This window comes from Cupriavidus sp. FW305-F7, assembly GCF_058782875.1.
The window spans coordinates 1-40,375 of sequence record NZ_JBYSYC010000063.1 but is presented as its reverse complement, the minus strand read 5'-3'; the positions used below and the strand labels follow the sequence as shown (position 1 = coordinate 40,375).

Here is a 40,375-nt window from a genome sequence, read left to right as displayed (position 1 = left end):
CCAGCATGCCAGCCTTGGCAAGGGGGTACGACATTTCTATTTGGCTCAAGTACGACATTACTATTTGGGCCTAACAAACTTTATTCGCATAATTTGCATTATGTTAAATTGTTATGACACATAACAAATGCGATGCAGGCCCGCCTACCGATCGCCCCGCCCGCGCAATTTCCATTTGTCAGGCTCTGCGCGGCACCTGCGCTCGTTCTTGGCTAAGGGTGACCGGCGCAAGCGCTCGGTCAGGCTACCAACCGCGCCGAGACTAGTCGGTTCAGGCTGACGCCTTGCTCGGCTGCTTCGGTCGCCAACGCCCGGTGCAACTCGGGCGGGATGCGGACCACGAATTTGCCGCTAAAGTTCTGGTCGGCCAAGGCAGTGGGAATCTTTTCCCCGTTTGCGCGCATATCTTCAACGGTCTCCGTCACCACTTGCCGGATACCCCCCAGGGCTTCGTCGCGCGAGCCGGCGAGCCATGAAAGGGACGGAAATTCTGCGCACAGACCCACAAATTCCTCGTCCTCGGCGGACCAGGTAACTCGGTAGGTGTAGTGATCAAACACGATGCTGCTCCTGTTCGAACTTCTCGATGGCCTTTAAGATCTGACGGACCTGGTAGGCCTTGGCCATGCCTTTGTCGTTCTGAATATTGACCCGGGGATCCCCGGCCCACGGGGTCTTGAGGACGGCATGGCTGCTACCCGACTGACGGGGTGCTCCGAAATACGCTTCACATACTTTTGAGGTCGGCGAAGCGTACGTTTTGCGGCTCACGCCGCATCTTGTCGAGAATCTTCCCCTTGTCCGTCATGCGATGCTCAGGAGCTGGCTGGGAGATACCTGCCGCTATTTCCGCACCCGGTTTTCGGACTTTCCAATACTGTATGGATATACAGTTACTTGTCAGCAGGAACCCATATGCTGACAGTCGCCCCCGAAACCATCCATCCGTCCCTTTGGCTGGCCTCACAGCTGAACCAGGTGGAGAATTGGTTCTCCCGTATCCAGCGTGACGTCATTAGTCGCGGCATCTTTACTTCCGTGAAGGACCTGGACCGGAAGCTGATGCGCTATATCCGTCAGCACAACGAGAATCCGGCACCCATCAAGTGGAAGTACAACGATCCATCTCGGCGAATTCGCCCGGTGCCATTTAATTGACGCAGTGTACTAGCGGGCAGCTTAGCCGCTTGAGCCAGCCGTGTAGCTCTGCCGCACGAAAGGCTTGGAACTTGCCGCAAATGGCCAGGAGCAGATCCGCTTGCGATGCTTCAATGAGGGTTGCGGCCTGGCAAACCGTCAGTCCACTGCCCCGAATCCGTTCGGTGATGTCCCGCACAATGCCCGCCTTGAGCGGGATTTCGTCTGCGTCAGCGAAGCCAAGCTGCGCATAGACATTGGTCGTTCCATACTCGAAGCGAAACACGTGGACTCCCTTTACTGGTAGACAACAACCCCTTCAGCCGCTGCACGGCGGTGGCTGAGGGCGCGATTATTCCGGGAAGGCAATGTAAAGACAACTTCGGGGAAATACCAAGAGTGCCAGGGCATCCAAGGAACTGAGCGGTACTCGCACGGACGCGTCGCGATAGCTGATCACATCAAGATGTGATATAAAACCCGCCTCGTAAACGGCGAGTGCTCGGGCCGTGGGCATCCCCTACATTGGGGGATGGAAGGGAAGACTTCGGGTGAACTTTGGGAAAGTCGTACAGGCCTCGTGCCAAACGACGGAGCTTTCCACCTTTCGTCAACCGTGAAAGGGCCTGGTCAATGGCTGCCCTACCCCCTACGTCCAGGAAATCACTGGGTGTGAAAACTCCCCCGCGCCCGGCAGCGCGGGCGCGCCTCATACAGGTGACAACTGTATAAATAGTCGCCCCCGAAACCATGCATCCGTCACTTTGGCTTGCCTCGCAGCTTGCTCGGGGCAATGCACGCACCGTTCCGACCGGGTATCCGTCGCTCGACAAGGAGCTTCCGGGCGGCGGCTGGCCGATCAGTTGCCTGACGGAGTTGCTGCAGCCAACGGAAGGCGAGGAGATCGTCAGCGACTATCGCTCGCTCGGCCTCACGCTGAACCGCCACCCGCTTGCCCTGCTCTGCCACAAGCTTCGTGATGGAGAAGTACCGACGCGAGGTATTGACTGCCTCCCTGCTCGGTGTCTATGGCCAGTGGCAATGCGAAGGCGAGGTGCGACACCTGATCGCGCAACGCTTTGTCGATTTGTCGCCTATGCTTGGATCCCTGGACACCGCGAGCAGGAATTTCTGCTAACGGTATTCTCGTTGCCCTCATCAGGAAGGCTCTCGCCCACGTGAGGCCTGGAACTCGGCGATGAATTGGATTGCCTGTTCGCACTGATCAGGCGAAAGGGCATGGATGCTGGGGCTGTCGACTGGAATGTGGAGCGATGCAATCAGCCACTTCATTGCCTTGCCCCGCGCCTCAAAGGCGTTGACACCGTCGCGCCGCATCTTCGCAGTGACCAAAGGCTCGATGGCATCGTGCAGTCGGCTCTTCTTTTCGCGTAATGCCGCGTCGGCCAACCTTCCAAGCGGGGTGTGTTGCTTGCTTCGCGCACGCACGCCGATCCACGCCTGGCACGGGGAGCAGATCCACACAGGCCCGTGGTCCTCCAAATAGGGGTATGCCTCTTCTCCCACGCGGGCAAGAACCGCCTTCCCGCCGCAGTAATCGCAGAGGGGCTGAGGAGGAGCAGGTATCGGTCGGCCAACACGCATCAATGACCCTGAGTTGCGCAGTGCAGGAAGTGCGAGATTCTACGACATGGAATCGGGATCCTTCGTTCCCTACGCTGCCAGTTGGTGCTCGTAGTAGGGCTGGTTTCGGTCGTCCAGGATTGCATCGAGCGCGTCCAAGTTCTTCGCGTCGGGATTTAACCAGGCTTCCACATGCTCGGGCTTGACTGGCACGATACAACGATCATGCCCTGCGGCCGACACCTCAGCGGGCGGCTCGTCGGTACTGGCAGCGAAGGAATAGAGATCGGCCTCGCCCTCTCCTCCTTTGCTGAACGACCATAGACACGCCACCAGCATGTCCTGCCGCGGCTCGGGCCTGAACTCCAAAACTACGTTCTCTTCCGGCTCGCCAGGCGCCAGCTCTCGCTGCTCCATCCGATGTCGTGCGACATTTTCGTAGAAAGCATTGACGATCATGATGCCGTGTTTATAGCCGTATAGCTGTCGCCATGCCTTCTTCAAATTGTCGCGTCTTGCATTGTATGAACCAAGTTTCTGGCGCTCCATCGCCGGCGTCCACCCGGCAGCCTGCACTGATAGCGCATCGGAATCACAACCCGCTGGCCGTCCTGCACCACCATCACAGGCGCGTAATGCCCCGGGAAAATACGCGAGTCCCGATCCATCAAATCGGCTCGCTGCAGGTCGGCAAGATTGCGCCGTGCCCTCGCGATCTTGTCAGTCGCGATGCGCTGATCGTTCTCCAGCTCCTTCGTCGGCTTGGCTGCCAATGCGCGTTCCGCGGCCGTCAGCCAGGTCTTCTGCTGGAACAGCTCCGTTTCCAACGCTCTCGCCTGACCTTTGTCACCCGCCGCCACAAGATCGGCGACAGCGCGCTCCTTGTCGCTGGCGGCGGAAAGGAATGCGGCACGCATTGTCTTAGGGAGTTTGGACCAGCCGCCGTCTCTGCGCTTCTCCCAGAGAAGCTCGACAAAATGCTCAAAACTGACGGAGGCTCCGAATTCCCGAACGTACTTTCGATAGCTGGTGTGAATCTGCGCGGAATAGCACATCGCTGTCACTGTGGCGTTGTGGCTAAAGAAGCCATTCTAGTGGCGCCGGCCTGGCCCTGCAGGGGCGCCCCCTTCTGGAAAATGGGTGAGCACGCCGGTTGCACGGCAGGCCTTACGAGCATACCTGTCAGACGCCGCCTTCTATATCGCATTGAGATAGCGGCCTAGACTGCAGCAATATGGCAACCCGAGGAGCCGACATGTCAAATGTTCATGTGGTGCCAAGCGGCGACCAACGGAAGGTTGAAGTGGAGGTGGCGCAGAAGACACTCCCACATTCGACAGGGACGCAGCGATTAGCACCGGGACGACGCTGGCAAGAAGACTGCAGCCCGAGCTGATCGTCCATGGAAGGAAAGTAGCGATCCGGATGCGAAACGCCTATGGCAACGACCCCAGGAACGTCAAAGGCTAGAGCTCGCACTGCAGAGCGATCGCCCAACCTCGACTGCTATCAGAAGAAGCGCAACTTCAGCGTCACTTCAGAGCCGGCAGGAACACGACAGCGGCGCCAAAAGGCCAATCCGTTACGTTTCGTGGTCCAGAAGCATTGGGCACGGCGGCTGCACTACGACTTCCGGCTTGAACTCGATGGTGTTCTGCTTAGTTGGGCAGTGCCCAAGGGCCCTAGCTACGATCCCAGCGAAAAGCGCATCGCGGTCCATGTGGAGGACCACCCGCTCGACTATGCCAATTTTGAGGGAGAGATCCCGGCCAAACAGTATGGCGCCGGCTCGGTGATCGTCTGGGATCGTGGCACGTGGGAGGCAATCGGCGATCCGCATGAAGGTATGGCCTCAGGCAAGTTGCTCTTCGACCTGTATGGAGAAAAGCTGGCAGGCCGTTGGGAACTGGTACGCATCGCCAAGCCCGGTGACCATTCAGAACAGTGGATCCTGTTCAAGAAGCGAGATGCCTGGGCGCGACCACTGGCGGAGTTCGACGTGTTGGCAGCTTTGCCGGATAGCGTCATCGCAAAGCCACTGGGTACGCTGACTCAGACGTCACAGGGCTCAACCGAAATGGCTTCCGATTCCGCCATCACGGACGCCCCGCTCGCCCCCTTGCCGGCTAAGCTCGGGCCACAGCTTGCGAACCCGGCACCCGCACTTCCGACTGGTACCGGGTGGGTCATCGAAACCAAGTTCGATGGCTATCGCATCCTGGCCAGGATCTCCGACGCCCGGGTGACGCTCTTTACCCGCAATGGGCATGACTGGACCCGGATGCTGCGTTCGCTGGCCGCGGAGATCGAGAAGCTCGACATCTCGGAAGGCTGGCTGGACGGCGAGATCGTCGTGCTGCGCGATGGCATGCCAGATTTCAATGCCTTGCAGAACGCCATCGACGGGCATCGCAGCGACGCAATCGTCTTCTTCGCCTTCGATCTACCCTTCTGGGAAGGCCGGGATTTGCGCAACGTGCCCCTGGCCCAGCGTCGGGCTAAGCTGGGGGAGCTTGTCGGAGATCGCTCCGAACGCGTGCGCTTTAGCGAGGCCTTCGATGCCCCCCCGGCGCAGATCTTCCAGGCGGCGTGCCAGCTCGGTCTCGAAGGCTTGATGTTCAAGCGGGCGGACGCCTCCTATGTTTCCGCGCGCACGCAGACGTGGCTGAAGGCCAAATGCAAACTGCGTCAGGAGTTTGTGATTGGCGGGTTCTCGGACCGCAGTGGTGCGGCAGCCGAGGTAGGCAAGCTATTGCTTGGTGTGTATGCGCACAGGGAACTCCGTTACGTCGGCGGCGTTGGAACCGGCTGGGACAGCGCGACGGCGACAGAGCTCAGGAGGCGCTTGGCCGCCTTGGAGGTTGACCGAAGTCCCTTTTCGACGGAGGCGCATTCCAGCCGGCGATGGGGTGGAGGTCGAGAAGCCGCTGTTCGTTGGGTAAAACCCACCCTCGTTGCAGAAGTTGAGTTTTCCGATTGGACCCCTGAAGGCCAGGTGCGTCAAGCCTCGTTCAAAGGCCTGCGCGCCGATCATCCAGCTAAGTCGATCCGGCGAGAGGCGATCCAGACTACCGTGACGCCGCACGGTGTGAGCGCCATCAAGGTCACCAATCCGGACCGTGTCATCGACAAATCCACAGGTATCACGAAGGTCGAGTTGGTTCGCTACTACGAGAGCGTGGCGGAGCGGATGCTGCCCCACCTCAAAGATCGGCCGCTATCCTTGGTGCGCGCGCCGGATGGCATTGATGCGCCGACGTTCTTTCAGAAGCACGCGGAAACGGCGATGCCCGGCCTCACCGAGCAACCCCAATCCCTTTGGCCCGGCCATGCCGCATTACTCACTGCTGATTCGGCAGAAGCAATCGTCGCCGCTGCCCAGATGAATGCGGTTGAGTTTCATACGTGGAATTCGACGGCCCGCCACATAGCGTGTCCCGACCGAGTCATTTTCGACCTCGATCCTGGCGAAGGGATTGCATGGGAGACGATGGTCGAAGCCGCCATGCTGGTGCGCACGCTGCTGGATGAACTGGGGCTGCAGTCCTGGTTGAAAACGAGCGGCGGCAAGGGGCTGCACGTCGCCGTGCCACTGGCGCCGCAGCGTTCCTACGATGAAGTGAAGGCGTTTTCGCGGGCCGCCGTCAAGCACTTGGCGGTCACCCTGCCCCAGCGCTTCACCGCCCGCTCTGGGGCGGCCAACCGCAAGGGGCGGATTTTCGTGGATTATCTGCGCAACGGCTTCTCGCAAACCACCGCAGCCGCGTTCTCGGCTCGAGCGCGGCCAGGGCTCGGTGTCTCCATCCCGGTGTCCTGGGAGCAGCTTACCAAGCTGAAAAGTGGCGCTCAGTGGACTATCCGCGACGCCCGGGAATACCTCAGTTTCCAAGTGGCGGATCCCTGGCAGTCTTACTGGGAGGCACGCCAAAGTTTGACCGCCGCCATCGAACGATTAAGCTGAATGCTGGCGCATCTGTACTGTGGAGTATCCAATGCCTGCACGATCCCTCGCCTCTTTGTCTCTGTCGTTCGGCCTGGTGTCCATCCCCGTCAAGCTCTACACGGCCACCGAGACAAGTTCTGCCGTGCGCTTCAACTTACTGAGCAAAGACGGCGCGCGGCTGAAACAACAGTACGTTTCCGAGCAGACCCAAAAGGTTGTCGAGCGTGCAGACATGGTGAAGGGCTACGAGTTTGAGAAAGATCGCTTCGTGACGTTCTCCCCCGATGAACTCAAAGCCTTGGAAGAGAGCGCCAGCCACATGGTCGATATCGTTGCGTTCATTCCCGAGCACAGTGTGGATCCTCTGTATTACGACAAGGCGTACTTCATCGCTCCAGATAAGCGCGGCGGTAAGCCGTACAGCCTTCTACGCGAGGCCATGTCGAAGACCGGTCGCTGTGCCATTGCGAAGTGGGCCTCGAAAGGCAAATCGCATATCGTGCAGATCCGACCGGTCGAGGGCGGCCTGGTGTTCCAGCAACTGTTGTTCGCGGATGAAGTCCGCAACATCGCCGAACTGCATATCGAGGAAGTGGCAGTCTCAGATGCGGAGCTAAAGTTGGCGATGCAGCTTATCGAGCAAGCCTCGGAAGGCCAATACGATCCGGCCCAGTACAAGGACGAGGAGAAAGTCAGGATTCTCGCCGCCATCGACGCGAAGATCGCCGGCAAGCAAATCGTATCGCCCGAACCGGTTGAAGTCACCGCTGGCGGTCAGGTCATCGATCTGATGGATGCACTTCGCGCGAGTCTGTCCAAGAAGGGAGCGCCCGCGGGCAGAGCGAAGGCCGCCGAGCCGTCAACTTCCCGCAGAGCCGGTAAGCGGGGCACAGCGCCTTCTGAGCCGACCCCGATCCGACGCAACACCAAAAAGTCGGCATGAACCACGGCGAAGGGTTGACCACGCGCGATTTGGAGACGCGCCTGGGCGCTTCGCGCCGGCTGATCTCCAGTCTGGTAGCGGCCGGGCTGGTCACTCCTGCACGAGGCCCACGCGGTCAGTACGTCTTCTCTTTCCAGGACGTGGTTCTGATTCGCACCGCCGAATCTCTGCACAGATCGAGCGTTGCGCCCGCACGGATTCTGCGGGCGCTGCGTCGTCTCGAACGGCTCACACCGAACCGGCACCTATCGGCGCTGCGAATCTCCGCAAGCAGCGGAAAAATATCGGCATGGGACCGGCACGGCGCGTGGCTTGTCGAGAGCGGCCAACGTCTGATCGAGTTCGGACCGGATGAAGCCGATGTGCGAGTCGTTGATCTAACGCGAACGCGTGCCAACCAAGCGACCGCCGAGGAAGCCTTTGCGCGAGGCTATGCACTTGAACCTGTCGACGCGGATGCGGCTGAAGCGGCGTACCGACGCGCCTTAGAGATCTCGCCAGGAATGCTGAACGCCTACCTGAACCTTGGGTGCATGTTGGCAGACCAAGAACGCTTCGACGAAGCCATCAGGCTCTATGAAGGGGCATTGTCAGTGCTTCCGAACGCGCCGCAGTTGCATTTCAACCTGGGGGTTGCACGCGAGGATGTCGGCGCCCTGCAGTCAGCTCTGGCGGCATATGAACGATGCATTGAACTTGCGCCTGATGATGCCGATGCCCACTACAACGCAGCGCGTTTGCATCAGGAGTTGGGCCACTTCCAGAATGCGCTGCGGCATTTCAACGCATTCCGGAAGCTCGACCGTCCATAAAGCCAACAAGTGGGTGGCCGCTCGATCAAGCGGTCACCAGCCCTCCTAGAGCGGACAATCGAGCGCGGCCAGCCGCGGCATTGGTGCCGCGCCGTCATGAGCGACGGCGATGCCGTTCGGGCGGCATTTCTGGCTGGCCACCCCGTCCAATGGGACGCCTTCCAAAATAACGTTTAGATCACTTAGAGCAAGAGATGCGTAGATCATTTTCACGCTTGAAAGTGATGGCTCCACTTTGCCATTGTGCCGTGGAAGCCTTCTCTCGGGGAAAATGGATGTTAATTTTGGCTTAATTCAGACTTAAGAATTTTTTGCGGCGTCGTATCATGCCTGGGCAGTCCTGCTACCGTCCGCGTCGCCGCCCCCGGTGACGCGGGCTTTTTTTGGGTGAGCGCCCCTTTGTGGACAGGCCGATTGCCTGGCATAGACGACTGGACGATACTGGGCACGGGCAACTCACCAGTTGCCCGATGATTTCTTCATGGACGTTCTGCGGCTCTCAACTACCGGTCGAGACACATTGATGCGCACAGTCTCGTGGAGAGTCGACTGAGTCGTCGTCATTCAAGGGACGACGCGCGTGCAATCGATCATTCCTGCTGGATAAGGAAACGCTCAGGCCGTTTGCCCAGCCACGCCGGCGTCCGGCCACGTCCCGACCAGGTTTTGCCGGTTTTGGGATCCATGTACTTCGGCGGAAGCGGTGCTTTCTCGGTGGCCGCGGACGCTGTACTTGTGGGCCGGCCCCGACGACGACGCGGCGCTATGTCTTCCGGCGACAGGCTATACCGAACCATCAGCTCGCGAATCTGTTCGATGACGCCCGCGACCTCAGTCGAACGCGCTTCTTCGATTTTGGCTTCCAACGCTTGCTTCTGCGCCAACAAATCCTGATACGTTGCCATTTTTGCCTCCGATTGTTCAGTCACAATTGACTTATACGCATTCCAAAGACCATCTGCAAGGTATTCGTCCTCTAAGACTTACGAATGAAGCTGATGGCTGATTGAAATCGCGTGGACTGTTTGTATTAATGTATGGCTTCGCTGTTAGCGTCAAAGCGGACTTCATATAGATGTCGGCTTGAAGTGAGGCTGGGCGACATCCGCACCCGATGACGTCGGCTGCGGATCGCAGAAACGGGTACGCGTTTGCATCAGTTCCCATCACAGCGACGCTTCATATACGTTGAGCGACGGCGGTTGGGCTTCCCACATAGCCCGGGCGAATTGCACCAGTCAGAGGAAGCGCAGTGTCGCTACCAAGACACATCAAGACCTCCGGTCGCGGTCTAGTCCAGGCTAAAGAAGCAAACCTGACGGATGGAAGCCAATGGTTGCGTGGTGGGCCTCCCGTGAGTCGAACACGGCACCAACGGATTATGAGTCCGCTGCTTTAACGAAGCATGAAAAAGGCCCAATTGGAAGGGGAAAGCCGACGCCAAGTTCTTACGCCTCAGCTTTCCACAGCATCTTGTCATCAATCAGCTGGTTGGCGACATCGCGTTACCAGCCGAAGCAACGATCACGCCGACGCTTCAGGCGATGCTACAGCCGGAACCACCTTCTTCGCCGAAGCCCGCTTCTTCGGCGCAGATTTCACTGCGGCCGCCTTCGGAACTGCTTTCGCGGCGACCTTGCCCTTGGTACCGGGGGCGGCCTTTTTCGCCGCCGCTTTCGTTGCGGAAGCTTTGTTGCCCGTCGCCTTCTTGGCGCCTGCAGCCTTCGCCTTCTTCGCCGCGAGCTTGTCCTTTGCGGCTTGCTTTTCAAAGCGGGCCGCGGCCTTTGCGGCTTCCACGGCCTGGGCAATCTCGCGCTTAGCCGCTTCAATTGCCTTCTTCGTGTCAGCGCGCAGCTTCAGCAAGCGCTTCTTCGCTGCCTGTGCCTCACGGGCAAGCACGCTGGCCTTTTTCGTTGGCACGGCCACCTTCTTTGCGGCAGGTTTTCCCTTGGCAGTTGCACTTACCCGCGTCGTTTTAGTTGCTGCGACCATGTTGGTTAATCATAGTTGTGAGTGAAGCGCGGAGTATAACCGCACGAGTGGCGTTACATAATAGAGCTCAGTTTCTTCTTTGAGTTGCATCCAACCGGTGCGATCAGCCGACGGCCGAGATGCCACCCTCTTCCGCACCGCTTTCTCATTGGTATTTGGTACATTCGCCAAAACAACAAAACGCAAGCCGATCTTGGCCTGGTCCTAGCGGGCTACTACCTCGACCATTCTGCTCACTTTAGGTGGTGGCTGTGGCTTCCTGGCCAAAGGCGCCTTTGGCTGGATCCTTGGCTTCGCTGGATCCTTGGTGCATTGTTCGGTGTCACATTGGCGTGGCAGCGGCTGGTGCGCTGCGTGTTGCGCCTATGATCTTTCCCTACTTCCCACGTTTCGCGGCTCCCGCCCCCAGACGCGGATCTTGCTTGTGATCCGAAGGTGCACGGTGCCGGTCCGGACGATCTCCGGACGTGCCCTTCGCAGAAACAGGTGATGGTATTGCCCGTGAGCACCGGTACGGGACATGCGCCTCGTCGAGCGCGGTGGCAACGAGCTCGAGCATGCTGGTGAACCGCGAGAACAGGAGAATCTTTCGGCCTTCCTCGACGAGTTCGGGCAACATCTCTACCCACCGAATATTGCGTCGCACAACGTCGTCGGGTATGATCTAACGATCCCCATTCTGCGCACACCGAATTCCGCGAGAGGCGTCCCGGCCTCGACTGTCCGTGCGTCATTCTACGATTTCGTTCGCACCCCGACAGGCTAATTGACCTGCCGTCATGTCCGCGACGATCGTCGGCCAACCTGTCGAGGAGAATGTATTGGCAAAGCCAGTTCGCGACAATTCAGTGTCCCGCGTGATCGCAGTTACTTCAAAAGCCGGCCGCCGCGCGCCAAAGGAAAAGACCCAGGCCGTCACAATACCGCTGGACATCGCGTCAATGGCGCGCCAGGAGGAGGAGCGTCAACGCCAGATGCGCGCGCTGATCGCGCTTGGCCGTGAGCGCGGCTATCTCACCCACGCGGACATCAACGATCACCTGCCCGACAACTTTACGCAAACTGCTGCGATGGAGACGATCGTCGGCACGTTCAGCGACATGGGGGTGGCCGTGTACGAGCAGGCGCCGGACGCAGAGACGCTCCTGCTAAACGATGCCGCGGCCGCCGCGGCATCCGACGATCAGGCGGACGAGGAAGCGGAAGCTGCACTGTCGACCGTCGATTCCGAATTCGGCCGCACTACTGATCCGGTTCGGATGTACATGCGTGAAATGGGTGCCCGCGAACTGCTGACCCGCGCTGGCGAAATCGAGATCGCAAAACGCATCGAAGACGGCCTGCAGGACATGATTCAGGCGATCGCCACGTGTCCGTCGGTCGTGTCCACGATTCTTGTCGATGCGGACCGCATCGTTGCCGGCGAACTGCGTATCGACGAACTGGTCGCTGGCATCAGCGACGACGTGAACGAAAGCGAAATGACGCTGGAGTCCGAAGAGGTTGAAGTGAAAGCAGAGGCCTCCGACGATGACCCAGACCGTGACGACGTTGAAATGGACGCCGGCGATCCGGAGACAACGAACGCGGCCCGCCTCGAACAACTCACGAGCGACAGTCTTGCGGTTTTCGCGCGCGTGCGTGCACTGTTCGAGCAGTTGCCGGATGTACCCGTTACTGGCAAAACCCGTTCCGCGGCCGTTGCGCAATTGCGCTCGGCGATCCAGCGCGAACTGGCGCCGATCCGCTTTACGGCCAGAACCATCGACCGCCTGTGCGCCAGTGTGCGCGCACAGACTACTGAGGTTCGTGCGATCGAACGCGGCATCCTGGAGATCACCGTCGACCGTTGCGGCATGCCACGCGATGTGTTTGTCGAGTCGTTCCCGGGCTACGAGACCGACCTTACATGGACCTGCCGCATGGCGGCGACTTCGCGGCACTTTGGCACGGCGCTTGAGCGACATCTGCCGGCCATTCAGGCCGGGCAGCAGAAACTCATCGAGATCGAGGCACGGGTCTCGCTGCCACTCCAGCAGCTCAAGCAGATCAACCGCCAGATGGTTGCCGCGGAGTTGAAAATGCGGCAGGCCAAGCGGGAGATGATCGAAGCGAATCTTCGTCTTGTCATTTCAATTGCCAAGAAATACGTCAACCGCGGCATGCAGTTCCTGGATCTGATCCAGGAAGGCAATATCGGCCTGATGAGGGCGGTGGACAAGTTCGAATACCGGCGCGGCTGGAAGTTTTCGACGTACGCCACTTGGTGGGTCCGTCAGGCCGTCACGCGCGCGCTTGCTGATCAGGCGCGCACCATTCGTGTGCCGGTGCATATGATCGAGATGGTCAACAAGCTGAACCGGATTTCGCGCGAATTCCTGCAACAGACGGGACAGGAAGCGCATCCCGCTATCCTCGCGGAGCGCATGGAGATGTCCGAGGAAAAAGTGCGCAGTATCCTCAGGATCGCGAGGCAACCTGTCTCGCTCGAGACCCCTGTGGGCGACGATGCCGACGCGACGCTCGGTGACATGATTGAGGATGTCTCTGCGAGTTCACCAACTGAGGCCGCGATTCACGGGAACATGCGCGCCGCGATCGATGAGGCACTCGACGAGTTGTCGCCGCGTGAGGCCAAGGTCCTGCGGATGCGATTCGGGCTCGATACGACCTCTGACCACACGCTTGAAGAGGTCGGCAAGCAGTTCGACGTGACCCGCGAGCGGATCCGTCAGATTGAAAGCAAGGCGATGCGCAAGCTAATGCATCCCAGTCGCGCTGACAAGTTGAGGCCCTTTCTTGAGCGCTGAGCAAAGGCGAGGAGTACACGCCCCCTTTCGACGCCCTACTTCAGCCCCGCAGCGATCACGCATCGCCCGATCGCTGCCCTGACAGGACGCGTTTGCGGCGCGGAAATCTTACAGCGGTTTGATATTCGCTGCCTGTTTCCCCTTGGGACCTTGCTTGACTTCAAAACTGACCTTCTGGCCTTCCTGAAGTGATTTGAAGCCGTTTCCCTGAACCTCGGAGAAGTGCGCGAACAGGTCATCGCTGCCGTCATCCGGCGTGATGAACCCAAAACCCTTTGCATCGTTAAACCACTTGACGGTACCTGTTGCCATGTTCTGAATGTTCCAAGGAAGACTAGTTGTAGATGACGCCACCGGCTTGCGCCAAATGTGCGGCTATCTTGTATCACGGTGGGCCGTCGCCGACAATCCCTTGGTCGAGGCTTCACCAGCCTTTAAATGCCCCGGTGCATTGATTGACCCTGCTGCGACGCAACACACGCGTCGCTTGATTCCGTCGACAAAAGAGTTTACGGTAAATACCCGGTGTGCGCTTCCTGCGCGTCCCTCGCACCGATGCATTCACTGCCGTTCTCATCGTCCTCGTGGAATTCGATCCACGGACCAGCTGTCGTAGGTTCCATTTTCCGACCCCGGCAAACGCCGGCAAAGGAGGCCGCCATGCTAAGTCCGCACGAAATCGCCGCGCTACTACTGCTTGGCGATGCGCAAGATATCGATGATCTCGAACCAGATCAATTGGACGGCTTGCTGGCCCACAAACTGGTCACGATGGAGCACGGGCATGATAGCGGCAATGTTTATCCCCGCCTGACGAGTCAAGGACACTCCATGCTCGAAGCCGTGCGAAGCATTCGGTAAGACTTCGTTTCGTGCCCTATCGCCGTGTCCCGCCAACGCCGGCCCCATGCACTTCTTGGTCCGTATGCTGCGGCTAACCGTTGTCGACCGGGGATGGCGGAAGCGCAACGGCGGTAGCCGGCCCATGTCAGCCATCATCGTCCGTCGTCGAATCCCTGATTCGGCACCGTAAATTACCTACGCTACATTCTTCTGATCGCGCAGTACCACCTTCCTTCCCTGATCACGTTCACCGAAACCGCTGAGTTCACCGAAATCCGCAAGCAAACGAAGCTGCCCCCTTACAATGTTGCCATGCAATATAGGACCAGGGCCGAAGAAGCGTACGAATAGCCACACGCCCTGTTTGCGGCTGGCAAATACGCGTACGCCCGCGCGCGCGGAGGACAGAATGGCGACAGCTCGAGCTGGAACCAGAGGGGAGGCACTGAAGCTCCTGGAGACAGAGGGAGTAACGGTGGTCGAGTTGGACTACGAGTCAGGTTGGCAGGATGCTGTTGAACTCGGCAGGCTCGGCCAGAAGGTTGGGATACGCGTCGAGTATCGCGGGCACGAAAACATCGCAGTCCGCTCGCCGGCTGCGCTCGTTGCCGGCCTATTGCGACCAAAGACAACGTTCCGGCAGCGGAATCTGTACTGCCAATTTGAGCTTAACAACTTGCCAGCAGATGAGCTAGAGAGCCTGGAGGCAAAGGCGGCGAAGTTGGGGGACTATATTCTCGCGGGGCACTTGATGAGGGAGGTGGATGCACAGTGGGCAGAGTAAGCTGGTGCGGTCTGCCCTCTCGACAATGAACGGTTCGCTGTAGGGAAGCACGGGTACTCGACAGTGTCGTTGTATCCCGCTCCCTCGCATGCCGAGAACCATTATTATTGGTGGGCCGGGTGGGACTCGAACCCACTATCAGTCGATTATGAGTCGACGGCTTATACCACTTAAGCTTCCGGCCCTTGCGTGGAGCGCGAGATGTTACCCGAAGGCGACCTCTTGCGAACAGTTTTCCACCGCCTCTGTTCTATAGCTACACCGGCATAGCCGTGCGTGCCGTCGCGCGTGACCAGGTAGAGCTCGTGCGGGATCTGCGACAGGTAGTAGAGGTAGTTGCCGTGGACATGCCAGGTCAGGATGCGCAGGCGCCTAGTGTCCCGAGTCAGAAATTCGTAGACAAAATCGCTTGATGCTGGCGAGGATGTCATCGGCGGACTTTGTCCACACGAAAGGCGTGGGGTTGGCGTTGTGTCAAGGTATTGGCGGATAGCTTGCTCAAGTTGTCGGGTTGAGCGATGCGTGCCGCTGCGGTCTTCCCCTCATCGCTACCTCGCCCTGTGCGTGCCTTCAATGCAGAGTACAACGCGAGCCAAATAATGCAATGAATTTCAGACTCAGGACACTAGTACACTGCGTCAATTAAATGGCACCGGGCGAATTCGCCGAGATGGATCCTTGTACTTCCACTTGATGGGTGCCGGATTCTCCTTGTGCTGACGGATATAGCGCATCAGCTTCCGGTCCAGGTCCTTCACGGAAGTAAAGATGCCGCGACTAATGACGTCACGCTGGATATGGGAGAACCAATTCTCCACCTGATTCAGCCACGACGAATATGTGGGCGTGAAATGCATGTGCACGTGCCGATGGGCCCGCAGGAATTCCTGGACGCGCGACGTTTTGTGGCTGCTCACGTTGTCACAGATCACGTGGATTTCCTGACCATCGGGCTGATCGACCACGATATCGGTCAGAAACGCCACGAACTGCTCGCTGGTGTGGCGCGCCGCGGTCTTGCCTAGCACTTCTCCGGTGGCCGTGTTCAATGCGGCAAACAGGCTCAAGGTGCCGTTGCGCTTGTATTCGAATCCATGGCTTTCGGCACGCCCGGGCGACAACGGCAACATGCGGTCTTTGCGGTCCAATGCCTGGATCGCGGTCTTCTCATCCACGCAGAACACCACCGCATGCGCCGGCGGGTTCAGGTACAAGCCAATGACGTCGGCAGCCTTGGTCTCGAAGTCCGGATCGTTGGAGATCATGTGCTGCGCTAGTCGATGGGGGCGCAGACCATGTTTGCGCCAGATACGTTGCACGGTCGAGACCGACACGTTGCCCAACTCTGCGGCCAGCTTGTAACTACTCCAGTGCGTCGACCCGTCGGCTGGCTTGCGCTTGAGCGTGGTGTTCAACACACGCGCCTCAAGCTTCTCCGGCGTGCGAGCGGGGGCTCTGCCGGGATGGCGTGCGTACAGGCCCCATGCTTCGCAACTTCCATTCCCGAAGGCCACTCGAATGTCATCTGGGTGGCAACGCACAATGGTGATGACCAGGTTTTGCCCATGCGATTGCATGGGCTGCCCGCAGCCCGTACCAGATATGCCAGATGGCAAGTCCCCAGGCGCCGCCACGCCGCATCGTTCCTGCCATGGCTTCGCGCAAGGGGGCGACAAGCGAGCCTCCGCCTGTGCCCGCGTATTTCGTCTACCTGAAGCGCTCAGCCCGCTCCGACTGAGCGGTTCCACACAGTCGCTGCTGGTGTTTCCGACGCACCAGCGCTAGAAGTAAAATCATTGAGGGGTATAGTCAGCTGGGGAAATCACCATGCACGCACACAATATTCACGTTATTCCAACCGGCAAGCACGGCTGGGTCGTCGAAGTTGAAGGGGAAGACGAAGCCAGCGCGGAATATCTGACGCAGGATCAGGCGGTCGCCGCTGGTACAGAAAAAGCGAAAGCGGACGGCGTTGCCCTGTTCATCCACGGTCGGAACGGCAAAATCCACGAACGCTACACCTATTGCAAAGACACTCACTAGCGCGAGCCTGCTACTGTCTCGACCTCCCCGGCCGAAGTGCTCTTACTTTTTTGCCGTCTCCTATCCTGAAGCAGGGCGCGCTCCCCAACGGGCTGTGCCACCTCGCCGGCGTGGATGCCGACCCCATGCGGTGGTATGCGTTGTTCGAGGCGAATCCGGTCGCTGTGGCGATGCGCTTCGTGCGGTCGTACGCTCGATTCGCAAGATGACTTGCTTACGGACTAGGATCCGATGGGGAACACCATGCACATCGCCATCCGGGATGGAGAGCTTGCGGCGCTGTGGACGCATCGCGACGCCCGCCTCCACTCCGGTCAGCGCGCCGACCTGCAGGCTGACAAAGGGCTATCAACTTCAAGAGCGACCCAGGCAAAGGGCAACCCGGAGCCGCTTGCCAAATATGAAGTGCCGCGCCTCGGGGTATTGCGTACACGCCTGCAAGTGGCGCAGCGGCGCAGACTGGCACGGTTTGTCGGGCGGCCGGCGGAGCTTGAACAGTTGCACCAAGCGCTGGATGAGGCCAAGGCGGGGGTGGGCCAAGTCGTTGCCATAGGCTAATCCCGACGAACTATTCCCAAGCAGCGATTGATATAAATACAGCGCGCAGGTGCCCACGCATGAGCCGCAAGAGCGGGTCGGGGGGGCGTAGCCGGCAGTTTCTACCATCCGCGCATGCCTGTATCCTAAGCCGACAAGCAGTCGAATCAGGAGCGGCCACTTGCAGCAGTTCTGCCAGCAGCTGGCGCGCCAGCGCCGCTTCGACCTCGGCCCGTTCGGCCCGGCGTTGCGCCGCGCCCAACTCCGCCTGCACCGCGTCCAGCTCGCTGGCGGCACGTGGCTGCGTCTCTCCGGCGGCCGCGAGCCGCTCGGTGAGTCGCCCCGTGAGCGCCGCGGCCTAGGCTTCGAGCCGGGCGCGGACTTCGGCCTGCGCCACGGCCGCGTCGCGGGCCTCGCTGCGTGCCGCCACCAATTCGCCGCGCAACTCTTCGGCCGTGCGATCGCTCTTCTGGCGCGCGGTACGCTCCGCGTCCAGTTCGCGCAGGCTCCGCCGCTCGCTAGCTTCGGCCCGTTCCTGGGCGAGGGTCACCTGCTCGCGGGCGCGCTCGAGCTCGGTCGAGAATTGGGTGCACAGTTCCGCCAGTTGCCGCCCGGAGGCGTCCAGTTCCGCCCGCCCCGCTTCCAGCCGGGCCTGGGTCGCCGCGTGCGCCAGCCGCTCCGCGGCCAGATCCGCCTGCACGGCGCCGTGCGCCTCACGCGCCTCGTCCAGCTGCGCCGAGATGGCGGCCACCTCTTCCCGGGCGGCCGCGGTCTCGGCGCGCGCCGCATCGCGCTCCACTTCCGCGGCGCTGGCCGCCGCGCGCGCCTCGGCGCGCAGCGTGGCGAGTTCGGCGGTGGCGGCCTCGTTGGCCGCCTGCCAGATGGTCTTGACCGCCTCGGCCGCGATGTCCTTCAAGGCATCCGGCAGATCGGGATGGTCGATGGCGACGCGGGTGCGCCTGCGCAGCTCCTGTCAGAACGCCTGCAGCACTTCAGATGGCGTGCCCATGCTGCCCTTGCGCACCAGGCTGTAGAGCTTGTGGCGGTGGGCGTGACGCCGTAGCGGAAAAACAGCAGGCCGCAGACCTCACGGTACAGCGCGCGGGTTTCGGGAAAGCGCGCGCGCAGCTCGGCAATGTCGTTGGCCATGGCGGCCTGCAGCGCGGTGTCGAGGGTCGACCGGGATTCGTGAATATCTGAAGCTTCAGATATTCACGAATCCCGGCCGACCCTCAATACCGACACCCACGTGCCGACGAACGAACGCGCGCCAGGCCTTTGCCTGGCAGAGAATCCTAAGCATTACTTGTCTCCGTACAGGAACAGTCAGCGGTTCACTCGGGCTTCACGCCCGCTTCGGCAATGACCTTCTCCCAGCGGAGCTTTTCCGATTCGATAAATTTCGCACCGTCCGTGCGAGACATCGGCATCGGATACGTACCCACATCCTTCAGTCGGTCCACGAACGGTTGCTGGCCCAAGCTCTGGTTGACAGCCACATTGACCTGGTCGAGCACTGGCGTCGGCGTTCCTTTCGGCACGAACACAGCGAACCAGCCCTTGGCAACGAGCCCCGGCGCCACGTCCTTGGCCAGCGGTATGCCGTTTAAGCCGGGCAAGGTCGCGTCCGATGTCACGGCCAGCGCCTTGAGCCGCCCAGCCCGCACCAGCGGCACCAGCGGCGCAATGCCATCCACATACACCGGTACGTCGCCCTTCACTACGGCCTGGATGGCCTGCGTGGTACCGCTGAAGCTGATCTGCCGGAACTTCGTCTTTTGCAACTGCCCCATCATCTCGGCCGTCAGGTGCGGCACGGAGCCGCGCGTGGGGCTGCCGATGGCGACATCGTCCGGTCGTACCTTGCCGTCCTTGAGTACATCGGACAGGGTCTTGTAAGGCGTCGATGGTCCGGCCACGAACATCATCGGCGTATAGGCAAGCGTGGCCGCCACTTCAGTGTCGCGTTGGATATCGAACTTCGCTTCCTTGTACATCACCGGTGTGGTAACTGCCGCAGCCGCGTGGAAGATCGCAAGCGTGTAGCCGTCGGCAGGCGCCTGCTTAAGCGCGCTCATGGCAACGATGCCATTGCCGCCGGGCTTGTTCTCGACGATTACCTGCTGCTTCCAGGCGCTGGTCAGGCGCTCGGCCACCTGTCGCGCGATGATGTCCGGCGCACTACCGGCAATCGACGGCACCAGGATGCGCACCATCTTGTCGGGGTACGGGCCGGCCTGGGCTGACGTGCCGACGAGCGATGCGGCAATAGCGATGAGGGTGAACAAGGGGCGCTTCATGTCGTCTCCGTTCTGCGGCGCCGGCGTATCGCCGGACATTATTTGAGATGCAATCAATTAGCGATTGTAGTTTTATTGACTGCATCTTAAATAAGTACATACCACTAGCGCCGCGTAACTTGGCATCGACAAGCCGAAAGCGCGCGGTCTATGTAGCGCGCGCGCTTTTCTTCTTCGCGGGCCTGGCGTCCCGCTGCCATGCCTCGATGCCGTCGAGCGTAATGCGCAGCCCTACCTCGAAGGCCGTGTCGGAAGAGAGATGGGAGAACGACTTGCTCACGAAGCGTGCGCCGGGGTACTGCTCGGCCGACACGGATTCGAGCTTGTTCTGAATGAATGACTGGTGGTAGGCCGGCAACTGGCGGGACGCTTCCGCCATGCTGGCCGCGACGAGATATTGCGCCAGCAAGTGATAGCCGAGCGCCACCTGTTCCGCGCTGAAACCGCCCTGCATGATGGCGGACGTCATGCGATTGAAAAACTCCAGGCCGTAGTCAATCTCGCCAGGCTGCACGTCCTGGAACAGGCGATACCGGTTGTGCGACGCCACATAGTTGCTGACGCCCGGATTCTCCACCGCAACCTGGAAGCTGAGCCGAGCGATCCTCTCCACATCTCCTCGCCAGTCGCCGGTCAATGCCGGCACCCGCAGCAGGCGTTGCCGGTAATAGTCGTTCAGGACCCCCGAGACCAGTTGGTCCCGCCCGCCCAGGTAGTAATGGATCAGGCCTGGCGCCACCCCGAAGTCCCTGGCGAGTTGAACCATCGATATCTGGTCCAGGGGCATCTTCTTGGTCAACTCAATCGCGTGCTGAAGAATGGCCACACGGCTCAGCATCGGCTCGGCGCCGATCGGCGATTCCGTCTTGGGCGGTCGGCCCCGGCGACGCGGCGCTGGATTGGTCGTTGGCTGAGCGGCGGACTTAGCGGCTGGCGTTTTGCGGGCGGCAGGCATGGTCGAGGCAAACGGGCCGGCTCGGCGGACCCGCTCGAAATTGGTAGTGTGCCAATTCTATCCGGGATTTTCCCCCTTGCCACGCCTCATGCCGACGCTGTGGCGGGCATCGTTTCCGCATGGCTCGCGACGCGATAGCGACCCAACGACAGCACCAGTGCGGCGGCCGCCAGCAGCATCGCCGGCAACACGAGAGCGGCACGTCGTAGCTGCCATGGTGGTCGAACCACGCCCCCAAGCCAATCGGGCCGATCACGGCCCCGAGCGCATACCCGGAAACGCGATGCCAAACAGCGCTCCGAACGAAGTCAGTCCGAAGTACGAGCGGACCAGAAACGAGATCAGGTCCCCTTCGGCACCGATCGTGAGGCCGATCAGCGCAGTGGCAATCAGCAACGTGCCGTAGTCGTGCGTGCCGCGCAGCAGGAAAACGCCGATGGCGGCGCCGACAAAAAACACACTTGCCACGAAAGGCGCGTGGATGCGGTCGATCAACAGGCCGGTAGCCAGGCGTCCGACCAGCAAGCCGATGCCGACCATCGAGCCGCTGCGTGCGGCCATGGCGGCATCGAAGCCCCGGTCCGCAAAAAGTGATGGCAGATGTGGCCCCAGAGTGAGCGTCGCGGCCGAGCTGAGCACGAATACAAACCGGATGGCCCAGAGCCTGTAACTGCGCAGCGCGCTACGGAACGCCACGCCCGGGGGCGCGCCCGATACGCGCAAGGCGTCGCCGCTTGCCTTGATGCGTTCCCGCATCAGGATGCAGGCGACCAGCGAGAGCACAATCGAGCCGAGCCCCAAACCAATGTATGCCATGCGCCAGCCGAACGCTGTCACCAGATACTGGGCGGTCATGGGGAGGATGACCGTGCCCGCGCCGAGGCCGCACATGGCAATGCCCAGCGCCAAGCCAAGCCGGCCGGCCGGCAAGATCGCGAGATAGCCAGCACCGACGTGGCTGCACCCGATATGCCAACCAGCACCGACAATGCCACCCAGAGAATCAGGCTACCGTTCTGGAGTGACATCGCCGCCGTCGCCATACCGAGTACGGTGGCCGAGCAGACGATCACGCGCCGGATACCGAAGCGGTCCATCATTGCCCCGACGATGGGACTGACGACGGCCAGCCCAAACATCGATGCCGCGTAGGAATACGAGGCCTGCGAGCGCCCCCAGCCAAACTCGCTGGCGAGCGCCCGGGCAAACACGCCCACCGTGGCATTGAACAACGGCGCATAGCCGGCCAGCATGCCGAGCGCAGCGCCAAGAATCACACCGGCATAGATCCAGGCGGATACGCGCGACGGCGCGTTCGGGGCGGCTTGCATGAAGCTGTCTCCTACTTTCTCTCGGACTCGCCTTCCGTGGGCGGCCCTTGTTCTCGGAAATGGCTAGCGTTCAATTCAGGCCCGTCTGGCTGCCCAGATACGCCCCGGCACGCGGAGCCTGCGGCGCGAGACCAAGCTTGCGCAGCATCTGGCGTGCCGTGCAAATCGCCGTGGAGGTCACGGGAATGCCAAGTGCCCGCTGCGCCTGCTCAATAGCAGGCAGCGACGGCATCTGCACGCACGCGGACAACACAACGGTGTCCACGCCCTTCACGTCGAGCCGCTTGACGTCTTCCAGCAACTGGAGCGGATCGCGCTCACCGACTTCGAGGTTGTCGAGAATCGAGAAGTTCATCACGTCCTTGACTTCGATGCCTTCGTGCTCGATGTAGTCCACCACGGTCTTGGTCAGGGCGTCGCTGTATGGCGCCATCAGCGAGATCCGGCGCGCGCCGAAGTCCTTCAGTTCGTCAACCAGAGCACCGGCCGAAGTCATGATTTGCGGTCGATACGGTGCATCAGCGACCGCGCTGCCCAGGTCGTCGATCACTTTCCGGTGATAACCCATGCCCATGCACATCGTGGCCACCAGGCACGCGGTACTCATCACATCCACGCGCGCGTCGGCCAGCTCCACGGCACAGCGCCCCATATCGCGATTCATCCTTTCAAGCTCCTCCGCCACCACGCGGTGCATGCGAACGCGGCTCGAATGAAAGCTGAACCGCTCCGGCAGCACCTCCATGCGGCCGGCGAAGATGGCGGGCACCTCGCGCTCCATGGTGATGTTGGAGCTGGGCACGATTTGTCCGATTCGATACTTCATGATTGGCTATTCCAGAACGTTAAGGGGGCGGGCGACAGGAAGCGTCTCAACACCGCGCGCATCGAGTCAGGGATTGGCGTGCCTTCGCGCCGGTCAAGCCGTACGCAGATCGGCGAGAACATGGCATCGAAGACCGGTGCGCCATCAGGGCGGCGCGCCACGCAGCGGATATCGAACGAGCGCGTGCGGATGGCCTCCACGGCGCAGGTGATGTCGATCACGTCATCGGGCCACAGCGTGCCGATAAACTCGAAGCGCATCGCCTTGCACGGCGTGCCGATGCCGTGCGCCTCGCCGAGCCGGCCTTCTCCACCCGCCATGTGTGCGGTATAGAGGCTGACCGCGCCAAGGAGGTAGTCCGTGAAGCGGCCCGTATAGACCACGCCAGCCGGATCGCAATCGCCCCAGCGCACGGCGCGTCGAACGATGAACGGGCTTTCGCTCAGCACATGCTCCGTGGCCTGGATCATGGGTGGCCCGCCGTGGAGACGCCGGTCACGCCGCCCGCGGCAAGCTCCGCCATCAGCGCGGGGAACTGGGCGCGCAGCCGTTCCGCATCCACGCGACCGGTTCGGGTCATGAAGCGAAACACGAACTCATACGGCGTAGGCAGTTCCATCCACTCCCGGATGCACTCGTACCAGTTGTATGAGGCCTCCGACGCGCTAATGAGCTTCGCCTTCTCCGGCTTGCGCACATCCTCGTACTGCTGCAACGCGGCGGCCACGTCGTCGGGCTGGGCGACGATGGCATCGGCCAGCGCCATCGCGTCCTCCATGGCAATGCGCGTGCCGGAGCCAATCGAAAAATGCGCGCTGGTCAGTGCATCGCCGATTAAAACCTGCTTGCCGACATGCCAGTTGGCATTGAGGATGACGGGGAACTGCCGCCAGATCGAGTTATTCGAGACCAGCCCGTACCCCGCCAATTCCGGTGCGAAGACCGTCTCGAACAGCGCCTGACGCGATTCGGCGCTCATGTCTTCCATGCCGAAATCGACCCACGTCTGGTGGTCGCACTCGGCCACGAAGGTGCTCATCGAGTCGGAGTATGGGTAGTAATGCGCCACGAAGTATCCTCCCTGATACTTGCGGAATACCAGCGCCGGGCTTGGGAATGGCTTCTCCACGCCAAACCATGCAAAATGGTTGGTCAGCGTGCGGCGCGTTGTGCCGAATCCAGTCTCATTGGCCGCGCGCAATTGCGAATTGATGCCGTCGGCGCCAACAACAAGGTCGGCGTCGATCGCGTCGAAGTCGGCAATGCGCTTGTTGTAGGTCACCCTCACGCCAAGCTCATGCGCACGCTCCTGAAGCACGGACAACAGGCTGATGCGTGGGATCGCACCGCCGCCCGCCCCAGGCTTCTTCATTACGATCGGATGCTCGTGGCATACGATCGAATGCTGGTCGTTGAAACGCATGACCTTTGCGAGGCGATCCACAACTATTGGGGAAGCCGAGCGCAGGTTGGTCAGCCCGGTATCGGCCAGTACCACGCCAAAGCCGAACGTCGCATCCTCCGGGTTCTGCTCGTAGACGTCGATATCGACGTCCAGCATTCTTTCCTTCAGCAGGATCGCCAGAAACAAGCCCGACGGTCCGCCGCCAATGATGGCTACCTTCATTGCGCGCCTCCCGGACCAATGATCAGCGCATCCATATCGAACTGGCGAATCTGGCCTGCCAGCCCCCCGGTCAACGCGCCGTACCAGACTGCGGGCTTGAAGCCGAGCGCCTTGCGGCGAAACTCAAGCGTCGGATTGCCGTCGATTCGTACATAGCCGTTGCCGAGCGCCGTGGCCTGGTATCCCTCGGTCTTGCGGGCCACGTCAATCAGCGCGGCGAACTCGGGGACATCGAGTACATAGACCGAAGCCTTGTCCATGGCCGGCGCCGCCTGTTCGATTCGCTCGGCCTTGCGCTGCCAGACCGGCTCGATCGAGGTGAATGCGGCGCCTTCATCGCGCGCGCGATCCAGTTCGATCGCCGAATCGATCGTGAACGCGGCGTCCAGCTTGTCGGCATCGCTGAACGGACGGACTTGCCACGTGATCTCGATCGGGTAGCCGTTGGGATCGTTGAAGTAGATCGACTCGATCACTTCATGGCGAATCTGGTAGCGCAGCGGAATGCCTACTGCTTCCACGCGCCGGCGCCATTGCAGCAGTTCGGCTTCGTCCCGCACGCGCCATGCAGTATGCGTGGCCCGGTCCTGGTAGTGCTCGCGAACGGTCAGCCATTCGGGGCGCTCCGTGCCGATGTAGTAGAAGAATGCAATGGTGCTGCCGTTGCCGCTATCGAAAAAGAAGTGCAGAAAGTCGGCGTGATTGTCCGGCCCCCAGCCCTTGGCGGAGATTGCGTGGACCAGCGGCAGGCCCAGCAAATCGCGATAGAAGTGCACGGTCTCCTCCAGCTTCCAGGTAGGACGTGCGGTGTGATGGACGCCGTGCAGGGCGACAGCGGGAATGTTGGCTTGGGTCGATGAGGTCATGTCTCTTTCCTATGTCACTGGCGTGGCTAAACGGTGTCCTTGCCAATCTCGGTCTGGAGGAGTTGTACGATGCGATCGCGCAGCAGGACCTTGCTGAGCTTGCCGGAGGCGGTCAGAGGGAACTCCGGAATGATCTCCAGGCGCTCCGGCCACTTGAACTTGGCCAGTCCGGCTTCCTGCAGGTACTGCGTCAGCGCCGGCAGCGTCAGCCCATCGGCTACAGCCAACGGCTTGAGCAGCACAAACGCGCAGACGCGCTCGCCGTAGACCTTGTCCGGCATGCCGACCACGGCGGAAGCCAGGATCGCCGGGTGCTGGTTGATGACGTTCTCGAGTTCCTCGGCATTGATCTTTTCGCCGCCACGATCAACAACATCCTTGATGCGGCCACGGAAGAAGTAGTAACGCTTTCCCCCAACCACGCTGCACGACATGAGGTCGCCCGAGCGGTAAAAGCCGTCGGCGGTGAAGCGCGTGACGTCGTCCTTCTCGGACTTGTAATAGCCACGAATCGTATAGGGGCCGCGGAACAGCGCCTCGCCGACTTCTCCGTCTGGCACGTCATCCTCCGTGCCGGGAAAGACAATCCGGACCTCGTCGACTGCCGAAACGGGGTGGCCTATCGACTGTTCGCGAATATTGGGAGGATCCTCCGGCCGAGTAAACATGATCACGCCCTCGGTCATGCCGAAGATGTGGTGCGTGGGCGAGCCAGTCAGACGCGACAGATTCGCCGCGTTCTTGGGAGCTATGAAGTTGCGGCGCGCCTTGTCCGCCGGCGTGCCGCGCAGCAATTCCGGCGCGATGCGGTTCAAGATTGGGCCCGCCACGCCAAACCACGTGGGCTCGTAGTCGCGCACCAGCGCCTGGAGCGTGTCTACCGAAATATCGGGCGCCACGGTGACCTTGGCACCACTTAACAGGAAGGGGCCGAAGAAGCAGCCCATGTTGAGGTTGTGCATGTACGGCGTGGGGAAGAAAAGCACGTCTTCCGCGGTGTAGCGGTTGCAGGCCGCCACGGCACGCATGTTGTACAGGTACTCGTTCTGAAAGCGCGGGATGATTTTGGGCACGCCTGTCGTTCCCCCGGACAACTGGAACACCGCCGCCTGGAACGGCTCGTGCCTGACCTCGGCCAGCAATGCCTGCGCTTTGGGCAGCGGCATATCCCGGAGCAAGTCTGCCAACAGCACGGCGCGGCCGCGGCGTTCGCCGCGCGCCTGCAGGATGAACTTGAGGCTTGGCACCTCGCCTTGCATCTCTTCAGCAAACGCCACGTCGTCGAACTTGAGATCGTCGCCTTGTACGAAGTGCAAACGCGCTTCGCAAAGGTTGCCCAGGTATCCGATCTCGAGCTTGCGAAACGCCTGTAGCGAGCATAGCGGGATGATGCCTGCCTTAAGGCAGCCGAAGAACGCCTGCAGCAGTTCATTGCTGTTGCCGCACTGGAATATTGCACGATCAAGAGGCTTCAGTCCCAGTGCAAGCAACGCGGCGCCGAGCCGATCGGTCTGTTCATCGAGCTCTTGGTACGTGATCTCGCCTTCCGGACCGACCAGCGCCAGGCGATCCTTGTTGTCGCCGAACGACTGGCGGAACGCGCCGACCAGCGTCTCGTCGGTCAGGTGGCCATCCGTCAGGTAGCGAAGCAGGCGATCTTCGTCGGGATAGCGCACACCGTCGAGCAATACCGACGGGCGCACGGGTGTGGGTTGGAGCATGTCTGTCTACCTATGTCTCTATCGTTGTTATCGCACTCACACCATCGTTTCGCGAAGCCACTCGACGATGTGTCGGCCTGCAATGCGCTGGCCCGGCTCTTCGTCACGGCTGAGGGCCATGCCGTGGTGGTTGCCGCGCACACGGATGTGGCGCTTGTGCTGCGCGGGGATCTGGTCGTAAATCTTGCGAATGTCGGCCGGGAATGTGCACTGGTCGCCCGTGTATTCGAGCAGCAGCGTCGGCTGGTGCAAGGCGCTCAGGGTCTTGTCGAGCGCCGCATTCGACGACAGCCCCGACCACGTGGACAGCCACGATTCCGGCGTGACGACGCGGCCGAATCCGACGCTGCCCCAATTCGACACGAACGGGTCCTTACCCCAAAGCGACCCCGTCTTGCGGTCCGAAGGATCCAGCGTGATATCCCACGACCGCAGGTCGGCGTCCGTGCGCCAGACCTGGAAGATGGGGGCATGCGCTGCGATGCGTCGATCGGCATCCGTGCCGGAGCCGGCCTTTAACTGATTCCGGGCTTCGTGCTTGGCTCGCAGCATCGCTTTCGCGCGATCGTCGATCCGAGCCACGCGGGCGATTTGCGCGGCCTGGTATCGCTCGACGAATTCAGGTTCGTAGCGGCTCTTGCCCGCCTCCGCATCGAATCCATTGGCTTTCGAGAACGGATCAAGCGTCGGATCGGTCTGCATCGGATCGTTCTCGTCGATCACTGACGGATCGATGCCACTCATCAGTAGCTTGCCCTGTCCCGGGTGCGGGGACACCAGGATGAAAGCGTCGACCTCTGGCATGTGCAACTCGCCCAGGTTCGTTGGGCGGCCGCCGGGGGTACGCGAGATGCGGATCTCACGCGGCGTCAGCGCCTGCTGGTTGTAGAACGTGTAGAGACCCGCGCCACCCGAGTTACCGAGCATCACGATTTTTTCATAGCCCAGGTCGCGCAGATGCGCCATACCGGCTGCCACGTCGAGCAGTGCAATCTCATGCTCCAGTCGCAGGTCGTTGCCGATCGAACGTGGACCCTGCACCCAGCATGCACAACCGGCATCCAGTACAAATGGCACCAGGTAGTGCGTAATCGCCATCTCTCGCGGATGCATCAGCGAGACAACTGTCGGCTCTCTCCCAGTCGCGCTGAATAGGAAGCCAAGCGTGCGCTGCCCGTCTGCCGTGCCCAACGCATAGGGCACCATCTGATACGGGCGTTCCATCAAACGGGCATCCCACGATGCCCCTCGCATCCCTGCCGTCACCTGCGACTTGTCTTGTTCAGTCACGCTGTCTCCTTCTTAAATGCGACCATATCAATAATCTAAGCCTGATTTGATGCACTGTCAATTAAATCCGTAGTGAACGGTGGAGTGCGACGGCAGCCGCACGACAGAAGCGTCTTGGAGGGCATCTCAGGCGGTGCGACCATCACAACAATCGGCAATGGTCGCGCATCGGCCAATCACACACTAAACTGCGAGGACCGTCCGCTCCCATCTACGAGCGCTATCAAACAACGGCCATCGCAAAGCCCTACGTCCGCGGTCGAGCTTTGGAAAAGAACGCGTGCAGAACTGAGCAATTGAGCGAGCTGTCCGCCCCGCCCCGCCACCTTCAGAAGCCACGCTTCTGCAACCACTCGCTGACGGCCTGGAAGAAGATAGGCGCACCTGGGTCCTTGTTGATAAGGTGGCCCGCTTGCGGAACAATAAATGAGGTGAAGTCGACTTCCGGAGAATAGTACTTCGACTCATTCAAAAACACCGGATCCAAACTACACTCGCTAGCACTAACGCACCATCGCTTGTCATGCTGGCCCAGAGCAAATAGCACCGGAACTCGAATGTTCTCCGTAATCGAATAGTCCTTGGAATCACGCTCCATGGTATTCAACTCGGCAATCATTACCGTGTCTTGCAGCAACAAGGTGAACAGATCTACTGCTGACTCGGGTGCATTGGACGACATAATTCTGGCAAAATACCCTGGCTCCCAGCCCATGCCCCGCCCGTATCCGGGATGATTTTCAATGGGTTGGACCGAAGTCCGAACAATTCCCATCGCCTCTTCGGATAGATTGTGGCCAACGCCGCTAACAATTACTGCATCGGCACCGCGATGTTTGGATGCACAATGCCATGCGACCATACCGCCCATGGAGTGACCATTAAGAACAACCTTGGAGAATTTGTGACCTAGGGCTCCCTCTTTTAATTGGTCAATAACTTGGCCAACCATATACCCCTGCGTTGCAAAGTCCATCAATTCAGGATTTGGGCGATCACTCTTTCCGTAGCCGGGGCGGTCGAGATTCAGCGTTACGAATCCCATCTTTGTTGCATACCTTACATAGGAGTGCACCTCTGAATTCATCGGCCAGTCCCAGTAGATGCCATTGTTCGATCCGCCGGCAAGCAAAACCTGAACTGTCGTATTAGCAGTGATATCCTGGGCGGTCGCAAGCTCCCCGTGCAGCTCAATTTTTTCTTCGCTATTAGGATCTAACTTAACAGAAAATTTGTATGTTCTATAAAATACGCCCGAGATTTTATCAAAGACGGTCTTGCTAGTTGCCCTCACGGGCAAACCACAGCTCCCCTCTGGTAGCTCAAGCTTCGATAAATTCTCAAATTCATCATTCGAAATATTTGACTGCTTATGCTCTACGGCCTTAGCACCGGAATAGGTTGCAATTTTCAAATTTATCATCATTATCCTAACGATATTTAATATCTTCGAAAATAGAATCAAGAATAGCTCGTAACGCTTACCACGACAGCGTCTGGTCTGATCAGCTATGGTCGGCCAGATAGACCGGCGTAGCACCTACCACAGGGTTGGACCTGAGTCGTCACTGGCGCACGACAATATTTGACATGATAGCAATTTGTAGCAGATTTTTGCCGGCCAATCAATTAAATCCGTGGCTGACTTCGTCTCGCGCCGGTCGGAGCGATCACCAGCGCATCCATGTCGAACCGGCGAATCTGACCAGCCAGACCGCCAGTCAGCGCGCCGTACCAGACTGCTGGCGTGAAGCCCAACTCCTTACGGCGGAACTCCAACGTCGGATTACCATCGATACGTACATAGCAAGCGCGTGACATCATCCTCGGTACCTGGATGGACAATGCGCACTTCGTCAGCGTCGGCTACCCGGTAGCCGATCGATTGCTCGCGGATCTCCGCCGGATCTTCCGGCCGCGTGTCTTTGTCTACCTCTGTCCTTCCATTCGCAGGCGCTAGTAAAAAAGAAAGGCATGCCGCACTGCGGCACGCCATAAAACGCGCGCCTTCCAGCGTGCCAGTGGAGACAAACACAGATTGGCCACTTCCTAAGCATAGCCCGCGAGCAGGTTGGCGCCGGAGCCCCGCGGATCGCCATTGCAATCTGCCCTCTGGCGCAAACCTGCCTTTACTCTACGAACACTAGGCTATTGCTTGATCGATGCGCTATAGCCGAGCTCAGTCATGACTTGCTTCGCCCGCACTTGACAAGTTGTGTACTTGCGAAGCGCTCGCGACAGATCTCGAAGTACGTTGTCCGTCTCCCTGTGAGATTGGCCCTCGTACAGATCGTTTGCCTCTTTGAGTGAAGATTTGGCGCGATCCAGCAAGTCCGCGATTAGGCCGCCCTCTCCCTCACCAGGTTTTGCAGTCGGCACAGACTCAACTTGCTTCTCCGCCTCAGCAAGCAGTTCCACTGCCCGCAGCTTCGCTGTGCGGAGTAGCTCGTCCGGCGTTTCCCGCAGTCGGATCTCCCAGAACTCATTGGCTTCGTCATAGTAGTAGTAGCCGTGTCCGGGAATATGCATAATTGCCCGGCGGTTAGCCGGGCCAACGCATCCCATATAGAGCCCCTGATCCCCATGATCAGGACGCATAACAGCCGTGAATGCGTTTACCCGATGACAGATCGAGCTCGGCCAGGAATCGCCATTGAGCCAAGCTACTTCCCGTTCACGATGCGACATCCGTTGCCCATCTTCGCGATACCGCTCCGGTGCACTAGTGCCATAGATCTTCGCCATGACATCGACATTGATGCCGCCATATGCCGCCTTCATAGATTCGAAGAGATAGCGATTTCGGCCCTGAGAGCTCTTCGTAGACAACGCGGGCGAAATCTGCTTCTCGCCAAGCTTAATAAGGTCTACCGGTTTGTCTTGAATCCAGCCCTCAACAACATTGAAGTCGTACCCCTGCTCTGGTGCGGAGAACCCTGCAGACGACCTCGGATGCATCGAATTATTGTTGGCATAGAGAAAATCGTAGGATTTTCCCTTCTCATCAAAGGATAGTTCCCTTAGGACAGGCGTTGACCCAATAGCATTTGAAGGTCGTGCCTCGCATACATACGCCGATCGACTATCTGCATAAAAACCACCAACCGAGCCGAGAATGGTGCCCACATCTCCAATCGGCCAAGAAAGTTCATTTTCCAAGGCCGTGCTTGTCGAATCCGCAAATCGAAGATTATGAAAAACAGAAGCACCACGACGGAGTCCATATCCCCGATCGCTAGTCTCTTCAATACCGTGCAGTCCGCCACCGTGATGGACGTACGCAAGCCCTTTATCATTCATTCCGGGATGTCCGGCGAAAAAATATTGCCCCAACCCAGGAATAAATCCATTAATCGAAAACGGAGTGTAAATAAACGCGTTTCCGGTATCTGGATATGCAACGATAGTTACTTGGAAAGTGCAGTCGTGATCCGTCGACGAACCCACGACCAGCCCGCCGTCGGGAGTCGCATCGCCCCAGGCACACGCGCCACTGCATAGATCTTCAGTTCGTTCCCCAAGATGTGCCGTGCTCTGGCCTCCGAGATATGAAGAGCTTGCTTGCGACTCACCATCTTCCAGTTGAGTCATTGTGAATTCACGCACACCATGGCCTCGAATTCCGCTCCAGATTGGTTCGAAATGTCCCGTCCACAGTTGAACGGCAGACCAATAGCTAAGCTCAATGCCATGTTCCTTTGCGGCGTCGACCCATCCTTCGATCATGTCGCAGACCTCCGGCGTGTGGCCTTTCATATGGTGATGCCAGTTCCTGATCACCTCGAGCTCATGAGGCCTAAACCTCCTGGCCGCCATTCGCTCAACAACCCATTTCCCGAAGATGTCAATAATCTGCTGAATATACTGCCGCCCCATTTCTTGGGACGAACCTTTGAGCACTACAATAGGACAGATCGATGGCACGATAGGAACATCGTCAGCAAACGATATTTCACCGTCTCTGCGAGAAACCGTTACAGCCGGCAGGCTAGCTTCGATTTCGTCAATCTCGCCGTCACTTACCTCACCATTGAGGATCTCTTCAATTCTGCGGCATAGCTGCACAGTGTCAAAAAACAGGCTCACTGCATTTTCGGCGCTCGACTCTTCACGAGTATGTTCCGAAAAATACAAATTCCCTCCAGTGAACGTGCCGGCGTACCACTTCCCCTTAGCGAGCAGAAGAGCCGCTTTATCCAGAAGTTGGCGTACCTTGAATCCCTTCTGTGACAGAGGATCACATGAATTGAACGCTCGATTTGCGTCATAGAGCGAATAATGTGCTTCGGCGATTTGTGCAATCAGCGCTTCGGCGGTATGTCGACCATCCAAGGCTTCGCCACCCTTCACTTCGGCATGTTCCTTCATTTTTAACCTCCAAAAAATACGTTTGATCTAATTCATTTCTAGTGCACGGCACCAGAATTTTCTTTTCCAAGCCAAAAAACAAAAATCGAAGCCGTGCAAAGCATTCCCGATGCGCAAACCAACGCGTATTTGTAGGAGCCCAACATATCAAAGAACAGCCCGAACAAAATCGGCCCGATAACACCACCGATCGCGTGTACAAAAAATAGAATTCCATAAAGGACTCCAAAGGAGCCATTTCCGAAGTATTTTTTTACGAGGAATGGTAGAAAATCCCCTTCTGCACCAAGTGCAAATCCAAGGAAGACGCCGGCCACCGCGAAATAAAACAGCGGAAGATCAAGAACACCAGACATTTGAATGGCCCCGATGGCGGCAATCATAAATGTGGTGGCTGCTACTCTTCTGGCCTCTACGATATCGATCAAATAGCCACTCAGTAGACGCCCGCATATGACACCTACGCCACTTAACGCCACGCCTCGTGCGGCATATTCCTTCGATACACCGGCATCAGTCATGAGTGACACGAAGTGCACTGACATTCCGAGCGTCGCTACAGAAACAAGAAGTGCAACTCCAATTAGGAGCCAATAGCGAAAATCTTTAATTACCGAGAACAACTCAAACGTATTCAGACACCTGGCCGTGGCAATGCTGACGGATTCCTCACCTACATCCTTACTTCGAGAAGCATTCACCAAAAGGCACGCCAATATCCCCGTCACTGTAGCCACAATCGCTAGATACAAATAGGCATTCCGCCAGCCGTATTTCGAAATAAATGCCTCGGCAAGGAGGGGCATTGTCACCGTCCCTAGGCCCATGCCCACCCCTACCAAACCAAGGGCGAGGCCAAGACGATTTTTCAGAGATTTGGCTAGAACACTCACATATCCTGGCGGCGTGGTTCCTGCGCCGGCAAATCCGATGCACAGGCTCAATATCGCAAATGTGAGAGGTGAGTTCTCGGATTGTGATTGGGTAGCAATCAGAAAAGCCATTACCACTACAGACAAACCGATTACCTTGATCGCGCCGAAGATGTCAATGCATCTACCCACAACAAGCGATCCGAATGCTAAACCCAGCATCGAAAGAACGCCGACTCCTGATGTTTGTGCCCGTCCCCAACCAAACTCCTCCGATATTGGGCCTAAAAATATAGAAATCGTCCCAAAATATAGTGGCGCAAAGCCTGCAAACAGCCCTATCGATGCGCCGACTACCATCAGAGCCTGCCGAATTCTCACCGAACCGAACGCTTCCTGCGAACTAGCGCAAGTGGCTCCGGAAGGCGCGCCTTCACTGCTAAGATCAGTTGACATCTGTCATACCCAAGTGTTGACGCCAGTCACGCTAGAGCACCGTCGCGCGATCCTTGAAGGATTGCATCACCGTTTCTAGCGCACCCTTTGTGCCTCCCCTAGTACGCGCATCTGCACGCATCAATTGACACCTAGTCAATTGTTTCACAGTTTAATTGATGGCACCACAATTTCTTGAGAGGTTAGCTTTTTCAAGCCATCAGATCTTGGTGACGCTGCTGCTCGTCCACGTTCACCCCTTCTACTATGGAGGTCCTCGGGGTTGTCGCCGCCTGTGAGTCGGAACCGCTCAATAAGCGGATTATTCCCAGTCAGAATCGCGTCCAGGCAGCACAAACCCATCACACCTGGACCCCGTGCTCGATGCCTTACTGGATTGGTGCGAGTTTCTTCCCCAAAAGGACCAAGCAAGGCGGGGATGCCAACCACTACGGCATCCCCTTGTCCCTAACTGCTCCTTTAGAAGGTGTGCTTAATGCCAACCGCCATTCCGAACTGATTTTCGCCCGCGACAACCGGGGTACCGTAGCTCACTCCCAGCGCCGATCCATTGGAATTTCTAGCGAAGGCCGACGTGGCGTATAAACTGGTCCGCTTTGAGAAGCTATACTCGCCAGACAACACGAAACTGATCGGATCTTTGCTCGACAACCGATCATTTGTCCGATACGCGGCGGCGCGGAGCGTCCAGGCAGGATTTATTGTCCAAGCGGCACCCACCCAATAGAGATCCGTGCGAACTGGGCCCGTGCCGATATCGCTGTTTAATCGGCGGTACGCTGCTGACAAGGTCAGATTTCCAAAATAATACGCCGCGCCAATCCCGAAACGTGCTTGTGTCTTATCTGCAGCAGCAACAGACGTACCATTTTGCTGTTCGAAAATTCCTGAGAGCCGAAGGCTTCCGACCTCATAAGTGAGTCCGACGCCGAGATCACGCCCGACTTTCGGGTCCCCCGGCACTTCCGATCCGCTCGAGATCGTAGAATCGGCACCGAAACTATAGAGCGCTGTGGCTGTGAAGCCACCCGCACGACCGACATACTTTACCGAATTGTCAAGCCTTGAAGCCAACGCCACATCATGCGCAAATGCCGAATGAAACGGCGAAAAATACATCGGATCGTAGGGAATCAGGACATCGAAAACCAGACTCTGCTGACGACCAAACGTAAGCTCACCATATTTCTTACTGCTAAGTCCAACGTAGGCCTTTCTTCCAAATAGACGATTATTCTGCCCCATTTGGCCATTGTCTAGAGTAATACCTCCCTCTAGAACAAACAGGGCATTGAGATCCCCCCCGAGTGATTCGGTTCCTCGAATACCCCAGCGGGATGCGGCCAGGTCTCCGGACGTCATTCGGACCTGACTTGATGATTTATTGTTCGCATCTGGCACATGGGTCAAATACTCAACCCCGACATCCGCCACACCGGAAAGTATTACGCTGGAGGTCTGCGCAGAGGCAAGCCCGCTAATAAATAAAATGCTGGTTGCGGCAGTATTTCTAATCAGTTTCATGGCGGCAAATCTCTTATAATTGACACCTACTCAATTTTGCTCAAAAAAAAACGAACAGCTCCCCATCTCCTCCTACCGATCGATAGCTCCGGCAAAGCAAAGACGACCTTAGGCACTGCAGCGCTCATCGGATCATTGCAGCTTAATCCCTGATTTCTCGATAACATCCCCCCATTTCTTCCGTTCATATTCAATAAAAGCTGAGAACTCATCGGCCGTCGAAGGACGGGAAATTGCACCAATTCGCCCATAGATCTCTTCAATATTCTTCCGCTTTAGCGCCTTGCGAATTTCGTCGCTAAGACGCGAGACAATTACCGAATCGGTACCCGATCGAGCAACAATCCCGACCCAAATGTCAGCTTCTGCACGCGGATAGCCTTTTTCTGCAAACGACGGAACATTGGGCAAGGTTGCAAGCCGACCAGCCGTCGCAACGCCAAGGGGACGAAGGCGTCCAGATTTGATATAAGGCTCCAAGAGTGGCATGCCATCCAGCATCACTTGGATATCTCCCGACATTAGCCCCTGTACGGCATCGGGTCCGCTTTTGTATGCGATTGGAACTGCATCTGCGCCGGTTGCCGCGCGAAAGAGCTCAAATGCTACATGGGCCGGTGACCCCGTACTTCCAAAACCATAATTGATCTTTCCGGGGTGAGACCTTGAGTAAGCAATAAATTCGTCCAGAGTCTGGACGGGAAGCGCTGGATTTACAGCGAGGACCATCGGAATGCTACTTACCATTGAAACAGCAGTAAAATCCGATTTCGGTTTATATGTCAACTTAGTAAAAAAATATTGATTCCAAATAAGTTGGGTCGCACCAACTAGCATGACTGTGTATCCATCAGCAGGACGCGACATCAATTCGTTGACAGCGACAATCCCCCCTGCCCCAGGTTTATTGTCGACAATTACCGGCACGCCGAGCGATTTTCCCATTTCATCGGCCACGGGCCTAATGAGCATATCCGCCACACTTCCAGGCGCCCCGCTGACCACGATTTTCAGCGGCTTAGCTGGAAATTTCGATTGCGCAATTGCATCGACCGAAAATGGCAATGTCGCAGCAATTGCCTGAACAATACTGACAACTAAATATTTCAACTTCATTCTCTAACTCCAAGTACAGGAAGTATCACCACACCGGCCTATTAGCAGCTCAGCATCGAGGGAGATGTTGGAGGTGGCATCAACGCTTCCGCCACCTGTCGGGCACGTACTTGCGCGCGAGTGACACTGCGAAGTGAGCGCGAAATTCGAGCAAGCTTTTCGCTATGGCTTTCTTGAAGACTCGCACTCCTGGAGTCGACAGCGGACCGATACTGCTGCTTTGCATCGGAAAGCCAATCGGAAAGCTGCGGAAAATATGCAGCGTCCTTGTTCGACCCGTTGTAGACCTTACTCGCAATATCAATGTCCGTTTGCGCTTGCTCAATAGCCGCCTGCAAAACTCCTTCGGGAGAGTTGCGAAGCGTCAACTCCCAAAATGCGTTGGTCTCATCATGATAGTAATATCCGTGCTCAGGCCCGCGTGCATGCACGGCTCTGTTAGCTGGGCCAATGCATCCCAAGTAACGGCCCTTATCACCGCGCTGGGGATTCATAACAGCGGTAAAGGCATTACCTCTATGAGCCGTCGACGAGTTCCAAGGGACGCCCGCCTCCCATAGGGCTTGAAGATGCTCCAAATTGCCTTCCGGCATTTCACCACTCTGCCTGTAGACCATTTTCATATATTCAACGTCGATGTGGCCGTACCCTTGCATCATCATGCGATACGCGTATCGATTTCGACCTTCGCTAGATCTCGTATTGTGACGCCGGAAGACTTTCGGACCCGGGTCGGCGTTAATTTGCGCCCAATCAAGCGTAAACCATCCGCCTGCAATCGAATATTGATAGCCACCGGGGGGAGGCACATTCAAATGCCCTGACTCTGGCGCCATTGCATTGTTATTCGCGTATAGAAAATCGAAACTCTTTCCATAAGCATCCATGCTATGTGTACGAATAATTTCGCGCGTAGAATTGGGAGCTCCCGGCCTCGCCTCCAGGGAGTATCCACTACTTGCATCGCCAAACATGCCGCCGACTGTCCCGAGAGAGATCCCTGCATCTCCGACAGGATAGGGTTTCATCAACTCCTTCGAAGTCTGCGAGCTGTCGCTGAACTGAAGCAAATGAAGCGTTGCGGCTCCCCTTCGAATTCCGTAGCCCCACTCTTCCTTCGGCTCCCCCGTGTTCGCACCACCGTGATGAACGTATGCAACTCCTGCAGCATTCATTCCCGGGTGACCCGCCATATGAAAGTCCCCAATAATTGGGATTGAGCCATTTGCTGAGAAAGGCGTATAGATAAAGGGATATCCCTCCTCAGGGAAGGCGACGATGGTTGCCTGGAATGTGCAATCGTGATCGGTCGTAGACCCTGCCACTAGCGATCCATCGCCTGTCCCGTTTCCCCACGCAAAAATGCCGCTGCACATATCCGAGTCTTCAGCCGCTTGTGCCCCCGCAGCAACGCCCAAATATGCGGCAGTAATTCTTTCATCATCTCCATCGGTTTGAGCAAATGCCATCGGGCGAGGCTCCTTCGCAGGAGGACGGAAGCCGGTCCAAACTGCCAACGCATGCAAACGACTCAAATTTATACCGTTTTGCGAGGCACCATCAGCCCAACCTTCGGAGAACTGAACTACCTCCGGCATGTGCTTGGCGAGTTGCTCTCCCCACGCCTTAATCTCTGCCTCTTCTTTCTCTGAGATCTCTCGAGCAGCCAATTGCTGAAATATCCAAGTTCCGTAGATCTCAATCACTTGCTGGGCATATTGCCGTCCCATCTCATAATTGCTGCCTTGCAGCACAACAATTGGACCGATTGTCGGGACAAGCGGTGTTTCACCAATAAACTCAATCTCTCCTTTTTTTTGCGTGGATGATTTTGAGTTTGCAAATACAATGCTACCCGACTCGCAAGCAGCTTTAATTAGCTCACAATCGTTAATTACGCTTTTGAATGCGAATTCAGCGGATTCGAGTTTTTCTCTGTCGCCAGAGCTAGATTGTACGAATTTTTGGTATGTTCCGTCGACACTACCAAAGGTCCATTTCGCATGTGCAAGCGTAAGCAGCGTCTCGTTCAACGCATTCCGTGCGGCAACATAAACCGGATCGCTCCAGCCACGTTCGACAAACGACCTGTTCGCAAAATGCACCGCAAACAATGCTTGTGTTCGGAGTTTTTGTGCGCGGGCACATGCTTCCAGAAACCGTGTCTTATCCAAATCCACCATCAGTATCATCCCTGTAATATCGCTGCGACCTGAGATCGGTGCATTTTAAAAAATGGCTCGCGTTCAATTTTCAAGGTCCGAGCCACCTCACCTCAGTAACTCAAAGCGAACTATTTAACACCCACTCAATAATAGACCTAACGATTGCCTGCCGAGAGAACGATAATTAACCGGGATTATTCGTATCCGCTCTCAATGACGTGATCCCATTCACTCTTAGGCGAGTCCACTCACCCGAAAACGGTAGCAAATATTTGATACCTTATCAAATAAGGACTTTCCACTACGAACAAGGGTACCCCACCGCACGGGAGTCACCGCAGGACTCGGTCCAGCAAAGAGTGTGCCATGGGGCGGTTGCCGACTAGCTAGGGGGAGTGTGGAAACTGAAACGTGCAGCATAGAGCTCATATTTGAGCTCAATTGGGGCGAAACACGCACATATCGTAGACAGCATTCACACAAGCATGGCGCTATGCAGCTCGATCGAGGACGCCCAAGACTGTCGCTTTCAGAAGGCCCGGCGCACCAACATTGGGCGCCCGTCTGGGAATCCCAAAATGATCACTTTCGTCGCTTTGATGAAGTGTTAGCTTCTCGCCACTCATCAATGCCAGCAAGTAAGATCTGAAGCCCTTTCTCGAACGCTACCTCTGACGAAAGCCGCGAAAATGCTTTACTTACGAATCGGGCGCCAGGGTATTGGTTTTTTGAGACTGTGCTGAGCCTATCCTCGATGAAAGCTTGATGATAGGCCGGCAATTGGCGTGATGCTTCAGCCATGCTGGTCGACAGCAGATATTGGGCAATCAAATGATAGGCAAGCGCCACTTCTTCAGCGGTGAAGCCTCCTTGCATGATGGCCGAAGTCATGCGATTAAAGAACTCCATTCCGTAGTCAGTTTCACCAGGCTCTACGTCTTGGAATAGGCGGTTTCGGTTGTGAGATGCAATGTACGTGCTAATCCCTGGGTTTTCGACAGCGATAGCGAAACATGTTCTCGCAATGTATTCGACGTCGTGACGCCATTGTCCGGTAAGTTCGGCCAGTCTACTTACTCTGAGTCGGTAGTAGTCATTAACAACACCACTCACCAGTTTGTCGCGCCCTCCCAAGTAATAATGGATGAGACCTGGCGCAACGCCGAAATCTTTTGCTATGCGGACCATCGAGATTTCCTCGAGCGGCATCGCCTTCGTCAGTTCTAGCGCGTGTTGTACGATCGCAGTCCGACTAATTTCCGGCTCCGCACCAATCGGCGAGTCGATCCGCGGCGGGCGACCACGGCGCCTTGGCTGCAGCTTGGACGGATTATTTTTGGAACTAGGTTTGGTCGTGGCTGTCATTATCCGAGTTTGACGGTCATCCTTGCTCACCGCCGAAAATTGTGCTGGCCTCCGATTTTACATGCATCGGCTTCGCTGGCGCGGAAACGGGGACCTGTCAGAAATTTTGTGTTTAGGGCATAACATGTCGATAAGGAGCATGTATGCCACGCAAGACGAAAACCA

The 40,375-nt window shown here is 58.0% G+C and carries 37 protein-coding genes, 2 tRNA genes and 3 pseudogenes; 9 read left to right on the top strand and 33 right to left on the bottom strand.

What is annotated here, in order from left to right:
• Positions 1–239: 239 nt before the first annotated feature.
• Complete coding sequence (locus AC3WL8_RS35990; protein WP_492379884.1) at positions 240–563, bottom strand: type II toxin-antitoxin system HicB family antitoxin; 324 nt, start codon at positions 561–563, stop codon at positions 240–242.
• Positions 553–771, bottom strand: a complete 219-nt coding sequence (locus tag AC3WL8_RS35985) for a toxin HicA (protein ID WP_492379880.1) — start codon at positions 769–771, stop codon at positions 553–555. Before AC3WL8_RS35985 ends, AC3WL8_RS35990 begins: the two co-directional genes overlap by 11 nt.
• 189 nt (positions 772–960) lie before the next feature.
• Here AC3WL8_RS35985 and AC3WL8_RS35980 point away from each other — a divergent pair.
• Positions 961–1,158, top strand: a pseudogene (locus tag AC3WL8_RS35980) (IS630 family transposase); the annotation flags it as partial.
• Here AC3WL8_RS35980 and AC3WL8_RS35975 read toward each other — a convergent pair.
• The 5 genes from AC3WL8_RS35975 to AC3WL8_RS35955 all read right to left on the bottom strand — a co-directional run bounded on the left by AC3WL8_RS35975 (position 1,151) and on the right by AC3WL8_RS35955 (position 3,776).
• The gene (locus AC3WL8_RS35975) at positions 1,151–1,423 is read right to left on the bottom strand and encodes an XRE family transcriptional regulator (protein ID WP_492379879.1); all 273 of its coding nucleotides are present in this window, start codon (positions 1,421–1,423) and stop codon (positions 1,151–1,153) included. The pseudogene AC3WL8_RS35980 and the gene AC3WL8_RS35975 sit on opposite strands and share 8 nt — an antisense overlap.
• Positions 1,424–1,598: 175 nt before the next feature.
• The gene (locus AC3WL8_RS35970; protein WP_492379883.1) at positions 1,599–1,850 is read right to left on the bottom strand and encodes a DUF6088 family protein; all 252 of its coding nucleotides are present in this window, start codon (positions 1,848–1,850) and stop codon (positions 1,599–1,601) included.
• Positions 1,851–2,295: 445 nt separating this feature from the next.
• The gene (locus tag AC3WL8_RS35965) at positions 2,296–2,742 is read right to left on the bottom strand and encodes a zinc-finger-containing protein (RefSeq protein WP_492379878.1); all 447 of its coding nucleotides are present in this window, start codon (positions 2,740–2,742) and stop codon (positions 2,296–2,298) included.
• Positions 2,743–2,811: 69 nt separating this feature from the next.
• Positions 2,812–3,225, bottom strand: coding sequence for an SOS response-associated peptidase family protein (locus AC3WL8_RS35960; RefSeq protein ID WP_492379877.1), 414 nt, complete (start codon positions 3,223–3,225; stop codon positions 2,812–2,814).
• Positions 3,222–3,776: a hypothetical protein gene (locus AC3WL8_RS35955; protein ID WP_492379876.1), complete on the bottom strand. Its 555-nt coding sequence runs from the start codon at positions 3,774–3,776 to the stop codon at positions 3,222–3,224. The genes AC3WL8_RS35960 and AC3WL8_RS35955 overlap by 4 nt, the downstream gene beginning before the upstream one ends.
• A 383-nt stretch (positions 3,777–4,159) precedes the next feature.
• Here AC3WL8_RS35955 and ligD point away from each other — a divergent pair, with 383 nt between their 5' ends.
• From ligD to AC3WL8_RS35940, 3 genes are read left to right on the top strand one after another with little or no spacing between them, the layout of a single operon-like run.
• Complete coding sequence (ligD, locus tag AC3WL8_RS35950) at positions 4,160–6,682, top strand: DNA ligase D (protein ID WP_492379875.1); 2,523 nt, start codon at positions 4,160–4,162, stop codon at positions 6,680–6,682.
• Positions 6,683–6,713: 31 nt separating this feature from the next.
• Positions 6,714–7,607, top strand: a complete 894-nt coding sequence (ku, locus tag AC3WL8_RS35945; protein WP_013959259.1) for a non-homologous end joining protein Ku — start codon at positions 6,714–6,716, stop codon at positions 7,605–7,607.
• A complete protein-coding gene (locus AC3WL8_RS35940) occupies positions 7,604–8,419 on the top strand; it encodes a tetratricopeptide repeat protein (protein ID WP_013954363.1) in 816 nt (271 codons plus the stop codon). Before ku ends, AC3WL8_RS35940 begins: the two co-directional genes overlap by 4 nt.
• A 45-nt stretch (positions 8,420–8,464) precedes the next feature.
• Here AC3WL8_RS35940 and AC3WL8_RS35935 read toward each other — a convergent pair whose 3' ends face one another.
• The 4 genes from AC3WL8_RS35935 to AC3WL8_RS35920 form a co-directional block, all read right to left on the bottom strand.
• On the bottom strand, positions 8,465–8,632 hold the full coding sequence (locus AC3WL8_RS35935) for a hypothetical protein (RefSeq protein ID WP_158310043.1): 168 nt from the start codon (positions 8,630–8,632) through the stop codon (positions 8,465–8,467).
• A 377-nt stretch (positions 8,633–9,009) separates the two neighbouring features.
• On the bottom strand, positions 9,010–9,324 hold the full coding sequence (locus AC3WL8_RS35930; protein ID WP_013959258.1) for an H-NS histone family protein: 315 nt from the start codon (positions 9,322–9,324) through the stop codon (positions 9,010–9,012).
• A 436-nt stretch (positions 9,325–9,760) separates the two neighbouring features.
• A tRNA-Ile gene (locus tag AC3WL8_RS35925) sits at positions 9,761–9,837 on the bottom strand.
• 106 nt (positions 9,838–9,943) lie between these two features.
• On the bottom strand, positions 9,944–10,411 hold the full coding sequence (locus AC3WL8_RS35920) for a hypothetical protein (RefSeq protein ID WP_013959257.1): 468 nt from the start codon (positions 10,409–10,411) through the stop codon (positions 9,944–9,946).
• A gap of 779 nt (positions 10,412–11,190) precedes the next feature.
• Between AC3WL8_RS35920 and rpoD the strand changes: the two genes are divergently transcribed.
• Positions 11,191–13,221, top strand: coding sequence for an RNA polymerase sigma factor RpoD (gene rpoD, locus AC3WL8_RS35915; protein ID WP_085959711.1), 2,031 nt, complete (start codon positions 11,191–11,193; stop codon positions 13,219–13,221).
• Between the two features lie 108 nt (positions 13,222–13,329).
• On the opposite strand, the gene AC3WL8_RS35910 is transcribed toward rpoD, so the two are convergent.
• A complete protein-coding gene (locus AC3WL8_RS35910; RefSeq protein ID WP_013959255.1) occupies positions 13,330–13,533 on the bottom strand; it encodes a cold-shock protein in 204 nt (67 codons plus the stop codon).
• Between the two features lie 348 nt (positions 13,534–13,881).
• On the opposite strand from AC3WL8_RS35910, the gene AC3WL8_RS35905 reads away from it, so the two are divergent.
• Together AC3WL8_RS35905 and AC3WL8_RS35900 are read left to right on the top strand one after the other, a co-directional pair.
• Positions 13,882–14,082 carry a hypothetical protein gene (locus AC3WL8_RS35905; protein ID WP_080569644.1) on the top strand — a complete coding sequence of 67 codons (201 nt, stop codon included), beginning with the start codon at positions 13,882–13,884 and terminating at the stop codon, positions 14,080–14,082.
• A gap of 391 nt (positions 14,083–14,473) precedes the next feature.
• Complete coding sequence (locus AC3WL8_RS35900; RefSeq protein WP_013959253.1) at positions 14,474–14,848, top strand: hypothetical protein; 375 nt, start codon at positions 14,474–14,476, stop codon at positions 14,846–14,848.
• A 108-nt stretch (positions 14,849–14,956) separates the two neighbouring features.
• On the opposite strand, the gene AC3WL8_RS35895 is transcribed toward AC3WL8_RS35900, so the two are convergent.
• The 3 genes and pseudogenes from AC3WL8_RS35895 to AC3WL8_RS35885 all read right to left on the bottom strand — a co-directional run bounded on the left by AC3WL8_RS35895 (position 14,957) and on the right by AC3WL8_RS35885 (position 16,482).
• A tRNA-Ile gene (locus AC3WL8_RS35895) sits at positions 14,957–15,033 on the bottom strand.
• Between the two features lie 75 nt (positions 15,034–15,108).
• Positions 15,109–15,237, bottom strand: a pseudogene (locus tag AC3WL8_RS35890) (glycosyltransferase family 1 protein); the annotation flags it as partial.
• 249 nt (positions 15,238–15,486) lie between these two features.
• Positions 15,487–16,482 carry an IS630 family transposase gene (locus AC3WL8_RS35885; RefSeq protein WP_492379874.1) on the bottom strand — a complete coding sequence of 332 codons (996 nt, stop codon included), beginning with the start codon at positions 16,480–16,482 and terminating at the stop codon, positions 15,487–15,489.
• 193 nt (positions 16,483–16,675) lie between these two features.
• Here AC3WL8_RS35885 and AC3WL8_RS35880 point away from each other — a divergent pair, with 193 nt between their 5' ends.
• Both AC3WL8_RS35880 and AC3WL8_RS35875 read left to right on the top strand, forming a co-directional pair.
• Positions 16,676–16,891 carry a DUF2188 domain-containing protein gene (locus AC3WL8_RS35880; RefSeq protein ID WP_492379873.1) on the top strand — a complete coding sequence of 72 codons (216 nt, stop codon included), beginning with the start codon at positions 16,676–16,678 and terminating at the stop codon, positions 16,889–16,891.
• A gap of 243 nt (positions 16,892–17,134) precedes the next feature.
• Positions 17,135–17,449: a hypothetical protein gene (locus AC3WL8_RS35875; RefSeq protein ID WP_492379872.1), complete on the top strand. Its 315-nt coding sequence runs from the start codon at positions 17,135–17,137 to the stop codon at positions 17,447–17,449.
• A gap of 10 nt (positions 17,450–17,459) precedes the next feature.
• Here the strand turns inward: AC3WL8_RS35875 and AC3WL8_RS35870 are convergent.
• The 18 genes and pseudogenes from AC3WL8_RS35870 to AC3WL8_RS35785 form a co-directional block, all read right to left on the bottom strand.
• A pseudogene (locus tag AC3WL8_RS35870) lies at positions 17,460–18,577 on the bottom strand (DNA-binding protein).
• Between the two features lie 185 nt (positions 18,578–18,762).
• Positions 18,763–19,728 (bottom strand): Bug family tripartite tricarboxylate transporter substrate binding protein, encoded by a 966-nt coding sequence (locus tag AC3WL8_RS35865; protein WP_492379871.1) that lies wholly within the window; start codon positions 19,726–19,728, stop codon positions 18,763–18,765.
• Between the two features lie 148 nt (positions 19,729–19,876).
• A complete protein-coding gene (locus tag AC3WL8_RS35860) occupies positions 19,877–20,683 on the bottom strand; it encodes a TetR/AcrR family transcriptional regulator (RefSeq protein ID WP_492379870.1) in 807 nt (268 codons plus the stop codon).
• A 252-nt stretch (positions 20,684–20,935) separates the two neighbouring features.
• Positions 20,936–21,574 carry an MFS transporter gene (locus AC3WL8_RS35855; RefSeq protein ID WP_492379882.1) on the bottom strand — a complete coding sequence of 213 codons (639 nt, stop codon included), beginning with the start codon at positions 21,572–21,574 and terminating at the stop codon, positions 20,936–20,938.
• The gene (locus AC3WL8_RS35850) at positions 21,535–22,014 is read right to left on the bottom strand and encodes an MFS transporter (RefSeq protein ID WP_492379869.1); all 480 of its coding nucleotides are present in this window, start codon (positions 22,012–22,014) and stop codon (positions 21,535–21,537) included. Before AC3WL8_RS35850 ends, AC3WL8_RS35855 begins: the two co-directional genes overlap by 40 nt.
• A gap of 70 nt (positions 22,015–22,084) precedes the next feature.
• Positions 22,085–22,840, bottom strand: coding sequence for a maleate cis-trans isomerase family protein (locus AC3WL8_RS35845; protein WP_492379868.1), 756 nt, complete (start codon positions 22,838–22,840; stop codon positions 22,085–22,087).
• Positions 22,837–23,310, bottom strand: coding sequence for an acyl-CoA thioesterase (locus AC3WL8_RS35840; RefSeq protein ID WP_492379867.1), 474 nt, complete (start codon positions 23,308–23,310; stop codon positions 22,837–22,839). Before AC3WL8_RS35840 ends, AC3WL8_RS35845 begins: the two co-directional genes overlap by 4 nt.
• Complete coding sequence (locus AC3WL8_RS35835) at positions 23,307–24,467, bottom strand: FAD-dependent monooxygenase (RefSeq protein ID WP_492379866.1); 1,161 nt, start codon at positions 24,465–24,467, stop codon at positions 23,307–23,309. Before AC3WL8_RS35835 ends, AC3WL8_RS35840 begins: the two co-directional genes overlap by 4 nt.
• Positions 24,464–25,333 (bottom strand): VOC family protein, encoded by an 870-nt coding sequence (locus AC3WL8_RS35830; RefSeq protein WP_492379865.1) that lies wholly within the window; start codon positions 25,331–25,333, stop codon positions 24,464–24,466. Before AC3WL8_RS35830 ends, AC3WL8_RS35835 begins: the two co-directional genes overlap by 4 nt.
• 26 nt (positions 25,334–25,359) lie before the next feature.
• Positions 25,360–27,036: an AMP-binding protein gene (locus AC3WL8_RS35825; protein WP_492379864.1), complete on the bottom strand. Its 1,677-nt coding sequence runs from the start codon at positions 27,034–27,036 to the stop codon at positions 25,360–25,362.
• 54 nt (positions 27,037–27,090) lie between these two features.
• Positions 27,091–28,278 carry an alpha/beta hydrolase gene (locus tag AC3WL8_RS35820; RefSeq protein ID WP_492379881.1) on the bottom strand — a complete coding sequence of 396 codons (1,188 nt, stop codon included), beginning with the start codon at positions 28,276–28,278 and terminating at the stop codon, positions 27,091–27,093.
• 394 nt (positions 28,279–28,672) lie between these two features.
• Positions 28,673–29,809 (bottom strand): alpha/beta hydrolase, encoded by a 1,137-nt coding sequence (locus AC3WL8_RS35815; protein ID WP_492379863.1) that lies wholly within the window; start codon positions 29,807–29,809, stop codon positions 28,673–28,675.
• Between the two features lie 683 nt (positions 29,810–30,492).
• Positions 30,493–32,712, bottom strand: a complete 2,220-nt coding sequence (locus AC3WL8_RS35810; RefSeq protein WP_492379862.1) for a hypothetical protein — start codon at positions 32,710–32,712, stop codon at positions 30,493–30,495.
• Between the two features lie 38 nt (positions 32,713–32,750).
• Positions 32,751–34,040 (bottom strand): MFS transporter, encoded by a 1,290-nt coding sequence (locus AC3WL8_RS35805; protein ID WP_492379861.1) that lies wholly within the window; start codon positions 34,038–34,040, stop codon positions 32,751–32,753.
• A 459-nt stretch (positions 34,041–34,499) separates the two neighbouring features.
• On the bottom strand, positions 34,500–35,564 hold the full coding sequence (locus AC3WL8_RS35800) for a porin (protein ID WP_492379860.1): 1,065 nt from the start codon (positions 35,562–35,564) through the stop codon (positions 34,500–34,502).
• 132 nt (positions 35,565–35,696) lie between these two features.
• Entirely contained in the window at positions 35,697–36,680 is a 984-nt protein-coding gene (locus AC3WL8_RS35795) for a Bug family tripartite tricarboxylate transporter substrate binding protein (RefSeq protein ID WP_492379859.1), read from the bottom strand.
• Between the two features lie 41 nt (positions 36,681–36,721).
• Entirely contained in the window at positions 36,722–38,863 is a 2,142-nt protein-coding gene (locus tag AC3WL8_RS35790; RefSeq protein ID WP_492379858.1) for a C45 family peptidase, read from the bottom strand.
• 564 nt (positions 38,864–39,427) lie between these two features.
• Positions 39,428–40,210 (bottom strand): TetR/AcrR family transcriptional regulator, encoded by a 783-nt coding sequence (locus AC3WL8_RS35785; protein WP_492379857.1) that lies wholly within the window; start codon positions 40,208–40,210, stop codon positions 39,428–39,430.
• Between the last annotated feature and the right edge of the window lie 165 nt (positions 40,211–40,375).

Excerpts from the sequence above, each read along its gene's own strand:
- AC3WL8_RS35970 (WP_492379883.1), bottom strand. The coding sequence starts at position 1,850 with ATGAGGCGCGCCCGCGCTGCCGGGCGCGGGGGAGTTTTCACACCCAGT.
- AC3WL8_RS35965 (WP_492379878.1), bottom strand. The coding sequence starts at position 2,742 with ATGCGTGTTGGCCGACCGATACCTGCTCCTCCTCAGCCCCTCTGCGAT.
- AC3WL8_RS35955 (WP_492379876.1), bottom strand. The coding sequence starts at position 3,776 with ATGTGCTATTCCGCGCAGATTCACACCAGCTATCGAAAGTACGTTCGG.
- ligD (WP_492379875.1), top strand. The coding sequence starts at position 4,160 with ATGGCAACGACCCCAGGAACGTCAAAGGCTAGAGCTCGCACTGCAGAG.
- ku (WP_013959259.1), top strand. The coding sequence starts at position 6,714 with ATGCCTGCACGATCCCTCGCCTCTTTGTCTCTGTCGTTCGGCCTGGTG.
- AC3WL8_RS35940 (WP_013954363.1), top strand. The coding sequence starts at position 7,604 with ATGAACCACGGCGAAGGGTTGACCACGCGCGATTTGGAGACGCGCCTG.
- AC3WL8_RS35930 (WP_013959258.1), bottom strand. The coding sequence starts at position 9,324 with ATGGCAACGTATCAGGATTTGTTGGCGCAGAAGCAAGCGTTGGAAGCC.
- AC3WL8_RS35920 (WP_013959257.1), bottom strand. The coding sequence starts at position 10,411 with ATGGTCGCAGCAACTAAAACGACGCGGGTAAGTGCAACTGCCAAGGGA.
- rpoD (WP_085959711.1), top strand. The coding sequence starts at position 11,191 with ATGTCCGCGACGATCGTCGGCCAACCTGTCGAGGAGAATGTATTGGCA.
- AC3WL8_RS35910 (WP_013959255.1), bottom strand. The coding sequence starts at position 13,533 with ATGGCAACAGGTACCGTCAAGTGGTTTAACGATGCAAAGGGTTTTGGG.
- AC3WL8_RS35905 (WP_080569644.1), top strand. The coding sequence starts at position 13,882 with ATGCTAAGTCCGCACGAAATCGCCGCGCTACTACTGCTTGGCGATGCG.
- AC3WL8_RS35900 (WP_013959253.1), top strand. The coding sequence starts at position 14,474 with ATGGCGACAGCTCGAGCTGGAACCAGAGGGGAGGCACTGAAGCTCCTG.
- AC3WL8_RS35880 (WP_492379873.1), top strand. The coding sequence starts at position 16,676 with ATGCACGCACACAATATTCACGTTATTCCAACCGGCAAGCACGGCTGG.
- AC3WL8_RS35875 (WP_492379872.1), top strand. The coding sequence starts at position 17,135 with ATGCACATCGCCATCCGGGATGGAGAGCTTGCGGCGCTGTGGACGCAT.
- AC3WL8_RS35865 (WP_492379871.1), bottom strand. The coding sequence starts at position 19,728 with ATGAAGCGCCCCTTGTTCACCCTCATCGCTATTGCCGCATCGCTCGTC.
- AC3WL8_RS35860 (WP_492379870.1), bottom strand. The coding sequence starts at position 20,683 with ATGCCTGCCGCCCGCAAAACGCCAGCCGCTAAGTCCGCCGCTCAGCCA.
- AC3WL8_RS35855 (WP_492379882.1), bottom strand. The coding sequence starts at position 21,574 with ATGTGCGGCCTCGGCGCGGGCACGGTCATCCTCCCCATGACCGCCCAG.
- AC3WL8_RS35850 (WP_492379869.1), bottom strand. The coding sequence starts at position 22,014 with ATGCAAGCCGCCCCGAACGCGCCGTCGCGCGTATCCGCCTGGATCTAT.
- AC3WL8_RS35845 (WP_492379868.1), bottom strand. The coding sequence starts at position 22,840 with ATGAAGTATCGAATCGGACAAATCGTGCCCAGCTCCAACATCACCATG.
- AC3WL8_RS35840 (WP_492379867.1), bottom strand. The coding sequence starts at position 23,310 with ATGATCCAGGCCACGGAGCATGTGCTGAGCGAAAGCCCGTTCATCGTT.
- AC3WL8_RS35835 (WP_492379866.1), bottom strand. The coding sequence starts at position 24,467 with ATGAAGGTAGCCATCATTGGCGGCGGACCGTCGGGCTTGTTTCTGGCG.
- AC3WL8_RS35830 (WP_492379865.1), bottom strand. The coding sequence starts at position 25,333 with ATGACCTCATCGACCCAAGCCAACATTCCCGCTGTCGCCCTGCACGGC.
- AC3WL8_RS35820 (WP_492379881.1), bottom strand. The coding sequence starts at position 28,278 with ATGGAACGCCCGTATCAGATGGTGCCCTATGCGTTGGGCACGGCAGAC.
- AC3WL8_RS35810 (WP_492379862.1), bottom strand. The coding sequence starts at position 32,712 with ATGAAGGAACATGCCGAAGTGAAGGGTGGCGAAGCCTTGGATGGTCGA.
- AC3WL8_RS35805 (WP_492379861.1), bottom strand. The coding sequence starts at position 34,040 with ATGTCAACTGATCTTAGCAGTGAAGGCGCGCCTTCCGGAGCCACTTGC.
- AC3WL8_RS35800 (WP_492379860.1), bottom strand. The coding sequence starts at position 35,564 with ATGAAACTGATTAGAAATACTGCCGCAACCAGCATTTTATTTATTAGC.
- AC3WL8_RS35795 (WP_492379859.1), bottom strand. The coding sequence starts at position 36,680 with ATGAAGTTGAAATATTTAGTTGTCAGTATTGTTCAGGCAATTGCTGCG.
- AC3WL8_RS35790 (WP_492379858.1), bottom strand. The coding sequence starts at position 38,863 with ATGGTGGATTTGGATAAGACACGGTTTCTGGAAGCATGTGCCCGCGCA.
- AC3WL8_RS35785 (WP_492379857.1), bottom strand. The coding sequence starts at position 40,210 with ATGACAGCCACGACCAAACCTAGTTCCAAAAATAATCCGTCCAAGCTG.